This window comes from Methanobrevibacter sp. (assembly GCF_045120835.1).
Classification (GTDB): Archaea; Methanobacteriota; Methanobacteria; order Methanobacteriales; family Methanobacteriaceae; genus Methanocatella.
This window is the reverse complement of sequence record NZ_JBGVFE010000034.1, coordinates 1-57,096: the sequence shown is the minus strand read 5'-3', so window position 1 is coordinate 57,096 and position 57,096 is coordinate 1. Positions and strand designations below refer to the sequence as shown.

General features: G+C 36.4%; 62 protein-coding genes and 1 pseudogene (1 of these 63 only partly in view). 24 read left to right on the top strand and 39 right to left on the bottom strand.

All coding sequences use genetic code 11. The annotated features are described in order from the left end of the window. Together ACJMLO_RS03910 and ACJMLO_RS03905 are read left to right on the top strand one after the other, a co-directional pair. Positions 1-120: the 3' end of a glutamate--cysteine ligase gene (locus ACJMLO_RS03910; protein WP_405294117.1), read on the top strand. The gene continues 1,269 nt to the left of window position 1, outside the view; only the last 120 of its 1,389 coding nucleotides appear in the window; the start codon falls outside the window, past its left edge; its stop codon occupies positions 118-120. Positions 121-268: 148 nt separating this feature from the next. Continuing rightward, the gene (locus tag ACJMLO_RS03905) at positions 269-1,243 is read left to right on the top strand and encodes an ABC transporter substrate-binding protein (protein ID WP_405294115.1); all 975 of its coding nucleotides are present in this window, start codon (positions 269-271) and stop codon (positions 1,241-1,243) included. 21 nt (positions 1,244-1,264) lie between these two features. On the opposite strand, the gene ACJMLO_RS03900 is transcribed toward ACJMLO_RS03905, so the two are convergent. Genes ACJMLO_RS03900 through acs form a run of 3 tightly spaced genes read right to left on the bottom strand, consistent with a single transcriptional unit; the run spans position 1,265 to position 4,401 of the window. Continuing rightward, positions 1,265-1,891, bottom strand: a complete 627-nt coding sequence (locus ACJMLO_RS03900; protein ID WP_405294113.1) for a DUF447 domain-containing protein — start codon at positions 1,889-1,891, stop codon at positions 1,265-1,267. Then, the gene (locus ACJMLO_RS03895; protein WP_405294111.1) at positions 1,888-2,247 is read right to left on the bottom strand and encodes a hypothetical protein; all 360 of its coding nucleotides are present in this window, start codon (positions 2,245-2,247) and stop codon (positions 1,888-1,890) included. The genes ACJMLO_RS03900 and ACJMLO_RS03895 overlap by 4 nt, the downstream gene beginning before the upstream one ends. Before the next feature lie 57 nt (positions 2,248-2,304). Then, entirely contained in the window at positions 2,305-4,401 is a 2,097-nt protein-coding gene (gene acs / locus ACJMLO_RS03890) for an acetate--CoA ligase alpha subunit (protein WP_405294109.1), read from the bottom strand. A 275-nt stretch (positions 4,402-4,676) separates the two neighbouring features. On the opposite strand from acs, the gene ACJMLO_RS03885 reads away from it, so the two are divergent. Further along, positions 4,677-5,597: a DUF2121 domain-containing protein gene (locus tag ACJMLO_RS03885; protein ID WP_405294107.1), complete on the top strand. Its 921-nt coding sequence runs from the start codon at positions 4,677-4,679 to the stop codon at positions 5,595-5,597. An 11-nt stretch (positions 5,598-5,608) separates the two neighbouring features. Beyond that, entirely contained in the window at positions 5,609-6,532 is a 924-nt protein-coding gene (locus tag ACJMLO_RS03880; RefSeq protein WP_405294105.1) for an MBL fold metallo-hydrolase, read from the top strand. Between the two features lie 2 nt (positions 6,533-6,534). On the opposite strand, the gene aroC is transcribed toward ACJMLO_RS03880, so the two are convergent. Beyond that, positions 6,535-7,629 carry a chorismate synthase gene (gene aroC / locus ACJMLO_RS03875; protein ID WP_405294103.1) on the bottom strand — a complete coding sequence of 365 codons (1,095 nt, stop codon included), beginning with the start codon at positions 7,627-7,629 and terminating at the stop codon, positions 6,535-6,537. Between the two features lie 107 nt (positions 7,630-7,736). On the opposite strand from aroC, the gene hemB reads away from it, so the two are divergent. The 6 genes from hemB to ACJMLO_RS03845 all read left to right on the top strand — a co-directional run bounded on the left by hemB (position 7,737) and on the right by ACJMLO_RS03845 (position 14,734). After that, positions 7,737-8,738 (top strand): porphobilinogen synthase, encoded by a 1,002-nt coding sequence (gene hemB / locus ACJMLO_RS03870; RefSeq protein ID WP_405294101.1) that lies wholly within the window; start codon positions 7,737-7,739, stop codon positions 8,736-8,738. Beyond that, positions 8,738-9,628 carry a triphosphoribosyl-dephospho-CoA synthase gene (locus ACJMLO_RS03865; protein WP_405294189.1) on the top strand — a complete coding sequence of 297 codons (891 nt, stop codon included), beginning with the start codon at positions 8,738-8,740 and terminating at the stop codon, positions 9,626-9,628. The genes hemB and ACJMLO_RS03865 overlap by 1 nt, the downstream gene beginning before the upstream one ends. 467 nt (positions 9,629-10,095) lie before the next feature. After that, on the top strand, positions 10,096-11,034 hold the full coding sequence (gene mtrH / locus ACJMLO_RS03860; RefSeq protein WP_405294099.1) for a tetrahydromethanopterin S-methyltransferase subunit H: 939 nt from the start codon (positions 10,096-10,098) through the stop codon (positions 11,032-11,034). Positions 11,035-11,275: 241 nt separating this feature from the next. Continuing rightward, the gene (locus tag ACJMLO_RS03855; RefSeq protein WP_405294097.1) at positions 11,276-12,310 is read left to right on the top strand and encodes a tetratricopeptide repeat protein; all 1,035 of its coding nucleotides are present in this window, start codon (positions 11,276-11,278) and stop codon (positions 12,308-12,310) included. A gap of 109 nt (positions 12,311-12,419) precedes the next feature. Beyond that, on the top strand, positions 12,420-13,961 hold the full coding sequence (locus ACJMLO_RS03850; protein WP_405294095.1) for a phenylalanine--tRNA ligase subunit alpha: 1,542 nt from the start codon (positions 12,420-12,422) through the stop codon (positions 13,959-13,961). Continuing rightward, positions 13,961-14,734 carry an exodeoxyribonuclease III gene (locus tag ACJMLO_RS03845; RefSeq protein WP_405294093.1) on the top strand — a complete coding sequence of 258 codons (774 nt, stop codon included), beginning with the start codon at positions 13,961-13,963 and terminating at the stop codon, positions 14,732-14,734. The genes ACJMLO_RS03850 and ACJMLO_RS03845 overlap by 1 nt, the downstream gene beginning before the upstream one ends. Positions 14,735-14,744: 10 nt before the next feature. Here the strand turns inward: ACJMLO_RS03845 and ACJMLO_RS03840 are convergent, their stop codons facing one another. Both ACJMLO_RS03840 and ACJMLO_RS03835 read right to left on the bottom strand, forming a co-directional pair. Continuing rightward, on the bottom strand, positions 14,745-15,440 hold the full coding sequence (locus ACJMLO_RS03840; RefSeq protein ID WP_405294091.1) for a TIGR02253 family HAD-type hydrolase: 696 nt from the start codon (positions 15,438-15,440) through the stop codon (positions 14,745-14,747). A 36-nt stretch (positions 15,441-15,476) separates the two neighbouring features. Next, the gene (locus ACJMLO_RS03835) at positions 15,477-16,160 is read right to left on the bottom strand and encodes a DNA polymerase domain-containing protein (RefSeq protein ID WP_405294089.1); all 684 of its coding nucleotides are present in this window, start codon (positions 16,158-16,160) and stop codon (positions 15,477-15,479) included. 189 nt (positions 16,161-16,349) lie between these two features. Here ACJMLO_RS03835 and ACJMLO_RS03830 point away from each other — a divergent pair, with 189 nt between their 5' ends. The 7 genes from ACJMLO_RS03830 (at position 16,350) to ACJMLO_RS03800 (ending at position 20,076) form a co-directional block, all read left to right on the top strand. Then, complete coding sequence (locus ACJMLO_RS03830) at positions 16,350-16,694, top strand: hypothetical protein (protein ID WP_405294085.1); 345 nt, start codon at positions 16,350-16,352, stop codon at positions 16,692-16,694. An 86-nt stretch (positions 16,695-16,780) separates the two neighbouring features. Continuing rightward, positions 16,781-17,071 (top strand): hypothetical protein, encoded by a 291-nt coding sequence (locus ACJMLO_RS03825; RefSeq protein ID WP_405294083.1) that lies wholly within the window; start codon positions 16,781-16,783, stop codon positions 17,069-17,071. Positions 17,072-17,076: 5 nt separating this feature from the next. Next, positions 17,077-17,316 carry a hypothetical protein gene (locus ACJMLO_RS03820; protein WP_405294081.1) on the top strand — a complete coding sequence of 80 codons (240 nt, stop codon included), beginning with the start codon at positions 17,077-17,079 and terminating at the stop codon, positions 17,314-17,316. A 192-nt stretch (positions 17,317-17,508) separates the two neighbouring features. Continuing rightward, a complete protein-coding gene (locus ACJMLO_RS03815) occupies positions 17,509-17,883 on the top strand; it encodes a 30S ribosomal protein S8e (protein ID WP_405294079.1) in 375 nt (124 codons plus the stop codon). Between the two features lie 105 nt (positions 17,884-17,988). After that, positions 17,989-19,008, top strand: coding sequence for a hydrogenase expression/formation protein HypE (gene hypE, locus ACJMLO_RS03810; RefSeq protein ID WP_405294077.1), 1,020 nt, complete (start codon positions 17,989-17,991; stop codon positions 19,006-19,008). 9 nt (positions 19,009-19,017) lie between these two features. Next, on the top strand, positions 19,018-19,419 hold the full coding sequence (locus ACJMLO_RS03805; RefSeq protein WP_405294075.1) for an RDD family protein: 402 nt from the start codon (positions 19,018-19,020) through the stop codon (positions 19,417-19,419). Between the two features lie 18 nt (positions 19,420-19,437). Continuing rightward, positions 19,438-20,076, top strand: a complete 639-nt coding sequence (locus ACJMLO_RS03800) for a hypothetical protein (protein WP_405294073.1) — start codon at positions 19,438-19,440, stop codon at positions 20,074-20,076. Here the strand turns inward: ACJMLO_RS03800 and ACJMLO_RS03795 are convergent, their stop codons facing one another. Together ACJMLO_RS03795 and cas4 are read right to left on the bottom strand one after the other, a co-directional pair. Further along, positions 20,077-20,541, bottom strand: a complete 465-nt coding sequence (locus ACJMLO_RS03795; protein ID WP_405294071.1) for a thermonuclease family protein — start codon at positions 20,539-20,541, stop codon at positions 20,077-20,079. Between the two features lies 1 nt (position 20,542). Next, positions 20,543-21,232: a CRISPR-associated protein Cas4 gene (gene cas4 / locus ACJMLO_RS03790; RefSeq protein WP_405294069.1), complete on the bottom strand. Its 690-nt coding sequence runs from the start codon at positions 21,230-21,232 to the stop codon at positions 20,543-20,545. A 61-nt stretch (positions 21,233-21,293) separates the two neighbouring features. Between cas4 and ACJMLO_RS03785 the strand changes: the two genes are divergently transcribed. Next, positions 21,294-22,154: a radical SAM protein gene (locus ACJMLO_RS03785; RefSeq protein ID WP_405294067.1), complete on the top strand. Its 861-nt coding sequence runs from the start codon at positions 21,294-21,296 to the stop codon at positions 22,152-22,154. Positions 22,155-22,184: 30 nt separating this feature from the next. Continuing rightward, positions 22,185-23,462 carry a DEAD/DEAH box helicase gene (locus tag ACJMLO_RS03780; protein ID WP_405294065.1) on the top strand — a complete coding sequence of 426 codons (1,278 nt, stop codon included), beginning with the start codon at positions 22,185-22,187 and terminating at the stop codon, positions 23,460-23,462. Here ACJMLO_RS03780 and ACJMLO_RS03775 read toward each other — a convergent pair whose 3' ends face one another. The 4 genes from ACJMLO_RS03775 to ACJMLO_RS03760 are packed head-to-tail and all read right to left on the bottom strand — an operon-like array spanning position 23,463 to position 26,787. Further along, positions 23,463-24,266 carry a winged helix-turn-helix transcriptional regulator gene (locus ACJMLO_RS03775; RefSeq protein ID WP_405294187.1) on the bottom strand — a complete coding sequence of 268 codons (804 nt, stop codon included), beginning with the start codon at positions 24,264-24,266 and terminating at the stop codon, positions 23,463-23,465. A 60-nt stretch (positions 24,267-24,326) separates the two neighbouring features. Next, a complete protein-coding gene (recJ, locus tag ACJMLO_RS03770) occupies positions 24,327-25,736 on the bottom strand; it encodes a single-stranded-DNA-specific exonuclease RecJ (protein ID WP_405294185.1) in 1,410 nt (469 codons plus the stop codon). Positions 25,737-25,738: 2 nt separating this feature from the next. Beyond that, positions 25,739-26,008, bottom strand: a complete 270-nt coding sequence (locus tag ACJMLO_RS03765) for a signal recognition particle subunit SRP19/SEC65 family protein (protein WP_405294063.1) — start codon at positions 26,006-26,008, stop codon at positions 25,739-25,741. Between the two features lie 5 nt (positions 26,009-26,013). Continuing rightward, entirely contained in the window at positions 26,014-26,787 is a 774-nt protein-coding gene (locus tag ACJMLO_RS03760; RefSeq protein ID WP_405294061.1) for a uroporphyrinogen-III synthase, read from the bottom strand. Between the two features lie 250 nt (positions 26,788-27,037). On the opposite strand from ACJMLO_RS03760, the gene ACJMLO_RS03755 reads away from it, so the two are divergent. Then, the gene (locus ACJMLO_RS03755) at positions 27,038-27,745 is read left to right on the top strand and encodes an RNA-guided endonuclease InsQ/TnpB family protein (protein ID WP_405294059.1); all 708 of its coding nucleotides are present in this window, start codon (positions 27,038-27,040) and stop codon (positions 27,743-27,745) included. 91 nt (positions 27,746-27,836) lie between these two features. After that, positions 27,837-28,157 (top strand): annotated as a pseudogene (locus ACJMLO_RS03750) (RNA-guided endonuclease InsQ/TnpB family protein); the annotation flags it as partial. Positions 28,158-28,314: 157 nt separating this feature from the next. On the opposite strand, the gene ACJMLO_RS03745 reads toward ACJMLO_RS03750, so the two are convergent. Both ACJMLO_RS03745 and ACJMLO_RS03740 read right to left on the bottom strand, forming a co-directional pair. Then, complete coding sequence (locus ACJMLO_RS03745) at positions 28,315-28,965, bottom strand: adhesin (protein WP_405294057.1); 651 nt, start codon at positions 28,963-28,965, stop codon at positions 28,315-28,317. A gap of 41 nt (positions 28,966-29,006) precedes the next feature. Next, positions 29,007-29,507 (bottom strand): ferritin, encoded by a 501-nt coding sequence (locus ACJMLO_RS03740; RefSeq protein WP_405294056.1) that lies wholly within the window; start codon positions 29,505-29,507, stop codon positions 29,007-29,009. Positions 29,508-29,581: 74 nt separating this feature from the next. Between ACJMLO_RS03740 and nudC the strand changes: the two genes are divergently transcribed. Next, positions 29,582-30,382 (top strand): NAD(+) diphosphatase, encoded by an 801-nt coding sequence (nudC, locus tag ACJMLO_RS03735; RefSeq protein WP_405294054.1) that lies wholly within the window; start codon positions 29,582-29,584, stop codon positions 30,380-30,382. A 24-nt stretch (positions 30,383-30,406) separates the two neighbouring features. Here nudC and ACJMLO_RS03730 read toward each other — a convergent pair whose 3' ends face one another. The 12 genes from ACJMLO_RS03730 to ACJMLO_RS03675 all read right to left on the bottom strand — a co-directional run bounded on the left by ACJMLO_RS03730 (position 30,407) and on the right by ACJMLO_RS03675 (position 42,930). Beyond that, positions 30,407-33,247: a right-handed parallel beta-helix repeat-containing protein gene (locus tag ACJMLO_RS03730; RefSeq protein ID WP_405294052.1), complete on the bottom strand. Its 2,841-nt coding sequence runs from the start codon at positions 33,245-33,247 to the stop codon at positions 30,407-30,409. Between the two features lie 190 nt (positions 33,248-33,437). Next, complete coding sequence (locus tag ACJMLO_RS03725; protein WP_405294050.1) at positions 33,438-34,622, bottom strand: MalY/PatB family protein; 1,185 nt, start codon at positions 34,620-34,622, stop codon at positions 33,438-33,440. Further along, positions 34,609-35,124, bottom strand: coding sequence for a nitroreductase family protein (locus ACJMLO_RS03720; protein WP_405294048.1), 516 nt, complete (start codon positions 35,122-35,124; stop codon positions 34,609-34,611). Before ACJMLO_RS03720 ends, ACJMLO_RS03725 begins: the two co-directional genes overlap by 14 nt. A 207-nt stretch (positions 35,125-35,331) precedes the next feature. Continuing rightward, a complete protein-coding gene (locus ACJMLO_RS03715) occupies positions 35,332-36,117 on the bottom strand; it encodes a hypothetical protein (RefSeq protein WP_405294046.1) in 786 nt (261 codons plus the stop codon). Positions 36,118-36,240: 123 nt separating this feature from the next. Continuing rightward, positions 36,241-36,846 carry a flavodoxin family protein gene (locus ACJMLO_RS03710; protein ID WP_405294045.1) on the bottom strand — a complete coding sequence of 202 codons (606 nt, stop codon included), beginning with the start codon at positions 36,844-36,846 and terminating at the stop codon, positions 36,241-36,243. Next, on the bottom strand, positions 36,843-37,475 hold the full coding sequence (locus tag ACJMLO_RS03705; protein ID WP_405294043.1) for a flavodoxin family protein: 633 nt from the start codon (positions 37,473-37,475) through the stop codon (positions 36,843-36,845). The genes ACJMLO_RS03710 and ACJMLO_RS03705 overlap by 4 nt, the downstream gene beginning before the upstream one ends. A 12-nt stretch (positions 37,476-37,487) precedes the next feature. Beyond that, positions 37,488-38,291, bottom strand: coding sequence for a DUF169 domain-containing protein (locus tag ACJMLO_RS03700; protein WP_405294041.1), 804 nt, complete (start codon positions 38,289-38,291; stop codon positions 37,488-37,490). 143 nt (positions 38,292-38,434) lie between these two features. Continuing rightward, complete coding sequence (locus ACJMLO_RS03695) at positions 38,435-39,592, bottom strand: hypothetical protein (protein ID WP_405294039.1); 1,158 nt, start codon at positions 39,590-39,592, stop codon at positions 38,435-38,437. A 137-nt stretch (positions 39,593-39,729) separates the two neighbouring features. Next, positions 39,730-41,007, bottom strand: coding sequence for a serine--tRNA ligase (gene serS / locus ACJMLO_RS03690; RefSeq protein ID WP_405294037.1), 1,278 nt, complete (start codon positions 41,005-41,007; stop codon positions 39,730-39,732). A 362-nt stretch (positions 41,008-41,369) separates the two neighbouring features. After that, positions 41,370-41,720, bottom strand: coding sequence for an arsenate reductase family protein (locus ACJMLO_RS03685; protein ID WP_405294035.1), 351 nt, complete (start codon positions 41,718-41,720; stop codon positions 41,370-41,372). 21 nt (positions 41,721-41,741) lie between these two features. Beyond that, on the bottom strand, positions 41,742-42,260 hold the full coding sequence (locus ACJMLO_RS03680) for a YgjV family protein (RefSeq protein ID WP_405294033.1): 519 nt from the start codon (positions 42,258-42,260) through the stop codon (positions 41,742-41,744). 22 nt (positions 42,261-42,282) lie between these two features. Next, positions 42,283-42,930: an HAD family hydrolase gene (locus tag ACJMLO_RS03675; RefSeq protein ID WP_405294031.1), complete on the bottom strand. Its 648-nt coding sequence runs from the start codon at positions 42,928-42,930 to the stop codon at positions 42,283-42,285. 85 nt (positions 42,931-43,015) lie between these two features. On the opposite strand from ACJMLO_RS03675, the gene ACJMLO_RS03670 reads away from it, so the two are divergent. Then, the gene (locus ACJMLO_RS03670; protein ID WP_405294029.1) at positions 43,016-43,720 is read left to right on the top strand and encodes an alpha/beta hydrolase; all 705 of its coding nucleotides are present in this window, start codon (positions 43,016-43,018) and stop codon (positions 43,718-43,720) included. Here ACJMLO_RS03670 and ACJMLO_RS03665 read toward each other — a convergent pair. From ACJMLO_RS03665 to ACJMLO_RS03620, 10 genes are all read right to left on the bottom strand, one after another. Continuing rightward, on the bottom strand, positions 43,713-44,192 hold the full coding sequence (locus ACJMLO_RS03665; protein ID WP_405294028.1) for a methylated-DNA--[protein]-cysteine S-methyltransferase: 480 nt from the start codon (positions 44,190-44,192) through the stop codon (positions 43,713-43,715). The genes ACJMLO_RS03670 and ACJMLO_RS03665 overlap by 8 nt on opposite strands. Before the next feature lie 20 nt (positions 44,193-44,212). Then, positions 44,213-45,010, bottom strand: coding sequence for a Ni-sirohydrochlorin a,c-diamide reductive cyclase ATP-dependent reductase subunit (gene cfbC, locus ACJMLO_RS03660; RefSeq protein ID WP_405294026.1), 798 nt, complete (start codon positions 45,008-45,010; stop codon positions 44,213-44,215). A gap of 14 nt (positions 45,011-45,024) precedes the next feature. Then, positions 45,025-46,272: a peptidase U32 family protein gene (locus tag ACJMLO_RS03655; protein ID WP_405294024.1), complete on the bottom strand. Its 1,248-nt coding sequence runs from the start codon at positions 46,270-46,272 to the stop codon at positions 45,025-45,027. Between the two features lie 9 nt (positions 46,273-46,281). Next, positions 46,282-47,703 (bottom strand): amidophosphoribosyltransferase, encoded by a 1,422-nt coding sequence (gene purF, locus ACJMLO_RS03650; protein ID WP_405294022.1) that lies wholly within the window; start codon positions 47,701-47,703, stop codon positions 46,282-46,284. Positions 47,704-47,765: 62 nt separating this feature from the next. After that, the gene (locus tag ACJMLO_RS03645; RefSeq protein ID WP_405294020.1) at positions 47,766-48,659 is read right to left on the bottom strand and encodes a hypothetical protein; all 894 of its coding nucleotides are present in this window, start codon (positions 48,657-48,659) and stop codon (positions 47,766-47,768) included. A gap of 9 nt (positions 48,660-48,668) precedes the next feature. After that, the gene (galE, locus tag ACJMLO_RS03640; protein ID WP_405294018.1) at positions 48,669-49,637 is read right to left on the bottom strand and encodes a UDP-glucose 4-epimerase GalE; all 969 of its coding nucleotides are present in this window, start codon (positions 49,635-49,637) and stop codon (positions 48,669-48,671) included. A gap of 9 nt (positions 49,638-49,646) precedes the next feature. Beyond that, on the bottom strand, positions 49,647-50,825 hold the full coding sequence (locus ACJMLO_RS03635; RefSeq protein ID WP_405294016.1) for an NAD(P)/FAD-dependent oxidoreductase: 1,179 nt from the start codon (positions 50,823-50,825) through the stop codon (positions 49,647-49,649). Between the two features lie 5 nt (positions 50,826-50,830). Continuing rightward, positions 50,831-50,998 carry a 4Fe-4S binding protein gene (locus ACJMLO_RS03630; protein WP_405294014.1) on the bottom strand — a complete coding sequence of 56 codons (168 nt, stop codon included), beginning with the start codon at positions 50,996-50,998 and terminating at the stop codon, positions 50,831-50,833. A 122-nt stretch (positions 50,999-51,120) separates the two neighbouring features. Further along, on the bottom strand, positions 51,121-51,546 hold the full coding sequence (locus ACJMLO_RS03625; protein ID WP_405294012.1) for a universal stress protein: 426 nt from the start codon (positions 51,544-51,546) through the stop codon (positions 51,121-51,123). A 2-nt stretch (positions 51,547-51,548) separates the two neighbouring features. Next, entirely contained in the window at positions 51,549-53,252 is a 1,704-nt protein-coding gene (locus tag ACJMLO_RS03620) for an ATP-binding cassette domain-containing protein (protein ID WP_405294010.1), read from the bottom strand. An 82-nt stretch (positions 53,253-53,334) separates the two neighbouring features. Here ACJMLO_RS03620 and ACJMLO_RS03615 point away from each other — a divergent pair, with 82 nt between their 5' ends. Then, a complete protein-coding gene (locus tag ACJMLO_RS03615) occupies positions 53,335-53,634 on the top strand; it encodes a hypothetical protein (RefSeq protein ID WP_405294008.1) in 300 nt (99 codons plus the stop codon). Here the strand turns inward: ACJMLO_RS03615 and ACJMLO_RS03610 are convergent. The 3 genes from ACJMLO_RS03610 to ACJMLO_RS03600 all read right to left on the bottom strand — a co-directional run. Beyond that, positions 53,628-54,170 carry a zinc ribbon domain-containing protein gene (locus ACJMLO_RS03610; protein WP_405294006.1) on the bottom strand — a complete coding sequence of 181 codons (543 nt, stop codon included), beginning with the start codon at positions 54,168-54,170 and terminating at the stop codon, positions 53,628-53,630. The two genes, ACJMLO_RS03615 and ACJMLO_RS03610, sit on opposite strands and share 7 nt — an antisense overlap. Before the next feature lie 101 nt (positions 54,171-54,271). After that, complete coding sequence (gene uvrC / locus ACJMLO_RS03605; RefSeq protein WP_405294004.1) at positions 54,272-56,023, bottom strand: excinuclease ABC subunit UvrC; 1,752 nt, start codon at positions 56,021-56,023, stop codon at positions 54,272-54,274. Between the two features lie 8 nt (positions 56,024-56,031). Next, the coding region (locus ACJMLO_RS03600; RefSeq protein WP_405294002.1) for a DUF3320 domain-containing protein at positions 56,032-57,096 on the bottom strand (1,065 nt) is incomplete at its 5' end.

Sequence of the window (57,096 nt, the reverse complement as noted above, 5' to 3'; positions counted from 1 at the left end):
ACGCATATAATTCTTTCAAAGAACAATAAGCAAACCAGCATTAACAATCTGGAGAATTTCGACAAGTCCAATTGCAGGGAACTTGAAAAGTATGTTAATGTTGCCTTAGGCGGCAAATGATTTTTCCAAAATATTTATATAACTTGATATATAAGTATTAAATAGGGGATTCAATATAACAATTGTTAACTTAATTAAAAAGTAATTTATTTATAATATACTTTAAATAATATTAGTGTAATTAAGTTACTTAATTTACGGTGAAAAAATGAATAAGAAAATTACATTTGTTTTAGTGTTGGCACTTGCTGCATTCCTTGTTATGGGTTCAGCTAGTGCAGGACTTTTTGACTTTTTAGGCGGAAGTTCAGATGACACTGTAAAAATAGGTTATTTACCTTCAGATCATGATGCTGCATTATTTGTAGCAGATGCTCAAGGTTTATATAAGGATAAAGGAATTAACACCGAACTTGTTCAATTTAACAACGGTGGAGATTTAATGACTGCTATGGCTAGTGGTGATGTTGATGTGGGTTATGTAGGAATTTCTCCTGTATTGTCCTCTGCTGCTGCTGGCGTTCCTGTAAAGGTTATTTCTGCTGCTCAAATTGAAGGTAGTGGAATTCTTGTAACTGATGATTCTGATATTGATGATGCTAGCGATTTAGCAGGTAAAACTGTTGCAACTCCTGGTGAAGCATCAATCCAACATGTATTACTTTCAGCATACTTAAAAGAGAAAGGAATGTCTTTAGATGATGTTAACGAATCTGCAATGAAAGTGCCATCCATTAATGACGCTTTAAAAACAGGCAGTCTTCCTGCAGCAGTTACTTTCCAACCATATGTAAGTCTTGGTGTAACCGATGACAATATTGAGGAATTAGTTGATTCATCAGAAATCTTCCCAGGACACCCATGTTGTGTTGTAGCAGCTTCACAGGATTTCTTGGATAAGCATGCTGACACTGCTAAAGATATTGTTGCAATTCATGAAAATGCAACCAATTTCATTAATGATAATATCGAAGCAGGCAAAACCGATGAAGTTGTTAAATTATTACCTGAGGATATTGTTGCTAATGCGGATGCAGAAGCTAAATCATTAGAAAGTTTCCCATTCATCTCAGGTGTGAATGACACCTACAAAGCAAACGTGGATGCATTCCAAGAATTAGAAGTTCAATTAGGAATATTAAATGAAACTATTCCACACGATGACTTATATTGGGAAGCATAGTTAACCAAACTATGCTTTTTTTTAATTTTTTTCGTATTCTGCCTTTAAATCGGCGATAGCTTTTTTTGTTTTTTCGTCTGAAACCTTATCAATTATTCTCTGGTTTTCAATTAATCTGTCCATATAGGCTTTTCTTTTTGTTTCATCAACTATCTTATATCTTGAATAGTTTACAAGTGATTCTATCAATGCTGACATTCCTCTGTTGAATGCCTGTGCATTTTCATCATTAACAACGAATTCTCTGATTTTTCCTGTGATGAAGTAAATGCTGTTTTCACCTTTGATTGGGAAATTTTCTGGAGTTTTAATCTCAACATTTTCAACGTCCACAATAATGTAAGCGGGAGTGTTTTTAATGATTGCAATGTCTGAATCATTAGTGTAATATTCATCGCCTAAGCAATCTAGTGTGGCATAGGTGAAAACCAATGGATTTTGTGTGATGTTAACTACATATTCTTTAGTATCTAGAATGTTTTTCAGCGTTTTTGATCCTTCAAAGATGTGGCAGTGAACCTTGTCCTCTCCCAGATATCTAAATGCGAAGGCACCGGCATTTTTCTCTCCATCTTTACTGATTGTGGTTGTAATGCATTCATATTGAAGGTCTTTCTTGATTCCGATTTTTTCCAAATCGCAATTCATCTAATCACTTCCTCATGGGTAAACGCTTCAGCAATCTTGTTGAAGTTATTAAATAAGATTATCAGTGAGTCTACAACCGCTTCAAGCTGATCATTGTCTATGGATTCCAACAATTCGATATAATGTGGAAATGTTTTTCGTCCATTTCGGAAGAATAGATAGTATTCATTAAGATTAACTTCTTCTTGGTTTAAATCATGAACAATGTCAAGGTATAATCTGTTTAAATCATTAAAGCTTTCGTTAAACATGGTTTCAATTTCTTCAATTGATTCATTATTCTCTAATTTTTCTAAAGCTTTATTTAACCAGATTATTGAAATAGTATATAATTCTAAATCGATTTCACCATCCATATTTTCACCAAAAAAAGATTAAAAATAAAAAAAAGTTAATTTCTCAAAAGAGAGAAATTATAATTTGATTTTAATATCTAGTGCACTTGAACCTTCTTCGTAAACAAAGATTGGGTTGATATCAAGTTCTGATATTTCCGGGAAGTCTAAAGTTAATCTGGCTACCCTTTTGATGGCTTCCTTGACTTCTTCAACATCACAAGGTGCTTCTCCCCTGTATCCTTCAAGCAGTTTGGACACTTTGGTTGATGCAATTTGTTCTTCAATTTCATCGGAACTCATACCTTTTGCGAGGTTGAATGATACGTCTTCAATAAGGTTAACGTAGATTCCTCCCATACCGAATGCAATCATAGGGCCGAATTGCTTGTCACGAATCATACCGACAATGACTTCCTCACCGGAATCCATCATTTTTTGCACTTCCACACCGTCAGGAACAATATCCGGGTGTGCAGCTTTGGCATTAGCAATGATTTCATCATATGTTGCTTTTGCTTCTTCGGCGCTGCTGATTCCTACTTTCACACCGCCAATGTCTGATTTGTGTAAAATCTTATCTGATGCGATTTTAAGTACAACAGGGAATTCCATTTCTTCTGCGAGTTGGGCGGCTTCATCAGCACTGGTTGACAATTTGATTGGTGCGGCGGAAATTCCATAGGCTTCAGCTACGGCGTATGCTTCACTACCAAGTAAAGTGTCTCTGCCGTCGGCTTTGACTTTATCGAATATTGCTTTTACACCGTCCTTGTCAACGTCATCGATTTTTTCAATTACATCATCGTATTTTTTGTCTTTTAATCCAGCAAATTTAACCATTGCTTCCAGTGCTTTTACAGCAGTTTCTGGGAATACATAGGTTGGCACACCGTTTTCCCTTAAAGCGTCATTTGCCGCTTCAAAAGATGGCCCTCCCATATTTACAACAATAATTGGTTTATCGAATTTCTGTTTTTCTTCAAGAATAGCATTTGCGATTCCGTCAGGATCGGCTGATGCAGTAGGACAAACCATAACGATTAGACTGTCAACATCTTCGTAACCTAAAACAAGTTCTAATGATTCTTTGTATCTGATTACTGGTGCATCTCCCAATACATCGATAGGGTTTTTGGCACTTCCTTCATCAGTTACGCATTCTTTTAATTTTGCAGTGGTTTCTTCATCAAACTGAACAAGTTGGAGTCCTGCCTTTTCCATTGCGTCAACGGTAAGTACTCCTCCACCACCGGCATTAGTAATAATGGCTACTTTGTCTCCTTTTGGAAGAGGTGCTTTTGAGAATGCTAAACCTAAGTCAAATAACTCTGCCATGGTTTCTACACGCATGATTCCAGATTGGTGGAAAGCGGTATCAAATGCCAGGTCACTACCAGCTAAGGCTCCTGTGTGTGAGGATGCTGCTTCTGCTCCTGCTGAACTTGAACCGGATTTAAGCACGATAATAGGTTTTTTGTGAGCGGTTTCTCTCATTGTTCTTACAAAGTCGTCATCATCAGAAATGGATTCAAGATAACAGATGATTACATTGGTTTCGTCATCTTCTGCCAAGTACTGTAGCAGTTCGATTTCGGTTACTCCAGCTTTGTTACCTAAACTGATAACTTTACTGAATCCAATTCCGGAAGTTACACTCCAATCGATGATAGCTACCATCATAGCTCCACTTTGTGAAATGAATGCCATATTTCCTGTTGGCGGCATCATCTGTGAAAATGATCCGTTAAGAGGAGTGTGTGAATCGGTGATTCCTAAACTATTTGGTCCAATAATGTTTATACCATATTCTTTACCAAGGGCAGTTAATTCTGCTTCGAGTTTAGCACCTTCTTCGCCAACTTCTTTAAAACCGGCGGTGATAACTACCATATTTTCAATACCTACTTCACCACATTCCTTAACAGCAGTATTTACGAATGGGGAAGGGATAGTTATGATTACTAGGTCTACTTTTCCAGGCACGTCTTTTATATTTGCGTAAGCTTGTTTTCCAAGAATCTCCCCACCTTTTGGGTTTACAGGATAGATTTCGCCTTCAAATCCATCATTGATGAGGTTGTCAACAATGATATATCCTACTTTTCCAGGTGTACTGGAAGCTCCAATAACAGCTACGGATTCAGGTTTAAACATCTTATTGAGATCTATCATAAGTTTTTCTCCTGTTGTTTTTATATTAGTCATGTTAATTTATAATGATAAATAATTAACATTTAATATAATTATATTTATTGTTATATTATTATTTAAATATATTCTTTAATCCTCAAAAACTGTTTAATTTTCTTTTTGATTTTGTTTAACAATGAAATTAATTTGCTTATTTAACTTCTATTAACATTTATAATAGATGATAACTAAAAATATATATAAATAATAAATAGTTGATATTTTATAAATTTAAAAATATCAAATTAGGAGATATTATGAGCTTAATTATCGCTTATGTTGGAAAAAAAGGATGTGTAATGGCGAGTGATAAAAGAAAAATAGGATATTTCGGTGATAAAAAGAATTTGAACTTATTGGAAAAAGAATTATATGAAGGTAAAATAGACAATGATGATGACTTTCTAGCAAGAGCTAATGAACTTGGCATTTCAATTAAAATCACTGATGATGCTAACAAGCTCAAGATAATCGGAAACACCATCCGTGGAGAAGTAAGTACCAAAGGAACATTTGAAACAAGAAGAAGACGTATTTATGGAACTACAAATGGTTATCAGATTATTGAATTATTGGGTTCCGATACTGAAAAGCGTCAGGCTGGTGAAAATGGGGTCATTATCTTTGGAAATGAGTATGCAAAGCGGCTGGCTGAAACATTAATCAAAAGAAAATGGAAACCTTCTCTGAGCCTTAGATATATGGGGGAGATTTTCGAAAGTATTTTGGAAGAGGTTGCTTCTAAGACCCCTACTGTAGGCAAAAAAGTTGATGTATTGATGCAACAACCTAAATTTGACAAAGCTGAAGCTCAAAGACATTTGAATATCACAATTGATCATGACATTAAGGTTTTGACCAAATTTAGACAGGAATTGACTGAAAAATTGGTTCAACAAAGCATTGAAATTGAAAGGGCCAATAAGATTATTGATAAGGGCGAAGTAGGTAAGGTTGTCAATATTGATGGGAATATGTTGTTTGTTCAATTGAACAAAGATGTCCAAGCACTTGACGATAATTGGAAACAACGTGCAGGCCCAGGTCAAAATGTTTTAATGTTTACAGACAGCGATAATGTAAAAATAGGAGATAAAGTTGTCATTGAAAATGAGGATTTGTGTCTTAAAAAGGATAAGTCTTCATTGCAATGCGATATTATTTTATGTTCATTATAGCTGGGATTTAAATGAAGATTACTTTTTTAGGAAGCGGCGGAGGAAGATTTTCCGCAATTAGTCAACGAAGAATGACTGGTGGTTTTCGTATTGATAATCTTGGAGGAAAAAACTACCATATCGATCCGGGTCCTGGAGCGCTTATAAGAACTTATCAATTCGGTTTTGACCCGCGTAATTTAAGTGGGGTAATTGTTTCCCATTCACATACGGACCATTATAATGATGCTGAAGTTTTGATTGAAGCCATGACAAGAGGAATGACAAAAAGCTTGGGAACTATTGTCGGCAGTGAAAGTGTTCTTGATGGATATGAAAAATGGGGTCCCTGCATTTCATCCTATCATCAATCCAAGCCCGATAGGATTATATTAAAGCCGGGAGAATATAGTCAATTGAATAATGTCAAAATTAAGGGCACATCCACTTCACATGGCGATCCGACCGGAGTGGGTTTTCAAATAGATTTCAGAGGTTTCAAGTTATCCTATACTTCAGATACCGCTTATTTTGATGGATTGGGCAAGGAACATAAGGATGCAGATATTCTTATAGCCAGTGTATTGAGGCCGGGAAACCGTTCAATCAATGGTCATATGTGTACACGCAACTTTATGGATTTGATTGAGGAAGTACAACCTCAGGTTGCAGTAATGACACATTTGGGGCTAAAAATGATTTCAAGCAATCCTGTAACTGAAGCTAAAAAGATTTCTAAAAAAACTGGTGTCAAGACAATTGCCGCATATGATGGATTGTCATTTAATGTCAATTACAATAATCCAAAGAGATTCAGGCTGATTTCCCTTAAGGATGTTCAGTCATCCATTCATAGCACCAGTCATGCACTGTATGAAAGTGAAAGAAAGAATTCCTACCAATTAGCTTTCAAACATAAGGAATTTGATGAGTTTTCAATGCTAAGAAAACGTTAGTGTTATATATTCAGGTTTGCGGGATGAATGAATCCTGAACGAATCATGTGGTCTGCAAGAACAATTGCAGTGCTTGATTCGGCTACTGCTGTCACTCTTGGACAGATGCAGGGATCATGACGTCCTTTTATTTCTATTTTTTTGTTTTCCATTTTTTCCAAATCAATTGAATCCTGACATTTGGAAATGGATGGGGTTGGCTTGACTGCAATTCTGGATACGATTGGCATTCCATTGCTCATGCCTCCAATTATTCCTCCAGAGTTGTTTGTTTTTGTTGTAACTTTATTGTCATTAATTTGGTATTCATCATTAATCTGTGAGCCGGTATGGGTTGATACGTCAAATCCAAGGCCGATTTCAACTCCTTTCACTGCTCCGATGTTCATTAAAATTCGTGCCAAGTCACCATCAAGTCTGCCGAAAACAGGTTCTCCCAATCCTTGAGGAACATTAACTGCAATAGTTTCTACAATACCTCCAATAGAGTCTCCAACTTCTTTTTTTGCTAAAATTAATTCTTCCATTTCTTTTGCGGCTTTCAGATCCCCACAGCGAACAGGATTTTTTTCAATATTTTCTTTGAGGGTTTCAAAATCATGTTTTGAAGCTTTAATGTCTCCGATTTGAGTAACATGGGAAATGATTTCAATATTGTGAATTTTTAATAATTTTTTGGCTATGGCTCCGCCAATAACATGGCCAATTGTAACTCTGCCGCTTCCACGACCTCCTCCATTATAGTCATAGTTTCCATATTTGCTCATCCAGCCGAAATCCCCATGAGACGGGCGAGGAGTATTTTTAAACATGGAATAGTCTTTTGATTTCTGATTTTTATTGAAAACAACTCCGGCAATTGGAGTTCCGTCAGTTTTTCCTTCAAATATTCCTGACAATATCTGAACTTCATCATCTTCTTTTCTTGGGGTGGTAACGCTGCTGGTTCCAGGTTTTCTTTTGTTTAATTCTTTTTGTATATCTTCAGCACTTAATTCAAGGTTTGCTGGGCATCCGTCAACAATGGCACCTACTGCAACACCATGGCTTGAACCAAATGTTGTGACTTTAAATTTTTCTCCTATTGAATTTGACATGTTTGGCCTCATTTTAACAATTAGTTATCTATTTGAAATTTTAATTATTTATTATTTTAGTAATATTTTAAATATTTTCAAATCAAATTATTAACTAAGTGATTATTATGGAATTTCCAACTACAAGAATGAGAAGACTTAGAAAAAATGCTAAAATCAGAAATATTGTACGTGAAACCAAACTTCAAAAAGAAGACCTGATTTATCCAATTTATTTTAAGGAAGAATTGGAAGGAATGGAAAAGGAGGAAATATCTTCACTTCCAGGTGAGTTCAGGTATTCTTTGGATAGTGGAGTGGAGTTTGCCAAACAATTGGAATCTAAGGGATTGAAATCTATAATTGTATTTGGAATACCAAAAGAAGAAACTAAAGATGAAATTGCGACTCCTGACTACTCAGCAACAGGCATTGTTCAAAAGGCGATTCGCAAACTTAAAAATGAAACCAATCTTGTGGTTATAAGTGATGTCTGTTTATGCCAATACACTTCACATGGGCACTGTGGAATGATTGTTGAAAACGAGGATACTGACGATGGAATTGAGATATTGAACGATGAATCACTTCCAATCATTGCAAAAGTTGCGCTGTCTCATGCGCAGGCAGGTGCAGATATAGTTGCCCCTTCTGATATGATGGATGGAAGGGTTGGTGCCATTCGTGAAACATTGGACGAAAACGGATTTTATAATGTCATGATAATGTCCTATTCTGCAAAATATGCCTCTGCATTTTATGAACCGTTCAGAGTTGCCGCTTGCTCATCCCCTCATGCGGGAGACAGGAAATCCTATCAGATGGATCCTGCCAATGCAGTTGAAGCAATTAGGGAATGTGAACTGGATGTAATCGAAGGTTGCGACTTTTTGATGGTAAAGCCTGCACTTCCGTATCTTGATGTCGTTCGCATGGTTAAGGATGAGTTCATGTTGCCATTGGTAGCTTATAATGTAAGCGGAGAATATGCAATGATTATGGCCGCCATTGAAAAAGAATTTTTAACAGAGAGAGCCATTTTAGAATCACTGCTTTCTATTAAAAGAGCTGGAGCCGACTTGATAATCACTAATTTTGCCCCATACTTACTTTTAAACGGGTTGATATGATGAAGCAAAATGAAATTGCAAAAATGGTTCAGATTGCCTCAGCTCTGGAGGTAAGCGGTTATCCGAAGCCTGGAAATGTTCACAGAACTCGTGATTTTCCAGATATGGAATTTGAAGATTTTGTAATCAGTGGAATTGTAATTGGAGATACAATTCGTGAAGCCTGCACTGATGTGGATGTAGACAATCCTATGCTTGGAAAATACATATTGCAGGCGGTAGCTGAAACTGACCGGTGGATTAAAAACAATACCAACTTGGGAATTGTCATGATGACTACACCAATTGCAGTTGCAGCAGCCATCAGCGACTCGTTTGAGGATATTCGCGAAAACGTTAAACTGGTTATGGGAAATACTTCGGTTGATGATGCATGCGATTTGTACGATGCAATCAACATTGCTGATGCCGGTGGAATGGGTGACCAGGATGAGTATGATGTGGCAAGTGATAGTGCTAAGCAGGAGTTGCGGGACAATGGTCAGACAATGTATGATGTTTTGAAAATCTCAGCTCCTTGGGACATGCTTGCCCGTGAGATGACTTCGGATATGCCTGCAGTTTTTGAAATCGGTTATCCGACTTATCATGAGTTGATCAGGGATAAATCTAAAACTGATGCTTGCGTTTTGACATTTTTAACAATTCTGTCTCAAGTTCCTGATACCTTGATTTCAAGAAAATACGGATCAGATGAAGCATTGAAAATTTCCATGATGATAAGGGATTTGCTTAAATTAAAGGACAGTCCGGATTTTGGTGATAGGCTTAATGAATTTGATGATTATCTATTCGAAAATAAGTATAATCCGGGGACCACTGCGGATTTGACTGCGGCTTCTATTTTTGTAAGTTATCTGAAGGATTATTTTGATTTGAAATCATCATGATTTCTTTTTTTATTATTTTTGTAAAATTTAGTTTACTCTTGTTATTTTTCAAATTAATTTGTTTGATTAATCTGGAACAAAATTTTTCTCCGAATATCTTTTTATTTTAATTAAAACTAATTTATTATTCTTATTTTACGGATTTGTCACTAAATTTTAAGTTAATTTTTATAATCATGATTAATTATGATTAATTTTATTTTTTGTATTTTTTGCAATTAATTGATTAGTGTAAAGCGGATTTAACTTATTTTCAATTTTGTTTGTTTTATTTTCAATTTTTATTTATTTTGATAGTTTCTATTTAATTATTTATTTTTTTAAATAATATTTAATATTTTTATAATTTTTTAGATTTTGTATAGAAATATTTATATATTATTAATTTTAATATTTATTTGACTTAACTTTAATTTTTTTAAAATACAATTGAATTGTTAAGTCGAAAATTGAAGAGGTTTAAATAAATGTTTAAATTTGATAAAGAACAAGAAGTTTTTGACTTCGCTGGAGTCAAAATGGGTGGACAACCGGGGGAATATCCTACAGTTCTTGCAGGAACAATTTTCTACGGTGGACACAATATTCTTAATGATGAATTAACTGGTGACTTTGATAAAGCTAGGGCTGAACAACTGATTAATGATATGGCTGCCATTTCGGATGTAACTGGTAATCCCTACATTGTACAAGTTTTCGGACAGACCGTTGAGGCCCTTCCAAAGTATATTGAATATGTTGGTGAAATCTGTGATGCTCCATTTCTTATAGATTCAACTTCCGGTGATGCAAGAGTTGCTGGTGCACAGTACGCTGATGAAACTGGATTAACAGAAAGAGCAATATACAACTCAATCAACATGGCTGCAGATAAATCCGAACTGGATGCACTTGCTGAAACAAACATTTCCGCTTCCATTATATTGGGATTCAATCCAATGAATGCTACCGTTGAAGGTAAAATGAACATGTGGGAAAACGGAGATGACGGAGCATATGAAAAAGGGTTACTTGAAGTAGCTGCTGAATGTGGTGTGGACAGATTCATGATGGATACTGCAGTAACTCCATTAGGTCAGGGTGCAGGTATTGCCGCCAGAACATCTTTTGCAGAAAAAGCAAAATGGGGTTATCCTGTAGGATCTGGAATTCACAACGTTCCATCAGCATGGGACTGGTTAAGGGAATATAAAAAGGCTGGAAACAAAACTGCATTTACCGTTTGTGATATTGGCGCAAATATCGTACAGGTAATGTGTGCTGGGGATTTTGTTTTATTTGGACCTATTGAGAATGCAGACATTGCATTCCCTGCCGTAGCTCAAACAGACATGTTTATCTCTGAAGCTGCAAAACCATTGGGAACAGAGCCTGTTGATTATCACCCTATGAACAAATTGGTATAAACTTATCTAATTAAGACATTTCAGACCTCAACGTCGATTTGTTGTAATATCATGAAAATGATATTTTCAAATCTAAACATTAATCCAAAATACCGAATTAGCACTGGATCAAGCACATCCAGTGCTTTAATATTGTTTGTGACTTTTTTTGCTTTTGTGATTTTGTGCTTTGTTGCACTTGCCTAAATTATATTCACTTTCCCAACAGACATCTTTACCACTAATATTAAAGGGTGTAAAGATGAAAGATAATGAGAATAAAACAAGTGAATATCAATATTTGTTGGATATGGCTGACAGATTATGGCTTCAAGACAAATTTGAGGAAGCATTGGAAATTTTAGATGAGATTCCTCATGACTGCAAGGAATATTCTACCTCCCTGTACATGAAATCGATGATTATGGGCATGAGGGGAGATAAGGAAAATTCATTTAATGCGTTCAAGGAATTTATATTTGAGGAATTCGGTCCGGATTTTGTTGATATGGATGAGGAATATAAGCCAATTGATATGAATGATCCTGAAGAATTGTTTTATTGTGGTTTAACTGAATTTTATATTTTTAATGATTATGAGAGTGCCATTAAATATTTTGATTTGTCTTTAAAGTTGAACGATAATCAAAATGAAGTTTTGCGCTACAAGGCATTGTCCTATGCATATTCGGGAAAGCTCAAAAAGGCAATTAAAACAATTGATGTTTTAATAAAAATCGATTCTGATAATCCGGCATACTGGAATGATAAGGGAATGATTTTATCTCAATTGAATCATATCTCCAAGGCTCATAAGGCATTTGATAAGGCTATTGAAATTGAGCCAGCTTCCATTCCCTGGACAAATAAGGGAATTTTATATTATAGGGTAGATAATTTTGATGAAGCTCTGGAATGTTTTAAAAAAGCAATAAAATTGGATTCTAGTGATATTGAAGCTATAGTTAGTTTGGCAGGATTGTATTCGAAGTTGGAGGATTATGATGCTGCAGAGAGATATTTTGAAATGGCAGAAAAAGTCGATGAAGGGAATATTGTCTATCTCGTTGAGCGCGGAAAGCATTTGCTCAATCAAAATCAGTTTAAAAAGTCAATAGAATATTTTGACAGGGCTTTGGAAATTGATAATGAATTGGCAGATGTATTGATGTATAAGTCTATGGCTTTAAGTGAGATGGGTATGGACTGTGAATCTGAAGTCTGCTTTAAAAGGGCCATTGATTTGGATCCGGATTCAATCAATATTTTTGATGAGGTTTTGATAATTGAGGAATAATATTCTATTAAATGTTTAAAATATTTTGAGAAATGGGTTTTGACCATATATTTATTAATGGTTTTAAACATATATCATTATATTATTAATCTTAAATCATGGTGTTTAAATGAGTGAGGATATTGAAAAAACCATTAGTGAATTACATATTTATGAAAAGAAACTTCTAAAGGAACTGGAATCCAATCCAGAAGTTACTCCAAATGAAATAGCCGAAAATACCGGAATGGACATAAAGTCAGTAATGAGTGCGGCAGGGTCACTCTCTTCAAAAGACATTATTGAAGTCGATAAAAAGGTCGAAGAAACATATTCATTAACCAAGGACGGCCTCAAATATGCTGAAGAGGGACTTCCTGAACGTAAGATATTGAAGGCTTTGGCTACCAAAGACCAAATTGAGATGAAGGATTTGGCTGACGAAGCCGGAATTGATAAAAAGGAAACAGGCATTGCAATCGGATGGTTGCGCCGTAAGAACTGGGCTCAAATTGACAAGGGAGTAGTTAACATCACTGAATTTGGTAAAGATTTCGTTTCCAAAGCAGGTGGGGATGAAAAGGTATTGGATTATCTTAAAGCTAATGCTGATGGAGTTAAATTATTCACTGATGATTTGATGGATGGCTTTAAAAAGTTAACCGGTAGAAAAAACATATTGAATATTAAAAAAGAAACCTCACATTCATTTAAAATTTTACCAAAAGGTGAAGCTATCCTTAGACATGGTTTTGAAATTAAAGAGCAGGCCACTCAATTAACACATGAACATCTAAAAGAAGGTGAATGGAAAAGCCTCGAATATCGTCCATATGATATCAATGCTGAAGCTCCGATAGTATTTGCAGGCAAAAAGCATCCATTGAGGGTAATCATTGATGAGATAAGAGAAATCTTTTTGAATATGGGCTTTTCGGAAGACAATGGAGACTATGTTGAATCTGCATTCTGGAACTTTGATTCACTCTTCCAGCCTCAAGATCATGCTGCCCGTGAAATGCAGGATACATTTTATCTTAAAAATCCTCTAACTTGTGATTTGCCTGATGATGCATTGGTAAAACTCACTGCAGAAACCCATGAAACCGGTGCGGATACAGGTTCCATTGGCTGGCAATATGACTGGAGTGAAGACATCGCAAGGCAAAGTGTCTTAAGAACTCATACAACTGGAATATCTACAAAACACCTGTTTGAACATGAGCCTCCAATCAAAATGTTTTCAGTTGGCAGGGTATTCAGAAGAGAAACTTTTGATTATAAACATTTGCCTGAGTTCCATCAGGTGGAAGGTCTTGTCTGTGATGAGGGCATTAGTTATCAAAATCTTTTAGGTACTTTAAAGGAGTTTTACAAGAAATTAGGTTTTGAAGTCAGATTCAGACCGGCTTACTTCCCTTACACTTACTTGTCTACTGAAACTGAGATTTATCTTGAAGAAAAAGAAAGCTGGATTGAACTTGGTGGAGCGGGAATGTTCAGGCCTGAAGTTTTAAAACCTCTCGGCATTAACCAGCCTGCTTTGGCATTCGGTTTAGGTATTGAAAGACTTGCAATGATAAGATATGATGTTGAAGACATTCGTATGCTTTACAAAAGTGACATTAAATGGCTACGTGAATTGCCTACCGCTAATGGAGTTAAGTTATAATGTCCATTAAGTTGATTTCCTGGAATGTAAATGGTATTAGGGCAGTCTCCAAAAAGGAAGAATTTTGGGACTGGTTTGACAATACTGATGCGGATATTATTAACTTTCAGGAAGTTAGGGCTACAGAAGATAAGATTCCCAAGAAATTAGCTAATGTTGATGGTTTTCATCAGCATTTCAATGAAGCTGAAAAGAAAGGATACAGTGGAGTCGGAACATACTCCAGAATCAAACCTTTAAATGTAACTCTGGGGTTGGGTGTTGAGGAACTTGACTCAGAAGGTAGGGTTTTAAAAATAGAGTATCCTGACTTTATATTATATAATATCTACTTCCCAAACAGTGGAATGAATGCAAAAAGACTGGATTTCAAGGTTGATTTTTGCAATGCTTTGCTTGAACAATTGGTGGAACTTAAAAATGAAGGCAAAAACCTTGTTATTACAGGGGATTACAATATAGCTCATAATCCAATTGATGTGTACAATCCCAAAAACTGTGAAGGAAAATCCGGATATCTGCCTGAGGAAAGGGCATGGTTGGACCAATTGGAAGAGGCAGGCTTTATTGATACCTTTAGAATGTTTGATGAAGGTGAAAATAACTTTACTTGGTGGAGCTATAGGACTCGTGCACGTGAAAGAAACGCCGGGTGGAGACTTGACTACTTTTATGTAAATGAAGAAATCAAGGATAATGTAAAATCAGCTGAAATTTTAGATGAAATTTATGGTTCAGACCACTGTCCTGTGACTTTAGAATTAGAATTTTAAGATTTGGTGATTATAAAATAGTATTTACATCACCAATATTGTCCATAATTGTAATGTCTAATTTTTCTTTTTTGATATAATCCCTGTCGTCTTCGGTAACATCGGAATTTACAAGAATCGCTTTCATTCCTGCATTGACTGCACCTAATGCATCTGCTTTAAATTTATTACCGATCATCACGGATTTTTCGGGATTTCCTTTCATTTTTCTAAGGGCCACGTCATAAATTAATCTGTTTGGTTTTTCTTTACCGACCGCTTCGGAAGTGATGACTTCATCGAAAAATGAATGGATGTTGAGTCTTACAAGTTTTTCCCATTGTTTTATAATCAATCCGTTGGATATGACTGCTAGGCGATATCCTTGACTTTTGAGATAGATTAATGTATCAATGGTCTCTGGAAATGGTCTTAAAAGTGCCATTTTAACATTGTGGTATGTAATCATCCCAAGTGCTACAAGCATAGGATCCTCATGGCCTAAAACAACCTGGGTCAAAACATTAAAATGTTTCCCGTAATTGGATCCCTTTTCACGAATAATTGTTTTTAAAACACCATATGCTTCATCTTTGTCAAGAGGCAGTCCATTATCAACCATCAATCCAATAGCTGCTTTTCTTGCGGTTTCAGCAAAATCAGATGTGTCAAGTAATGTACCATCTATATCAAAAAATACAACACGGTCATCATCATTTTGAATCATATGATTTAAATTATAATCTTAAAAATATTTAAGTTTTTAGAAAAATGCGTCGAGACTTTGCTGGACTTCACCTGCAGCAATGTCCTGCAAATCTTTTTTGGTATATCCAAATGAATACATGATTCTTTCAACAGCGGGAATCAGCTGATTGTTGATGTAGTAGTCCTTATCATAGTCATAGCCTTCGCTATATTCATAGGGAACCGCTCTTTGGCTAATTGAACCTTTTCCCTTAACAATGATGTACTGTATGATGGTTCCGCGTGAAACCTTGATGCCATGGTCCTCGATTTTTTGGGCGGCAACCACATGTGGTCCAACTTGTTTGTACTGGTTTAATGGTTTGGTAATCTGTGTGTGAATGATGAGTTCTTTTTTGTCAACTTCTCCTTTCTTAAGTCTTTTTAGAACTTTTTTAACTTCACTGATGGCTTTGTTTGAATCCCCTTCTTTAAGGATGGCCATTAATACGGCTTCCTGGGTGTTTTTAACGATGGGCGCCCAGTCTCTTCTAACCAGTTCCAGACCTTTGGCGATAATTTCTCCATCTTCAATTACGGCATATCTTTTTTTGCTAACAAAGAAACCTCTTCTGTAAAATCCTTCATATTCTAACTCCATACTTTCCGGAAGGGTTGAATTGAGGTATTTTAAGAATTCATGAGCTTTTGCTTTAATTTCAGCTTCAAGTTCCAATTGCTCTTTTGTCTCTTGAACCATCTTGACACCTAATTAAATTATGTCGCTTTTAGTTTTAATATTTTTCTAATACAATTTTTCATACTGAATTCAATTTTATTGCTTTAATATTCTTTTATTCATATTAAAAAATCTTATTATTACTTTTCACGTGCTCTCGGACTTTTATTATATATGAAGTTTGATATAGTTAGTGTGAGGTTTGATAAAATGAAAAAAAGATTAATCTCAAGTTATGACGAAATAAATGATACATTTGTAGGCAAGGTTGACGGTGAAAAGGGCTATTGTGCAGATTATGGAATTTCAGACGGAATATATTTGGGAATCAACAATTCAAATTTCCCAAATTCAATCATTGTTCCACAAGCTTCAAAAGTTCTCGATACATCAAAAGAAACTTTGGAAAGTCCGGATGTTAAAATCAACATTAATTGTGATGATATTTTTATCCATTTTGACTTGTGCATTGAAGATTCAAAAATCTGTTCCATAACCTGTAAAAACAGCTTTGGAATTCCAAAAATGGAATGTTTGATTGATAGTAACATCTAGGTGTTACTGTCCTTATTTTTTTCAATCAATATTAAATATTACTTAATTCAATAGTTATATTGAAAATCAATTTGGAGGAAAATACTATGAAAGATTCAAAAATTAATGTTAGCTCTGGCGATGAAATTGTGATTGTTGTTCCTGAGGAAGCAATTGAAGATGGAGAGTTAGAAATTGATTTGGATGAATTGGGTATTGATGTTGAATCTTTAGACGAAGATGTTAATATTGTTATTCAAGTTGAAGGTCAAGAGGAACTTGATGATGACATTTTTGATGATGAAGATTTCTTAGATGAACCTAATGAATGGTATTTTGATGACGATCCTTATGGGGTAGTCTATTACGAGTTTCCTGAAGAAGATGATGAGGATTAGTTAAAATGGTTAAGGAAGTTCCTTATTATGCGCTTGATGAAGATGGTAATGTGGATTTGATTTCATCAAGTGGGGAAGCTTATATCGATGATGACGATTTAAGAGAACTGCTTGTTGAGCTTCTTGGAGACAATATTTCCAATGAAGAAATTCAGGAAATTCTTGATGCAGCATCGAATAAGGATATAAGCGAGGAAGAATTTGATAAATTGGTTGATGATTTCATTTTAAAAAACAAAAAGTAATTTTTCTTATTTTTGGCTCTGAAATATAACATTTATATATAATGAAAAAGTAATATTTTATTATCATTATTCTTTAAGGCTCTTTTTTGCTCTCAAAAATTAGGCTGTTATTTTTCTTGCATTCAGTTTAATTGAAAAGAGGCTTGAAGACTGCGATTATTATATTATTAATTATATTTATTAGGTGAAATAATGGCAATTTCTCAAGGAAAATCAACTAGAAGTCCATCTGGTGCAAGAAATGTTGCAAACCGTGGAAAAAGAAAATCAGAATTAGGAAGAGACCCAGCTGAAACTAGGTTAGATGAAAAAAGATTAAGAAAAATCAGAACCCGTGGTGGAAATGAAAAACTCAGATTAGCTACTGGTAATAAAATCAATGTTACTGATGCTAACGGTAAAACCCAAATCGTAGACATCTTAGGAGTAATTGAAAACACCGCAAACCCTAACTACGTAAGAAGGAACATCATTACCAAAGGTGCTATTGTAGAAACCCCTGAAGGTAATGCTAAAGTAACATCTAGACCTGGTCAAGATGGAGTTATTAACGGAATTTTAATTTAAAGATTTTTTCTTTAAATTCTCTTTTTTTATCAATTTTTTCATAATTTTATATACTTGTTTTAACAAATATTATTTTGTTAATTATATTTTTAATTAGGAGATAAAATGTCAGATGAAAAAATTAATATGAATCATGGTGCTGGTGGAGAAGTAATGGCGAATTTGATTGCCAGCACAGTTTTAGATAATATCACTAAAAAAAGTGTCAATGGTGGTATTAGCTTAGATGACTTAGATGATGGTGCATCAATTCCTTTGGGAGATTATGAAATTGTTTTTACAACTGATGGACATACAATCGATCCGTTGTTTTTCCCTGGGGGAGACATTGGCAGGATATCTGCTGCAGGAACAATTAATGATGTTTCAGTAATGGGTGCTCAGCCGTTAGCTATTTCAAATGCAATTATCATGCAGGAAGGTTTTCCAATTGAAGATTTGGACAGAATAATGAAATCTTTAAATGAAACTTGCAAGGAAGTTGATGTTGCAGTAATTACCGGTGATACTAAGGTAATGCCTCAGGATAAGCTTGAAGGTATTGTTATGGTAACAACAGGTATCGGAATTGCTAAAAAAGGTGAAGTTGTTCGTGATTCAGGCCTTGAAGTTGGTGATAAGATCATTGTCACCGGAAGTTTGGGCGATCATGGAATGAGCATCATGTCATTTAGGGAAGGTTTCGGTTTTGAAACAGATTTGAAGTCTGATGTTGCTCCTATGTGGAATATTATTAAAAAAGCTTTGGAAATTGGTGGAGTTACTGCAATGAAAGACCCTACCCGTGGAGGTTTTGCAAATGCGATTAATGAAATGGCCTCCAAGGCAGGAGTTGGTGTTGTACTCGAACAGGATGCAATCCCAATTAGAAAAGAGGTGCATGCTGTTTCTGAAATGTTAGGTATTGATCCATTTGAAGTAGCTAATGAGGGAAAAGTTGTCATGGGCGTTAAGGCGGATAAAGCTGAAGCAGTCCTTGAAGCTATTAAAGGCGAAACCTATGGTGAAAATGCAGCAATTATAGGGGAAGTTGTCGAAGGCGATTATGTTGTTGTCAACACTCCGATTGGTGGTGAAAGAATTCTTGAAGCGCCAATAGCGGATCCAGTTCCTAGAGTTTGTTAAGGTGATAATGTGGCAAGTATATTTACTAGAAGGGTAGTAGCGTATGTTCTTGATTTTTTTGTAGTCTCAGCATTTTTATGGATAGTGTCCTATTTCCTATTTGCTGTTGTAGGCGCAAAAAACGTTTATCAGGTTTATCAGTATCTGCCATTTGTAGTGCCGGTTTTAATTCTTGTCTACTTTGTAGTGTGTGAAAAACTCTTCGCTGCCAGCGTTGGCAAAGCGATGATGTATTTGGAAGTCAGGTCAAGAAATGGAGCTCGCATTTCCTGGTTGCAGGCAATCGTACGTAATTTAACCAAGATGTTTTGGATTCCTATAATTTTTGATTGGCTTATAGGTAAATTCTTACGTACTGACAGGCTATTTAATAATATTACCAGGACTACTGTGGTTGATGATCATTTTTAGGATTTGAAATTTGATAATATGATAAAAAAAGTTCAGGTACTTTGGTATTTAAACAAAGAAGATTTGGAAAATTACTGTATAGATTTTAAGGAGTATAAATCCCACAAGCTTGAAGGCTATGAGATTGTCGACGTTGATGAGGATCTGATTTATGACTTGTGTGACCGAGATCCTGATAGACTGGAGCCTTTGGGCTATTTCAAAAATGTCAAGGAACTTGAAAAATATCTCTCAGATACCATTACCAACAATGAGTTTGACTTGGAACTGGATTCTCCGGAACTTAAAGATAAAATTCAAAAGGCTATCGATTCTGTTGAATTCAGTGGTGAAGATTATTATATATCAATTGGTGAAGGAATCGGAAATGAGAATACAAGGATTGCCAGCTGGTTTGATTCACTTAGAAAGGAATATAACAGTTCTTCAAAGGACAACATCTGGGTTTTGACAGTCACCGGTTATGACCCTTATGATCTGTCTTTGACCGGCAGAACATTGTCATATGTTTTGGCAGATATTCTAAACGTAACCGAGGCATCACTTGATAATCTGATTCCAAATAAGGGACACATTAGCATTGAAGAATGGAATGAAATTTTGGATAAGGTATATAAGAAAAATAAGATATATTTGGGCTTAAACAGAGTTGTTTAACTACACTTCTCCCTTTTTAAATTCACTTGGAGTGAAATACGATATTTTGGCAAGCCCATTGTCCAGTAATTCCCTGTTGATATTTTCGCTGTCAGTATAGACAATAGCTAATGTGCGACCATACCTGTCTTTCGGCTGTTTGTCATCAACATCAAGATACACTGTTTTTCCAAGACATTTGTCACTGACAAAGTTCTTTGCTTCGCTTATTTTAACATTGTTGTCGGGAGTGCCGACCTGTACCAGTTGTACCCGTCCAACTCCGTAAACCTGGATGGTGTTTCCATCAATCACTTCAAGACATTTTCCCACTTTTTCATAATGTATGGTAGTGTTATTAATTGTCAGTGTCCCCGTTTGGTTTTCTTGAGTATTTGTATCCTCTAAAAATGAATTGGCCAGGGTTACGATAATAGTTATTAAAAATACGATTAATAATATATATGATATTGTTTTTTTGTTCATTTTAATCCTTTGAATGTTCACAATCCTTTTTAAATCTGCAGGACTTGCATTTTTTAGGATTTTTGGTAGCCATAAATGGTTTGGTTCCATCAAATAATCCTTGCATTCTGTTGATTGTGAATTCGATTTCCTTTTCAACTTCGGGAGTAAATATTTCAATCCAGAATAGGTTTTCGGTTCCCCGTTCCCTTAATGCGGCTTTGATTTTTCTATCGTCGCCGGTCATGTCCTTGTATGCAAGGCAATATGCCCTTACCTGATTCATTGTCGATTCATATGGGGTTCTTCCGGGTTTGTCATCTATTATTACAATTTCATCCGGTTTCATCCAGATTTCATCAATATATCCTCTGATTCCATAATTCGAAGACACTACAAAGCATTCTCTGGACATTATTGCATTTGTTCTGGAAGCTTCAACTGCATCTTCAAAGGTTGAGGGGGTTGAATCTTTTTTGAAGATGTCTTCAAGTTCCTTATGAATCTGGGTGCCGTGGGTCATTGCTCTTGTTGGCTGGGTTTCCACGCCCTCTACATATTCAAGATATATCTGATACTCGCAATATCCCTGCTGGTTGAGCCAGCTTATCGGGAAATTGTTTTTCCCTTCAATAATTTGAAGGCCTTTTATTGAAGGGTGCTCTTTACTTTCATATGTTCTTTCATATCCTGTTATGTTTTTCTGTAGCATGATTTTGTTTTTTGTAATTGGTAGTATAATTAATTAACTTCTAAAAATATATATTAATCTCATGCATTATGTCAATTCAAAAAGTATTCTTTCGGCCAAAAACGGGATGAACCTGTACCGTGGTTGTAGTCATGGTTGCATATATTGCGATTCTCGAAGTGAAATCTATGGAATGGATCATTCTTTTGAGGATATTGAAGTAAAAAAGAATTCACTTGATTTGCTTAAAAAGGAACTCATCAAAAGGTCTCCGTCAATGATTGGCTGCGGGGCTATGAGTGACCCGTATATTCCGCTAGAAAAAAAGATTGAATACACACGTTCCGCACTAAAACTGATTGACAGATATGGCTTTGGTTTTACCTGCATTACAAAGTCAGATTTGATTTTAAGGGATCTTGACCTGCTTAAAAGGATTAATGAGAAAACAAAGGTTGTCGTTCAAATGACATTGACTACTGCTGATGATGAGTTGTGTGGCATTCTGGAGCCGAATGTTTGTCCAACTTCAAGACGTGTGGAGGTTTTAAAAACTCTAAATAATGAAGGGATTCCTACTGTGGTGTGGCTGTGTCCGATTTTACCTTTTATCAATGACAGTGAAGACAATATTAATTCAATCATTGATTGTTGTATTGAAAGTGACGTTTGTGCAATGCTGTGTTTTGAAATGGGCCTGACTTTAAGGGAAGGCAACCGTGAGTATTTCTATAATGCATTGGATGAAAATTTTCCGGGATTGAAAGAGCAGTACATTGAAAAATTTGGGCAGAACTATGTCTTGCCAAGTCCAAATAATCGTAAATTAATGTCTATTTTTAAAAGAAGAACTTCAGATGCAGGGATTTTAACAGATAACAATGAAATATTTGAATATCTATCACAATTTCCTCAAAAAAGCATTCAATCGAAACTGATATAATTTTAAATAGCTTGTTTTTCAAATATTAACATGATGAATTTCAAGGATTTGGAAATTTCTGATGAAATTAAGAAGGCTATTGGGAGTATGGGATTTGATAGTTTGACTCCCATTCAGGAAAAGGCAATTCCCGAAGCTTTAAAGGGTACTGACATTATTGGTCAGGCACAAACCGGTTCGGGAAAAACAATAGCATATGCAATCCCAATTATTTCAAAAATATTCGTTCCGGATAAATCTCCCCAGGCAATAGTGTTATGCCCTACAAGAGAGCTGTCCATGCAGGTGGCCTCAGAAATCTCAAAAGTTGCAGCAAACATTAAAAAACTAAAGGTTTTAGCTGTTTACGGTGGTCAGCCTATTGGAAAACAAACCAGAGTTCTTAAAAAGGGAGTTCATATTGTTGTTGGAACTCCTGGTCGTGTAATTGACCATATTGATAGGGGCAATTTGGATTTGATTGGTATAGAAAGCGTTGTTTTGGATGAAGCTGATGAAATGTTGGAAATGGGTTTTAGGGAGGATATTGAAACAATTCTGGCCAATACTCCTCATCAAAGACAGACTTTGCTTTTTTCAGCTACACTTCCTAAAGAAATAAAGCAGATTGCCAAAAATTATCAGAATAATCCTAAATTTATTAAAATAGCCAACAAAAGGAAAAACATTCCGAAAATCACTCAATACGCTTTTAGATGTGATATAAAATATAAATTTAATTCATTGACAAGACTGATTGAGGCATATGATGTTAATTTGGCTTTGATTTTCTGCAATACCAAAAAAAGTGTCGATTTTGTTTTCAAACACCTTAAAAAAGAGGATTTTAAGGTTGACAGTCTTCATGGAGACATGACGCAACAGGTTAGGGATAAGGTAATGAACAAATTCAGAAATGGCAATATAGATGTTTTGGTTGCAACCGATGTGGCTGCCAGAGGCTTGGACATTGCCAATGTTGACGTTATAATCAATTATGACGTGCCTCAAAACATTGATGATTATATTCACAGAATTGGACGCACGGCAAGGGCTGGAAAAACAGGTTTTGCTTTTACCCTGATTTCAAAGGATGAGATTTCAAGGTTCAACAATATAAAAAATGATAAAAGAATCAAAATCACTGAAAAGGAATTGCCCACGCTTGGTGAAGTAAAATCCATTAAGATTGCAAAAGTTCTGGATGATGCGGGGTCGGTAATTCGTGGTGCTGATTTGAATGACTATATCAAAATTTTAAAAAATGAGTCCAAATATGATAATCTGGAACTTTCTGCGGCATTATTGAAGATGATAATGGAAAAATAGTTATTTTCCACCATCTATCATATTGAATTTGATTTTCTGATTTTCAAGTTCTCGGGTAAATGATTTGCTCATGTCTCCAACACATATTGCAAGAACATTCAACCCTTTACGGGCAGCATTTGCGGTAGCTTGAGGAGCAGCATATTCAATATCAATTTTTAAACCTAACTTTTTAGCAACAGCACGTGAAACAGTTCCTGCAATAGCAATTTTGTCTATTTCCTTTCCACTGTTGGTGCCTTTATCATAAACATTTTTTATCAGTTCCATATCGCAGGATTTTGATCCTCCTTCCTTAATTGTAGGAACATTGATGACGGTAACTTCGCCAACGTTCATGTCAATGAGTCCTGTCAGGTTAGTCAATGCAACGTCACTGTCTTTTTCAGCATCATCAAGCACAACTCCTGTTGCATTTTCTTCTTTTTTGTGGGCATATAATACTCCATCTTCCATAAACAATCCTACAATATCATCTTTTGAAAGTTTTTCTCTTGCAATTGCCGGCCAGATTGTTTTATAATGATTCATGGTCTCCAGGACTGAATCGGTATACTTTCTTAAGCTAATGGCATCTTTTTTAACCTTGTCGATACCGCTTTGAGTAATCTTGTATGGTGATCTTCCATCTTTGGAGGTTATATATCCTAATTCAATCAGTGTTTTAATATTTTCAGAAACAGCTTGTATTGTAATCCCTAATTTTTCAGCCAAATCTTTTTGTTTGAGGTGTGGGTCTTGTTTTGAAATTTCGCTTAATATTTGGAAATGTGTCAACGCACCTCTCTTTTTGAATGCTCTCATCATTTTCATTCCTCAATTTAAATTGATTAATTTTTATTTTTATCTTTACTAGTATATATACTAATTTGTTAGTTTGCCTTCAAGTTCATTATTGAATCGTTCAAGGAATTCAAGTTTTTTATCAATAGGTATGTAAGCACCGCAAGCCATTGAATGGCCTCCGCCACTTCCGCCAACTTTAGCAGAAATCTCACGGATTATATTTCCAAAGTGGATTCCATCATAGGAAAGCAGTCTAGAGCATCTAAGAGATATTTTTAATCCATTATCATCAGTTTGGGTAAATCCTATAACTGGTTTTTTCCAATTGCAGTATCCCAATATCATTCCGGTGATAGTTCCAACAATCTCAGGTTTAATGCCGGTTCCATCAAAATATTGCAAGTTTTCAAGTTCAATTATATTTGAATGTTCATTGTCTGCAACTTTTTCTATAGCTTGAGCCAAATTGCGTCTGTGGTCACGACTTACTGCCTCAAGTTCATCAAGTGAAACATATCTGTCTCCTTTCAGGACTTCCATAGCAATTTTTTCTTCGTGATTTCTTCCGCAGGCGTTCATCGCTGTTGAAAATTCAGATGCATCTCTCAAAAAGCTGGTTTCATCTTCCTTTAAGAATGTGTAGGAGTCGCCAATAATCAATTGAGGAATGTATTTTACATAGTTTCCGGGAACTACCTGGGCAATCATTGAGGACAGGCGCTGATAGAGTTTGCCTTTTTCTTCCATTGTGAGTTCATTCAATGTTTTTCTGTTGTTTTTTTCATCGATTCCAAGTTCTTCCAAAATTGCCATCGTTTCGGCAGTGTTATTTGTAATTGGAAGCTTGACATCATTAAAATATGAAAGAGCAATAAATAACGGACGTGTATTTCTTCCGTAAATGTTTAAATCATTTTTAAAGACTTCAAGATATCCGCCGTCGATTGCATCCTGTTGGATGATTTCATTCAATCCTTCAAAATGGCCGCTTTTTGTATTTTGCATATCTCCAATTGCTGAAAGCAGTCCTATCCAACTCAAATCATCATATCCAAATTCCTTTGCAAGAAAATAGCATAATCCTCCTCCGCAAACGTAATATGATCCGTCAATGCCATGATGAATGGGATTGATTTCCAGATAATCATATTCCTTGTTGTTTTTGTAGTCCAAATCTCTTAGGGGAGGATGGTGGTCAAGAATTATAATTTTTTGGTCTTTCTTTGCCTTGGTGTCAATGCGTTGGCCAGAGCCCAAATCCGAAAATATTGTAAGTTCATGGTCAAGTTCAATGTCATCCAGGACATCCAAGTTGACAAATTCAATTTCATGTTCTTTATCTTGTCTGTCTAGTATGGTTGATAGTATTGCGCCTGAACATATTCCGTCACAGTCAATATGTGAATAGACTTTAATGTCATCACATGATTCAATTATCTGCTTTGCAATGGCGTATTGTTCAGACATTAATTGTGGTATTTGCATAATAATCAGTGTCTTAATTCTTTTATTTCCAAGCTAACTTCACGTATAAGTTCCAATTTTGTTTTGTCCCATTCAACGAGCACTCTTCCAGATTTTTCATACCATTTTCCAGGATATGCAACATCTTTTTGAACACTGTGGGGCAAATTGAGTCTTTTCAAGGCTCTTTCGATTTCATTAAGTGTAGGATCTGCTACAGCATATTCCTTAGCTATTTTGCGCCCTTCCTTAAGGGTTAAATTCTTATCTAAATATTGTGGCCAGATAGTTATCATTTTTTTCACCTGTTGCTTTTTTCATTTAATGTTTTAAACAGCAGTTCCATCATGTCGGGAACTGTGTAGGTATCGGGGTAAATGTATGCAATGCCATATTTGTCCAGAACTTTTGCAGTGATTGGACCAATTGAAACCGTCAGTAAATTTTCAGACAATAGTTTAGCCATTTTTTCTTTATCGTCAACTATTTCAAAGAAGTTTTCAACAGTCAGAGGGCTTGTAAAGGTTATCGCGTCGATTTCCTTATTTTCAATTTTTGAGATCAGGTCTTTGACTGCTTTTTCATCCATTGGAAATAGTGATTTGTATGCTTCAGCTAAAATGACGGTATTTCCAAGTTTTTTTAGCTCTTCGGGTAGTACTGCTCTTGCAGAAGCGGTTCTTGGAATTCCGATGGTTTTGCCGGTGATGTTTCGTTTTTTAAACTCTTCGATAAGCCCTTCAGCTGTAAAGTCATCAGGCATCAAATCAACACTCAGGCCCTGTTTTTCAGCTAATTTGCCGGTTTTATTTCCAATGACTGCCAGTTTACAATTCAATGTTTTTATAAAGTCTGGATAAAACTTATTGAGTGAAACTATGGTTGTTGGTGAAGTAAATATAATCCAATCAAGTTCGTCTTTTCTTTTAACCAATTCTTTCAGTGAATCGGTATTGACAGGTTTTAAATCAAGTGTCGGAGCAAGAAAAGCCTTTCCACCCAATTTTTCAACAATTTCGCAGGCTTTCTGCGCTCTGTCTTTTGGTCTTGTTATTGCAACGACAGGTTTTGACATTTTTTATTACCCTCATTAATTTAATAGTGTAATATATTATGTTTATCTAATATGTGAAAGAATACTCCGACCTCTGTAGGTTGGAGATGAATTTCACAAAAAATGAAAGCTTTTTTTTTAAGATTAGTTTTCAAATGCTCTCTCACTTTGTTTATATAGGTATTATATTCATATATATTTTTTGTAGTGTTACTAATTTAAATCCTTTATAAGAGGGGGTTTTTATAGATTTAATGTTAGGTGTGTTTTTATGTCTGATGTTTTGACTTGTAAGTGTCGTATTAATCCTAATTGGGATATGGAGGTTGCTTTTTGGGATGCTTTTGGAGCTTCTCGTTTTGTTAGCAATAACGTTAGACAAGAAGTTAGACAAGCAAGAATTCACAACAAAATCATCGATAAAAATCATCTTGAATCTAGGGATGAGAAGATTAAGATTAATCGAAGTTTTTACAATGATTGTCTGCGTGAATTAAAGCATGAAAATCCATTTCTATATGAAATCGACTCTACTGCTCTGCAAGACTCCATAGAACGCCTACAAAAAGCATACCAGCGCTATGATAAAAGATTATCCGGTGAACCAAAAATTAAAACATTGAAAAATCCAGTGCAATCATTCACCATTAAAAATGTCAACAACAGCATACGAATCAAAGACAATTATATAAGGTTAAATAAATACGGTTTTATCAAATTACGTGGTCTGAGACCTATAATTGGTAGAATACAAACCGTAACCATCATATATGATAAAGGAAGATGGTATGCATCAATAACCTATAGATTAGAAATCCAAATAGATCCGCTTCCATTAACTGGTAAAAGTGTGGGAATTGACGTTGGTTTAAAAAATTATATCACATTATCGACGGGAGAGGTGATAGCCAAACCAGACACCAGCGATTTAGATGATAAAATAAAAAAACAACGTAAAATAATATCTCTAATTTTTTAATCCTCACAATATGGAAGCAACTACCTAAAAGCCGTATAAAAACTAAAAAAACTATAACACAAAAGAAACGACATAATAAAACGATTTTCATCACAAAATCAGCAAAAAACTAGTTACAGAATACGATATAATCGTAATGGAAAGCTTAAATATCAAAGGAATGCTAAAAAACAACAATATAAGTCCTGGAATTCATGATGCCGCATGGTATAAACTAAAACAAAAAATAAAATACAAAGCAGAATTATACGGTAAAACATTCGTTGAAATCGACCAATGGTTCGCTTCCACAAAAACATGCCATAAATGCGGCTTTAAAAACAACGACATAACCTTAAACGATAGGGAATGGAATTGCCCAAAATGCGGCACACAACACGAAAGAGACCACAATGCCGCAATCAACACTTAAACGAAGGATTAAAAACACTAGAAAAACAACCTAGAGGACCTGGGGGATAGCTTAGAATATTTCTATTCATTAGAATGGATTACCTAAGAATCTCCGACCTCTACAGGTCGGAGAGGTTCAAGATATATAAAATTTAAAATTAGATTTGAAAGAAAAATCATTCATATTTCAAGCCGTCAACAATGCCGATTAGTTTGGATGCCAAATCATATGTGACTTCCATAGGCTCATATGAATAGCACTCATAGACAACTGTTGCGATTCCCGCTTTGGAAGTGGGTTCGGTAATGTATGGAGGGCTTGATCTAAATTCCGGAGCATAATAGACTATTTCATCAAATTTATCAAGTATTTCATTCATGAACCTTGATGATTCATCATCAAATCCCGGAGCAAAGACAAAATTTGTTATTTCATAATCTCCAGGTCCTTTCGGTCCACGGTTTGAGTGGATATCCAAAAAGAGATCATAATTCTTGTCGATTATGTCATCCTTTACAAATTCACTGGCCAGAAGCTGGCCTTCAAGACGCCCTTCAGTCTCGGAGTCCTTATCATTGACATTGATGTTATACAGATAATAGCAACATTTCAAATCGTCACATGACATTAACTTATCAAACAGCGCTCTGTGAGATTTGCTTTCCAATGGATGCATTCCAATCAGGTATGCAATTTTAGTTTCGGATGAAACATCTCCAAAAGGGCCATGAACATATACGCTTCCCAAGTCATTTTCACCCAATAATTCGGATTCGTATTGCGTTGAGACAACCTGAGCTTCATCAGTAGGACCTTCTGGATACATTCAATCACCAAAAAAAGTAAAAAAAAGTGACCAGATTAAATCTAGTCTTCGGAAGGTGCTCTTCCACCTAATTCCTTGTTCAATTCATAAATCAGTCTGTTGTCACCGTCTGCCAATTTGGCTTTAGCGACCAGTTCCATGGCATTTTCCTCTTCTTCGACCTGTTCTTCAACAAACCATTGCAGGAAGTTGTTGGTTGCATGGTCCTTTTCCTCGATAGCAAGGTTAACCAAATCATTGATAAGGCCGGATACCTTTTTTTCATGTTCAAGTACATGTTCAAATGCAGCCAATGGAGAATCCCATTCGGTTTGAGGTGCATCAATTGCAGTCAAAGTTACGGAAGCTCCCCTTCTGATAATGTAATCATAAAATTTCATTCCGTGTTCCAATTCTTCTTCTGCCTGTACTCTCATCCAGTTAGCAAATCCTGCTAAGTCTTCATCTTCAAAGTAAGCTGCCATGGATAAATATAAATATCCAGAGTAAACTTCAGCATTTAATTGACCATTTAAAGCTTTTTCCATTTTTTCGGATACCATTTAATATCACCAATTTTAATTTTGTAACTGATTTCATATAAATATTAAGTAACAATTCGAACATATGATTAAGCATGATTGAAAAGTCCCTTTATGAAAATTACGAAATCCATTTTGATGAAGACATCAAACCCAATACTGACGATTATCTGTTTGTGTTTAATGAAAAAAGAGAATTATATTTGGATGATAATAAAAGATTACCTGATTCATTGGATGAATTTGATGTTGACTTCTGTTGGTATATCGGAGATTATAAAGGCAAAAGGGCTTTTGTTGCCAATGCCGAAAGCGATGAGTCATTCTATTCTCTGAAGGATGTTTATGAATTCAGCCATGACCTGTATCATATCGCCGGAAAAGCCGTTTTGGTAAGAGACTGGTACATATCACACAGGTTTTGCGGAAGATGCGGAGCTGAAACTCGATTAGATGAAAAGGACATGATGTTAAAATGCCCTTCATGCGGTCAAAACCATTATCCCCGCATCGCTCCTGCAATTATCGTGGCCATCAGAAATGGGGACAAACTTCTTATGGCAAAACACAGCTACCATGACAATATCCGTTACGCCCTGATAGCGGGTTTTGTGGAACCGGGAGAATCAGTCGAGGAAGCAGTGCACAGAGAAGTGTTGGAGGAAGTTGGAATTAAGGTAAAAAATCTGGAATATCAAAAAAGCCAGTCCTGGCCATTTCCAAATTCCCTTATGCTTGGATTTACAGCTGAGTACGATTCCGGAGACATAAAGGTTGACGGTGATGAAATTCTAAAGGCCAAATGGTTCGAAGCCGATGAGATAATCAGATACGGATCAGACATCAGCATCTCAGATTGGCTGATACAATCATTTATAGATTCATTAAAAAATTAAAAATCAAGTAACTGCCTAAGCAAGTTACTTGACTATTATTACGACTTTCTTGGTTGCCTTATTGTAGCAATTGTTACCCTTGAATGTCACTGTAGCTTTGAATTTGCCTTTTTTCTTTAGGTTTTTGATTTTGAATGTTGCCTTACCCTTAACGTTTGTTTTTGCATTGTATTTTTTGCCCTTGACATTTAAGTTAACCTTTACTTTAGATAATGGCTTATTCTTATTGGTCTTCAAAGTAATTGTATACTTTTTGACTTTAACAGATTTTTTGAAAGTCTTTTTGCCTGCACTCAGTTTAGGTTTTGCTTTTGTAACAATAACCTCAACTGATATAGAGGATTTACCATAATAATCATTTCCAGCAAAAGTTATTGTAGCCAAATATCTGTTTGGAGTCAATCCATCTGCAGACAACTTAACCTGACCATTTACATCAGTTGAAGGAGTATAAATTTTGCCATTCAAATCAATGCTCAGTCTAACCCCACTTAAAGCTTTACCGTTAATGTCTTTTAATGAGACAACAAGATATGCCCCTCCATTATAAACGGTGGTTAAGGATGAAGCAGAAATAACTGTGGCAATTCTTGCTTTAATATTCAATGTTGAGGCGCTTTGATTGAAGACAGAATTTTCGTCATATTTGACATTCACAGTTAGTGCTTCAGTAGTGTTCAGTTTATAGGCAAGTTTTGCAATTCCATTCTTGTCTGTTGTTAATGGATATGTTTTATTTTGAATAGTTAATTGGACCATTTGGTTTGGCAACGCAGCATTCAACTCATCTTTTAGAGTAACAATGAATTCAAAATCTTCATTCAAATTTGGAGCTTCATTGCTTGCCTTTAATGACAATATGGTTTTCAATTGTGAATCGTCAAAAGCATTCTCAGATATTGATACATACTGTGACTTTGAATAGATTGTACTGCTGCTTTTTGCATTCTTATCAGCATTGTTTTCGATTGTTGTATTTGTTCCCTCATCGATTATTACATTACCTGCAGCATTTGCCTTATTCAGTGTAAAAGTATTTTTCAGTACTGTCACATTATGACCTACAACCATTTCAATATTGCTGTACATATATCGATTTATTTTGGCATCCTGCAATTTATAATCGTATAATGTGATAATGTATGCGTTTGCTTTTTTCAAATCGATTTTTGTAGTACTTTCACTATATTTTGGAGTATCGGCGGAAGCATCAACAACACATGACCGAGTTTGAGACTTTTCAGATATGCAAATGGCAGACCCGTCTTTAGCGGAATTATTGATAAAATTGTTTTCACGAACAATCAGATTATTTGCAGTAGCATAAATTGCTCCGCCCTTTTCATTTGCATTGTTGTTTAAGAAAACATTTTTAAATATTTTCCCTTCACCCACAGTGACTAAGTTTTCTGCATCATATTGTACAGATCCGGAATAAGCATTAAAATCACGAGAAGCAGAAACTGGACCTCTTCCCCCAGCCTTATAATAATCAAGAAGGGAATCGACCCTATTATCACTTGTATAATCAGTTATGCCGAAATTCATTAAAGTATCATAATTCAAATATGCATTATACATGCTACTGGTACCTGTAATTGATGCAACAGTCAGTCGATATGTAGCTGAACCATATGATGCCCATTTCTTATATGTCCTGATTTCTACTGCACCTTCAAGGTATATCGCTCCTCCGTCAATTTTTGCATTATTATCTGTGAAAGCATTATCTGCAATGTCGAAAAAGTTTCCGGCATCATATATTGCTCCACCATACATTTCCGCAGTGTTGTTTTTGAAGTGATTATCGTTCAGTGTTAATTTGTGAGTTGAGTATATTGCACCACCATTGGAAGCACGATTATTTTCAAAAATACAGTTTATTACACGGGATATTTTAGAATTGCCATTTAAATTCAAAGCTCCTCCTTTCACGAAATAACTATTCCTGAATGTTGAGTCGGATATTTCAATATTGCCGTCTGCAGATATTCCGCCATATTCTCCACCATCGTAGTTTTCAAAAGTACAATTGGACACTACAGTAGATTGAAGACTAGTATGGAAAAATCCTGCAGAAGATGTTGCAGTACTGTTCTTGAAGACATTATTCTTTATGTTGGCTGTAAGGTCTTTTTTCCCATTGGCAAGTAGCATCAATGAACCTCCACCGGCAGCATGATTATCTTCAAAAACATTGTTCAGGACATCAACATTAGTCTTTCGTGCTATAATACCTCCCCCAGTGTCTTCAGCATGATTTTTAAGGAAGCGACTATGAGTTAAAACAACATTAGAATCATAGGCATATATTGCCCCCCCAGTTACTGCTTTATTGTTATTGAAATAACAGTTGGTTACTGTCAAATTGGCATTATTAACATATATTGCTCCACCATCACCATCACTATAACCGTTGACTATGATTAAATTCTTCAAAATCAGTTTACAGTTTGGTTCAACATTAAATATTCTGGCTTTGCCATTTGCATCAATGGTTTTGCCATTACCGTCAATTGTGAGTGATTTGGAAATGGTAATTCCCCATGTGAGCTCAGAATCACAGCTTTCATTATAAGCGTAGTCCTGTGTCAATTTTATCTCGGAACCGGGTGCATTCTTTATTGTCCTATCTAATGCCATGAATGATGTTGGATCATAGTCATTTTCAGGAATTGATTCCTCATCATTTGCATTTTGAATTTCATTATCATCTACACCAATATCATCAGCGTAAGTGACTTCATCAACATCCATGTTACTATTTAACATATTATCATTCGTATCGTCCGATGCACTAACCGCACCAATCATAAATATGCAAAATACGAACAATAACAACAAGCCTGTCGTTTTTATTTTCATGCGTATCACTAAATCAATCTTATAAAATTATTTTTGGTTAACAATATATAAAATATTTTTGAAATAAGAAAACATTCTGAATTTTAAATAGAAAAATAAAAAAAATATGAACAAAATAATTAAAAAAAAGAGAAAAATAGGTCAATAGACATATTCTAAACCTCATGCCCAAGTCAGAAAAAAAACTCAATCAGAAATTTTTAGACAGCTGATTAATATTGTTCAGTGCAATGACTCCCCTCTTTAGTCTGGAAAGCCCCTCAATCAGCAATTCCCTTGGACATGCAATATTCATCCTTAAGAAATTATCGCCACACTCACCAAAATCACTGCCCGCAGACAAGAACAATCCCTGATTTTGCCTTAAAAACTCGGATAAAACCTTGGAGGAAGTATTTAAAAGAGAACAGTCAAGCCACAAAAGATATGTCGCATCACATTCAACCAACTTTATTATCGGCAGTTCATTTTCCAAATAATCCCTAACAATTTGTTTATTGTCGTACAATGTTTCTCTCAACTCCTCCAGCCAGTCCTGGGAGTTCCTGTAAGCCGCAACAACTGCAGTGGTTGCAAATACATTGCATGAATCGGAATTGTCAACGTGCATTTGGGTTTTGATTTTCTCAAATAGCACATCATCTTTTGTGTGAACAATAGAGCTTTGAAAGCCCGCTATATTGAATGACTTGGATGGAGAAAGACATGTGATAACCTTATCGTAATCGCTTGAAGTTTCAAATGGATTGTATTTAACTCCAGGATCTGTCAAATCACAATGAATCTCATCGGATATCAAGACAACATCATGTTTTCTGCACAATTCCCCTATTTTGGCCAGATCATCTTTAGACCAGATTTTTCCAACCGGATTTTGGGGATTGCAGAGCATCATCATCTTGGATTTTGACAATTTCTCATCCAAATCATCGAAATCAATCGAATATGCACCATTTTCATAAATCAATTCATTTTCAAGGACGTTTCGATTATTGTCCCGGATTACATAGAAAAAAACATGATAAACAGGAGATTGAATCAATATATTGTCATTTTCCTGAGTCAGGCATCGAATCATTGATGAAATTGACGGCATTACTCCCATCGAGTAGAGCATGTCTTCACGGGACATCCTAAAGTCGTATCGCCTGTCCCACCAGTCGATGTATGCATCAAAAAGCTCATCGCAAACAATGGTGTAACCATATACGGGATGGTCTGCCCTTTTTTTGATAGCCTTCTGGATAGCGGGCGCTACCTTAAAATCCATGTCGGCTACCCACATCGGAACATCATCTCCGAATAAGTCCCATTTAAGTGAGCTGGTGTTTTTACGATTGATTACGCTTTTAAAATCATGCTTAGTACTTTTCATAATGAATCCTGCTTTCATCAAATTTGTTCATGAATTTGTTCTGCCATCCTTCAGCAGGATAGCCAAGAGTGATTATGCAAAATGGAATTTGATTTTCATTGTCCAAATTGAAAAGTTCAGCGACCTTATCCATTGTTTCCTGTGTAGGCGCAACGCCATTCCAAAGTCCGCCCAAGCCAAGATTTACCGCTTCAAGCAGCATGTTTTCAGCTGCAGCAGACATGTCCTGCTGCCAGTGAAGCTTGTAAAATGCCCTTTCAATATTGGCAACAAGCAGAATTGCAACAGGTGCTGTTTTAACCCTTGGCTTAATTTCAGCAAGTTTAGCTAATGTATCTTTATTTTTGATTACTACAAATTCCCATGGCTCCGCTCCAAGTCTGGACCCTGGAGCCTGCATTCCAGCTTTCAGGATTTTTAAAACATCATCATCACTAACTTCCCTGTCCTGATATTCACGAATGCTTCTTCTTGTATTTATTATTTCTTCAAAATCTACCATATTATTAAATAATTGTTCATGATATTTAATTATAATTCAAAATTCTGCAGTGGAATTGGAGCCGTTCATTAGGCAAAAAATATTATCAAGACAGGTTAACGATTTGGCGAACATGCAAAAAAACAAAACTGAAAACAACACCCAATAAATTAAAAATAAATTGCTGAAGTGCGAAAATGTGTTTTGTCGCACTTGCAAAAAGCTTTTTTACTCATCGAAAAGTGACCTTTCAATCACTGTCACCTCAATATCACCATCATTGCAGAATTCTTCAATGCGGTTTAAGATATCTGTGACATCATCCTTTGAGTATTCATTTTTAAAGTAATAAACAACAGGCTGTGCATTGGTATATACGCCAATTGTCAGAAATTCATTGTTGAAAATACGTATTATTAATGTATTGTACATCTGGATATCCTTTATGATATCATTTTCAGCCTTTCCAACTGGAATTTCATTGCCTATTACCTTGATTTCTGAATCCTTATAGACCCGTTTTAATTGTATGATCTTCTCCTCATCAGTTAAAACATTATTTTCTGGTTCGATTTCACTTAGCTTTTCCTTGAAAAGTTTTGCATTGTGCAATTTTTCCTGAACTTCCTTAAGTTCCTTTTCAAGCTCTTTTTCATCTTCAATCAATGAGTTTATGAATGCTTCTGAGCCGTTGTTGAAGTTTTCATACATTTCAAGCACATCCCTTGGTGTGAGAATTGAATGGTTTTTGAAAAAGTCTTTTGTGTGCGGCTTTACACGAATGCTTAATGGCTTCAAGTTTTCTTTCCTTGATTTTGAATCGAATATTTCTTCTGCAAAATCACTTTTTCTTTTGTGCAGAGCATTCATTTTTCTTGCAAACATTTTTTCAAATTCTTCACGGGTCATGTCTTCGGGGAAATTGAATTCGAATTCCCCAGGAGTGTATGACCCTCCGAATCTTTCATTTCCGAAAACGAATTTTCTTGGATTGGTTCTTTTTTGGTTTGACATTTTATCACTCTCTAAATGTATTACAAATTTGGTTTTTGTATACAATTAAATATTGTGAAGAGGTAGTATATAAAGTTTTGTATTCATTTTTGAAAAATGTATACACAAAATTTTGAAAAAAAATTATCTTGCCAAGGAGGCACCGATTTCAAAAGCCTTATCCAAATCCTTAGAAAATTGCTCTTCCTTCAATTTCAATTCATCGTCTGACGATTGGGATTTCATATTCCTGGAGATGTTTGAAAATGTTTCAATGACCACATTTCCGTTTAGCATCCCAAGCAAGTCCTCGGATTGCTTGATGTGAGGCCTAACGGATTTTTCAAAATAATCCATAGGATAGTTGATGGTGTAGAAAAGTCCCACATTTACCTTGCCTTTGAACTTGTTTCCTGTCCTGTATGAAACCATGCAGTATATCAGCCTTTCAAGCAGGGCCATATAATGGCTTGTAGGCTGTGAGAAAAATATTGGAGCTGCAATCAAAAGGGCATCACTTGCAAAAATCCTTTCAATTACCTCTGAAAGCTCATCTCTCCAAAAACATTTGCAGGTTTCCTCATCGTTTTTGCAGATGAGACACACACGACATCCTGACAGGTCAAGCCTGTACAAGTCAATGTATTCGACTTCAGAACCTGCCGACCTTGCACCTTCGCCAGCAGACTTTATCAACTGTGCGTTAACGTCCTTTCTTTTGGGTCCTGCATTGATTACAACAGTCCTCATTTGCTTAGCTCCGCACCGATTTCAAATGCCTTTTCAAGGTCTTTTGGAAACTGCAAGATCCATTGCTTTTCTTTGAGCTCCTGTGAAAAACCAGCCATATTGAACTTGGAATAGTCGCTTACCTGTATCGTATCGCAAACCGGATAAGATACAATTTCGCCGTTCAGGAATGAAAAGAGATATTCTGTTGTTTTCAAACTCTCCTTCATGGACTGCTCATAGAACTCCAGAGGAGCATTCATGGTATAGAAAATACCGACATTTACCTTGCCCGTGAAATAGCTTGAGCCGTCATCGTATGACATTATGCAAAATATCAATCTTTCAACCAATGCCCTGAATTCGCTTGTAGGTTGGCCAAAATAAATCGGCGAACCTATCAACAACGCATCAGCATCCAATATCTTTTCAATGACCGGTGTCAGGTCATCTCTCCAGTAGCACTTGCCCTTTGTTTTGTCTTTCAGCTTGCATGCAAGACAGCTTCTGCAACCCTTGAAAACCAAATCATAGAGATTGAAGTATTCTGTTTCTGCTCCAACCGATTCGGCTCCCTTTTGTGCAGACTGCATTATCTCTGCTGTATTCCATTTCTTTCTTGGACTTGCATTAATCACAATAGTTTTCATAATATCATTTAATTATATATTCAACTCATTAAATAAAGATGATTGAAAAAGGCTGTTTTCACTGATTTTCTCCAGTTTCAAAAACAGTTTCCACGGCATGGCCAGCAATACATAATCATCTGGAATGAAATGCCTCATGTGACCTCTGGCGGCAAGGTCAACAGGTCCCAACACCATATGAGAATCATCGGCCTCATCCTGCTCAAACACAAAGCATCCTATCAGCTGGCATGCGGAAGCCTGTGGAACACACACGAAATTACTCTCAACCCTATGAGAACCGTCAAGCTGTAGCAAAAGTGTCAGCTCAAATGCATTGACAGTGAAAATTACGGAATCAGGAATTTCACCTTCCTCAAGATCCTCCAAAGCCTTGAAGACAACATAATCCTCACTGTCATAGATTGGCCTGGCCGAAATATTTCCATATGCTGTTTCAAAATCAGTGTAGATTCTTTCACCTTCAGAAAACATCCTTTTTACACGTTCTGGTCGATTTTCCAATTTTTTAAGATAATCCCCTTTATCTTTTGCTGAATCAACACCGCATGAAAGGAAGGTTGCCTGAAAGGCCTTATCCTCATCACTTTCAAATCCGCTTCCCCAACCGAAACCAGGATAGATTCCTCCGCAGGTTGCATTTTCACGACCAAAAACTGTTGTCTCACGCTTTGCAATAGTCTTTGCAACAAAAGACATTACGCAACCTCCACGACCCGCTTTGGGAGCCCTGACATCTTCCGGTTTTTCATTCGTTTTAATCAATGCAACCGGAGCAAATTTTCCGTTCAAAAAGTTAGAGATATTACTGTTCATGGTAATACTATATCACGGGAAGTTAAAAAGGTTAATGTGAAAAATTAGTTACAAAAAAAATAGAATATGGGTATGAAAGCCCATATTGAGTTAACAATTAACTTCTTATCCCCCAGCATGAAAGGTTTCTTGTGAAAAATTCATCATCTTTGAACCTTCACTTTCGTTTTGACTGAATCCTTAAGGTAAGTGGCCTTGATTTTGACCATTTTTCCAACCTTAAGCTTTTTCAAAACAGGTTTTTTAATGACAAATTTTGCAACGCCCTTTTTATTGGTTTTTGCTTTATATTTCTTTTTGTTAAATTTAAGAGTGATGTTCTGCCCTTTTTTAAATTTTCCATTGATTTTTTTAAGCAAGACCTTGACCGTTACTTTTTTGGCGGACTTCTTGACTTTGAGTTTTGAAATTTTCAAACAGTGATTGATTTTCAATATGGAATCATATCCTGACCCGTCAATCCAGTAAGTAAACTTGCCCACCTTATCTGGCAAATCGAAAGTGGCCACTCCCTGAGAATCAGTTTTGACCCTTTGATGGAGTTTGCCGTTAATGTAAAAATCAACCTCAATGCCTGAAGCAAACTTGCCGTCGGACTTATAGCAGACTGCAGTCAGTTTCTGCTTGGAGTAAATGTGTGAGTTGAAATCATGATGTATAATATTTTTAATTTTTTTAACCTTTACTGTATCCTTGCCCAGATATTTTGCCTTGCCATAAGGTGAGACATAATATACCTTGAAACTGATCTTATGACCCGGAGTCAATGGAATCTTTTTAAATGAAGCCAGACCTATCATATAATGGACATTTTCATATCCATATTCACATACAAAGGATTCCACAGGCAAGGCATCCTTGTATTTGATGCCGGTATTCAAATCCTTTGCGACAATCATTATGGAAGAGCCTTCAGGAAACTCGACCCTCCTATCATTAATAATCCAGAAGTCGTTTTCACCATCAAGCTCCAAAATTGAATGGTCAGGAAACATGAATCCGATTTTAGAAGTGGAGAATGCCAAAACCTCTTCACTCATATTTTCACTAACCTGCAAAACATCACTCTGAGATGCCTTTTGAATTTCTGATTCATCCGACAACTCCCCTTTTAGAGCATCATCGCTTTCATCTGCAGGCATTTCCAATATATCCTCCCCATCTGGAGACGCATCCAAAATGTCTGAATCGTCACATGAAATCGTTGAATTATCCAGAACATTTTCACCGGCGCTAACCGCACCAACCGTTAAAATAGCCAAAAGCACAAAAGCCATCAGCATTATCTTTCCAAATTTCATAATACAACCCTACAATTATCTTATATATTTACATTTCAAAGGGAAAGTATTTAAAAATAATTATAAAGCAGAATATTTCATTAAAAAAAAATAGTGAGTGAAGTGCGAAAAATTCACACTTTTAAAAAAAAATAGGATTATTTTTTAGCTTCGATGACTGTCTTTCCGTTCATGTAGGGGACCAACACTTCAGGAACTTTAACGCTGCCATCCTCTTGCTGATAGTTCTCCAAAATACAGCACATTGTCCTTTCGGTTGCAATTGCTGTACTGTTTAAAGTGTGCAAAGTTTGCGCATCTCCGGAACCTGCTCTTCCAACACGTGTTTTTGTTTTACGTGCTTGGTAGTCTTTACAGTTAGTGCATGAAACCAGTTCACGATATGTGCTGGAACCAGGGAACCATGCTTCCAGATCGTATTTGATGGCCGCATTATCATTTAAAGCAGATGATACAATAGCTATTACCTGATATGGAAGGCCTAACTTTTGATAAATCCTTTCAGTAACTTCCATCAGTTGCTCATGCTGCTTTTTGGAATCTTCAGGAGCTGAATAAATGAATTGTTCAATTTTTTCAAATTGGTGAACCCTGAATATTCCCAATGTATCCTTTCCGTGTGAGCCTGCCTCTTTTCTAAAGCAGGTTGAAAGAGCACAGTACCTTAAAGGCAACTCGTCAGGTGCGATGATTTCATCTCTGTGAAGTGCAGCCAATGTTTGCTCGGCAGTTGCAATCAAGTACATGTCTTCATTTTCTACCTTGTATAGGGTCTCTTCAAATTCACCTAACTCTGAAGTTTCAGCTGCCACTTCCCCTTTCACAAAGAACGGAGTCTGCATTGGAATGTAGCCCTCATCTTCAAGTTCTGCAAGTGCAAATTGAATCAGTGCAAGATTCAAATGCAATATGTCCCTTTTCAAGTAGTAGAAACGTGCTCCTGCAATGCTTGCAGCGGTTTCCAAATCCGCACCGTCAATTGATTCAATCAAATCAACATGATTCAACGGTTCAAAACCGAATTCAGGTTTATCGCCAAATGTCTTTACAACAACATTGTCGTCTTCGGTATCTGATATTGGAACATCCTCATCAATTATGTTTCCAACCTTATATCTGTAATCATCACGAAGCTTAAGGTAATCTGCATTCTTTGCAGTCAGTTCTTTGATTTCTGCTGCGACCTCTTTTGATCTTGAAATCACTTCCTCCAAATTACCTTCCTCTTTTGCTTTTTTGAATGATTTGGATAATTTGTTTTTCTCTGATCTTAAGGAATTAAGTTTTCTTTCACCTTCTCTCCATAAGGTGTCATATTCTATTACTTTTTCTACGTTTTCAGTGTCTCTAAATCTCTTTTTTTCAGAGTCTATAATTAATTGTGGATTTTCTCTGAATAATTTTATATCTAACAATATTTTGTCCCCTAAAATATTTTATACAATATTAATTTTGATTCTTTTGTTTTTTAAAGTTAATCATTGATAAGGTCAAATTAAAAAAAAGTGGTTTGCAATTGCAGAATCTCTTCTGCAATGCCTGATATCGATTAACCTAATGCCTCAAACAGGTTGAGGCAAGCATAACCGATTGCTCCAGAATGAGCCGATAAAATAATATTTAAAATAAATATTATTACAGTCAGAATGAATCAGATTACGGCGATTTTTGATTGTCTGTTTTTGTATACGACAATTCCAACCAGAAGCAACGCAATTGCGCTGATTAAAAGTGAAGCTCCTCCCATATCTATTCCACTCCATCAAAAGCAAATCATCTACAACAGTTTTTCTTCCCATTCCTTGACCTTGAATCCAACAAGAACAAAATCATCCCCAACGACAACAGGCCTTTTAACAAGCATGCCATCTGTTGCCAAGAGATCATATTTTTCCTGATTGTCCATATCCGGAAGCTTATCTTTTAATTTCAACTCACGGTATTTCATGCCGCTTGTGTTGAAAAATCTTTTTAACGGCAAACCTGACATCTCATGCCAATTTTGAAGTTCCTCAGAGGTCGGATTATCCTCAACAATGTGCCTTGACTCATATTCTATGTCATGTTCATCCAGCCAGTTTTTGGCCTTGCGGCAGGTTGAACATTTAGGGTAGTGTACGAACAACATAATATTTAATAGGATTTCACACTAAAAATACTTTTCACCATACACTAACCTGAACAGGGACACAAGACCTATCAGTGCAGTTATGCTTTCGATAGCTGCAGACGAAAAATCAAGAATCGCAAGAAAATAAACAACATAAATGGCACTGTTAACAATGAAGCTTGTTTTGATTGTCTTGATTGATTTTAGATAGTAATTGCATAGCGTAATCTGTACGATGGCAATGATGGGCAAAAGCCCTACAAAACCCATCGTATTTACAATGAGACCCAAAACAATAGAAATGATTATGAAAAATACCGTCCAGTTAAATGTCAATTTGTCCTTATACACCATCAGGTTTCTTGCAGCCGCAATTGCCATGGTGGTCACTCCTGTCCAGGAAAAAAAGAATACGGAGGATATTATCAATATGAATGCATTCAAAAACTGGTATTTGTAGGCTTCCTTTTCATCATTAACCCACATGCTCAATATGATAAAAATGCCTGCAATCAGTGAGATTCCATTACCTATGACAATATTTAAGGGCAAATCCATATTATCTTCCTAGAAATTTAAATTAGATGAAAAAATCCTTTATTTCATCCATGGTGTCAATGGATTTCAAAATGTACTTGTCATTCCAGTCGTTTTCATTCCCGTAGCCCCATCTGACAATCACACAATCAATTCCGGCGTTCTTTGCCGTTTGGATGTCTGTTTTCGAATCTCCGATATATATCGCCTCATCCGGCGAAACTGCCGCTTTTTCAATGATTTTTTTAACTGCTGATGGGTCGGGTTTTGAAGGGTTGTCAAAGCTGTGGCCTTCAATCAAAAGAAAATCAATGTCTGAAAAGAATTTGAAAACAAAGCTTTCAAGCGAATCCGTATACCTGTTTGAATTGATGGCAAGAATCACACCAATGTCCTGCAGGTCCTTTAGAAGATCATGGGCTTTTGGAAAAGGCAGTGTAAGTTCCTTTTTTGAGGAGTAATATAAATCAAGGTATGTTTTTTTGACATTCTCAATGTTTTCAGACATTGCATTATCCCCCAATACCAATTCAACAATATCATCGATATTGCCCCCTAAACAGTCAAGGAATTCCTCACGGACCAATGTGGGAAAACCATAGAGCTCCAGCGTTTTGTTGAAATTGATTATGACATCATGGATCGAATCAAAAAGCGTTCCATCAAAATCAAAGATTGCAAGTTTTTTCATAATTAAAATTTGGTTTTGGATTAATATATTATTTTTGAAAAAAATTACGATAAGTATATCAACATTACGAACCATAATTGCATTCATGAACAGAAAAATCAAGATTGCAATAATTGTAGTTGCCGCATTGCTCATTGCATATGCAGCATATTATCTGACCGAATACAGTCCCGCACAGGAGGATGCGACCAGATATCTGAACGGAACCGATGAGGTTAAGGTTGTTGAAATGGACAATGGACTTTTTTTAGATGGGCACGGCAATGACACAGCATTGATTTTCTATCCTGGAGCCAAAATTGAATATACTGCCTATCTGCCGATGCTTGTCAATCTATCTTCAAGAGGTGTTGACTGCTATCTTGTAAAAATGCCTTTCAATCTGGCATTTTTCGGTGAAAATGAGGCAGATTCAATTATTGAAAATACAAATTATTCCCATTATGTGATATCCGGCCATTCCCTGGGAAGCGTTGCAGCCACATCATACATGGCCCACACCGGAAGAGGTGATGCCGCAGTTCTGCTTTCAGGATATTCAACAGAAAAGATTGGGAAACCTGTCCTATCTATTTATGGTTCAAATGATGGAATCCTGAATATGGAAAATTACAACAAATCCAAATCATTGCTGAGCAATTTTACCGAATTTATAATTGATGGTGGAAATCACGCGCAATTTGCATATTATGGAAATCAGACCGGCGATAATCCGGCAGGAATTACTCCTGAAAGCCAGCAGGCGCAAGCTGTCGAAAAGATTATCGGATTTACAAACAAACTCACATAATCTTTTCCAATTTCAGCAATTCGATCTTTTTGTCAATGCCTGCAGCATAACCCGTCAGCTTTCCACCAGCTCCCAACACCCTGTGGCAGGGAATCAAAATGGAAATCGGATTGTTTCCCACTGCACCACCAACTGCCTGAGCAGACATCCTGGGAGATATTCCGGATGCGATTTCACCGTAGGTCATCGTTTTTCCATATGGAATTTCAGAAAGAATTTTCCAAACCTTGCGTCTGAATTCACTGCCTTCGGGCCTGAGCCTGAAGTCGATTTTAGGATTTTTTGCCTCAAAATAATCATCAAAAAAAGTTTTAGCTTTCTTAAAAATAGCCAAATCATCATTTTTAACTGTTTTTCCAACAGTTGAGCTGAAATGCTTCTGTCCGTAAAACCATACCCCGCAGATGGCTTCACCGTCACTTGCAATAAGCATATCACCAATCGGTGAGGAATAGTCAGTTGAAAAATACATCCAATTCCCCCTGTGCAATATCATTCAAGGTAAGACTTGAAAAATTCCTCGAAATCTTCGTCGCTCATAGGTTCCGGTGTGGACACATTTTCATTAGTCATGATGCTTGAAGCAAGCTTCATGTATTCTAATGCTTCATCGCTTTCAGGGTATTTTTCTACAACGGTTTTTGCATCTAATTCAGCATCCTGAATTAAATTACTTCTATGAATTGTACCAATTACATGTGTACCTATCTTTTTTGCAAAGTCATTGACAATTTGCTCCTCATTATCCACATTTCTGCAGTTGCATACAATACCGCTTAGATTTCCCTTAAGCTTTTTAACCCCTCGAACAATATTGTTTGCAGCATAAAGTGACATGTATTCTCCTGAAGTTACAATCAACACTTCATCAGCATACTTTTCACGCAAAGGCACTGAAAAACCGCCACAGACAACATCACCCAAAACGTCATAAACGACAACATCCAGCTCGTCATCAAAAATGCCAAGATTTTCAAGTCGCTTCATTGCCACAATAACACCACGCCCGGCACATCCAACCCCAGGTTCGGGCCCTCCGCTTTCAACACACTGAATTCCATTAAAACCTGTGAAAACCAGATCTTCCCTTTCAGGTGAACGGTTATCCTTTAAAGTATTTACAACAGTTGGAATTCTTTTTCCATACAAAGTACGTGTTGTATCTGCCTTTGGGTCACATCCGATTACCAAACAGTTCAAATCCTCCTTTGCCCACACGGCAGATAGATTGGCTACTGTAGTACTTTTTCCTATTCCGCCTTTTCCATAAATAGCAATTTTCTTAATCATCATTTCACCTGTATCTAAAGAGTTTCACTGCGCTTTTCCAACTTATATACAAAATCGTTTTCACGAACCTTGTTTGGGATTGCAATTGCAACATTGCATCCCTTCTTAACGCTTTCAACGGGATTTCCGTCAATTTGCATAGATTCAATAGTGTGGGTAATCGATCCTGTAGTCTGGCCCTGTATTATGATTTTGTCGCCGATTTTCAAGTCATCCCAAATTCTGATTTCAGCCGCTTTAACCTTATTGTAGTAATTGACAACCTGACCGATGTCTTTTTTGATATATTTGGACTGATTATCCTCACTTGTCTCAAATGGAGTGTTAAAGTAAAAGTTAGTGTCAAATCCCCGATTGAAAACACTTGTCAGTTCATCCATCCATTGGGGCTTAACTTCATATTCCAAGGAATCATCAAGATAACTGTCAATGGCTTCACGATATATTCCGGTTACCATAGCGCCATAATCCGGACTTCTAGCCCTTCCCTCTATCTTAAATGATGCAACACCACTTTCAATTAGTTGGGGAATATATTCGATCATGCACATGTCCTTTGGTGAAAAGAAGTTAGTTCTGTAACTTCCATCATCACTGCCGGTTACAACGAATGTCTCATCCTCAACATCTGAAAAGTTGATGACATTGTCATCCCCTTCCTCATAGGTCAATGTCCAATTTTTACGGCAGGGCTGCAGGCAGTCCCCACAATTGGCACTTCTGCCATATAATCCGTAACTTAAAAAGCATCGCCCTGAAATTGCCATGCAGATAGCACCATGAATGAATATTTCAGTTTCGATAGGTGACTTTTTAGTTATTTCAGTAATTTCCCTTAAAGAAAGCTCACGAGACAATATCGCCCTTTTAGCACCTAACTTTTTAAGGGTTTTAAGAGTATATGAATTGGTGACGTTTTCCTGAACGCTCACATGGGCTTCAAGACCGTGGGATACGGTATTTTCAATCATGCCAATATCCGATAAAATAAGTCCGTCAATATCAGACGATGAAATCCTCTCGAGATTGGAATCAAGTTCACTGGCCAAGCGTTCGTTTAGAATAATGTTTGTACACAAATAGGTTTTAGCCCCATATTCTTCAGCAATGCCGGAAACTCTGCTTAAATCATCCAAACTGAAATTTTTTGCATTGGCTCTCATATTATAATCATCAAGGCCAAAATAAACTGCATCCGCACCATTCTCTAAAACGGCACGTAATGAAATAAAATTTCCGGCAGGAGCTAACAGTTCGACCATAAAAATCTCTTAAGGCTTATAATATGTTTCAGCTTCAAGTCCTTCCGGAATCTTTGTAGGATAAACTTCATTTATGCATCCTAAGCATAAATCCTCTTCAGGCATTCCGATAGCATCAACCAAAGCGGGCAGAGTAATATAACCCAATGAATCAATACGCAACTGTTCCTTGATTTCTTCAACAGAATAATTTGCTGCAATCAATTCCTTTTTGGTTGCCATAGCTACACCATAATAACATGGTGAGATTACAGGTGGACAACCTACCAGAAAGTGGATTTCAGCCGGTTCCGCCTCTTTTACAAGGTCAAGCAATTTTTTTGAAGTTGTTCCGCGAACAATACTGTCATCTATCAGGATTATCTTTTTGCCCTTGATGGCTTCTTTGATTGGATTTAGCTTAAGCCTTACTGCAAGTTCCCTTTCTTCCTGAGTCGGCATAATGAATGTCCGTCCAACATACCTGTTCTTAATCAATCCTTCACCATAAGGTATTCCAGAAGCTCTTGAGTACCCTATAGCTGCCGGAATTGATGAATCCGGCACTGGAATTACAATATCAGCATCAATCGGATATAATTTGTGCAGCTGACGACCGATATTCATCCTGGTTTGATAGACATTGATTCCATCAATTGTACTGTCAGGCCTTGCAAAATAAACATATTCGAACATGCAATGTGAAAGCTTACATTTTCCTGCACTTTCCAACATATAGGAGTTAATCTCATTATTTTTAAAGTATACAACTTCACCAGGGACAATATCCCTGATATATTCTGCATTGATTACATCAAAAGCAACAGTTTCAGAAGCCAAAATAAATTCGTCATCTCTTTTTGCAATGGCAAGGGGTTTTATTCCCATAGGATCCCTTACGGCATACAATTCACCATCTACCAAAATGGTTAATGCATATGAACCTACAAGCTTGCTGCATACCGCTTCAATAGCTGCCAAAACGTTTTTATCATTATCATAATGCTCTTTTTTAAGCAGGTAACAAATTACTTCAGAATCGCAGTCGGACTTAAAGTAAAATCCTTCATCGATGAGTTCCTTTCTTAACTCTTCAGAATTGACAATATCTCCATTATGAGCCATGGCAATAAATCCATCACCAAAATCAGTTACAAAAGGTTGTGAATTTTCAATTTTGGATTGGCCAGTAGTAGAATATCTTACATGACCAATGGCCATATTGCCCGGAAGATTATGTATCTCATAATCCCTGAAAACATCGGTAATCAGACCCATGCCGCAATAATAATTTAGACCAATATCTGATTTAAAAGTAGCAATTCCTGCAGATTCCTGACCTCTGTGCTGTAAAGCATATAAACAATAATAAACTAGTGGTGCAACATCCCTGGATTCATCATTACAATGAAAACCAACAATACCGCACTTGTCTTCCATTTCACCTTGCATGTGATAACTCCCAAAATATATAATTATATCTTTAGCAAAACTACTATAAAATAATTAATGTTTTAGTCCCAGAAGTTTTCAAAGGTGTTGGGAATTTCATAATCATCTCCAACTTCAGGAGTTTGTGTTTCTTCATTGGAGTCCAATTCTTTTTTCAATTCATCCCCACTATCATCGACAAAGATTAAAGCGGTTCTAACAATATTTAGCCAATCAATAGCCTTTTGTCTTGATTCCGCTCCAATATATCCCTGTCCAACAATAATATTTTCCGGTTTAAATTTGTTTGTAGCAATCACAATCCTTTCCTCATCGGCCAAATCCTGATGGAAAGTATCATACCACAAATCGGACAGACTAAAAACCTCCAGAATTTCCTTGGAATAGATATCTTCATAGCGCAGTCTGAATGCGGAATAATCGGATTTGATTTCATCAATATCTTCCCGCAATTCCTTATTTTCACGGACCAATACTTCCTGTTCCTTGATAATCTGATTGTAGTCATCCAAAAGACTATTATAGTTATGAGTCACCTTCATCAGCTTGTTTTCCAAAGTGTGAATGTTGATAAGGTTTAAGGAATAGGACAATGTTGATTTAATTATAGAATTTAAAATTTCCTTTTCTGCAAGTTTGAAATCAATGGATTCATCTTCAATAATGATGTTGTTATAATCAAACAGGCCAATATGGTTAAAATCAGTTTTCAATTCATTGAAAAGAATATTATATGTTTCATCATGCCCATAGCTTCCTATAAGCAAAATATCCGCGCCGCCGGCAACCTTTTTTACTATATCAATTTCAACAGTAGGTATTATGGATGAAACGATAATGTTGTAGTTCTGCTCAAGCTGAATATTGTTAACAGCCTTTGATACCAGCTGTGCAATATCCAAACCTCCAACAATTATTCGAACATCGATTTTTGATCCATGATTTTCGTCTTCCATGAATATTACCTAAATTCCATTGATTTTTTGATGCCACATCCAAGCAGATTCGACTATTTGCTCCAAGTCATATTGTGGAGTCCATCCAAGCTTGTTTCGGATTTTGGAAGAGTCCGCCACCAATCGTGCAGGATCGCCATCACGGCGTTCATCGACCTTTACCTCAAAGTCCCTTTTGGTGACCTTCTTGCACATTTCTATTACTTCACGAACAGAAAATCCCTGACCGTTTCCCAAGTTAAACACATTGGACTCGTTTTCACTGCATAGGTATTCATATGCCTTTATATGGGCATCCGCAAGGTCGTTGACATGAATATAGTCACGGATGCATGTTCCATCAGGAGTGTCGTAATCATCACCATAAATATAAATGCAATCACGCTTTCCGATAGCCGCATCCAATATCAATGGTATCAAATGGGTTTCGGGGTCATGGAACTCTCCGATTTGTCCGTCAAAGTCGCATCCTGATGCATTGAAGTACCTCAATGCAACATAGTTAAAGTCTCCTTTTTCAGCTTCCCTTTCAAGTGCCTTTTCCACTAACCATTTGGAGTGTCCATAGGGATTGATTGGTTTTAGGTTAGAGTCTTCGGTAATTGGAATCTTTTCGGGATTTCCGTAAACAGCTGCAGTTGATGAGAAAATAAATTTGTCCACATTATGTTCCCTCATTACCTTAAGGAGATTTAAGGTATTTTTATAATTGTTTTTAAGATATTTTTGAGGCATCTCAACAGATTCAGCTACTGAAATAAATCCTGCAAAATGAATAACACCATCAATGTCATATTTTTCAAAAACCTCATTTAAATCCCTGCTTCCAATGTCATAGTTCTCCAAGGTTCCCCATTTTACGAAATTTTCATAACCCTTTGAAAGGTTATCCAGTACAACAGTATCATAACCTGCATTATGCAAGGCCTTATTGGTATGGGAACCAATGTAACCTGCTCCTCCAGTAACTAAAATCAATTTAAACACCTATACGAATTTGCCTAACTTAAGTAATGCTTTTGGAGAAATCTTGATTAACTTTTTAACGATTTCAGTAGTGGAAATTTTCTCAAAGCTTTCACCCTGGAATGCATGTGCAATACTGTCAAGCTCTTCATCGGATAAGGTGAGCAGGTATTCCTGAACCTTTTTGTATCTTTTGATATCATGGTCCAATGCCTCATGAGCCATTTTGTCATATACCTTAAGGAATTTTTTGGAACAGTCCTCTTTAATAGCTTGAGCAGCCACCTGACCTGCGCACATTCCTCCAGTCATACCGGAGATGATTCCTCCACCTGTCAATGGATTTACTTGTCCTGCAGCATCTCCACAGACTAAAATATTATCATCATAAAGTTTTTTGGTCATACCGCCAACAGGGTCTCCACCTACATTCATTTCAACTGCCTGAGCGTTTTTAAGGTATGGTGAAGTAGCTACAAAATCATCAAGATATTCCTTGGCAGTCTTTTCAGCCTTGTGAGGAAGTATAGCCAAACCTACGTTTGCAATGTCATCGCCTTTAGGGAAAATCCATACGTATCCTCCAGGAGCACATGAACCCAAATAGAATTCAATTACACCAGGCCTTTCGAATTCAACATTACACATTTCGTATTGAACACCTGATTCCATTTCCTTAGGTTTTGCTGCAGGCTTAAGTCCTGCCCATCTTGCAACGTGACCTTCAGGACCGTCAGCGGCGATTAATACTTTACATTTATAGTCAATCTTTTCGCCCATGCATTCGGTGTTAACAATGTAACCGTTTTCAATCTTTTCGATTCCTGTTACTAATGTTTTGATTCTGATTTCGGCACCGGCTCTTGCGGCATCCATTGCCATATGCTTGTCGAATACTTTTCTTTCAAGAATGTAACCTGCTTCAGGCAATTTCACTTCATCACTTGTAAGCCATACATCGGTCTTGTCAGGGGTTTGAATCCTTACTCCCTGAATTTCCTGAGTGACCCATCTTGGAGAAGGTTCAATTCCCAATTTTTCAAGCCCTTCGATTGAAACTCCTTCAGCACATCTTTTTGGAGATCCAATTTCAGATTTCTTATCCATCAAAATTACTTTTGCACCACCTAATGCAGCGTGTTTTGCTGCGCTTGAACCTGCAGGTCCTGAACCCACTACAATTACATCAGTTTCAATCATATTAATCATTCCTCTCTTTCCAATGCATCAATAGGACATGCATCAATGCATATTGAGCATTCTTTGCAATCTTCTTCGTTAAAAACCAAACTATATTCTCTTACTTGAATCAAGTTTCTTGGACAAACTCCAGCACATTCTCCACAGAATGAGCACCAATCTTTTACAATCATAAAATATCTCCTTTAATATAAACAATTTATGTTATAAATAATATAGATTTTCATATTATTTAAAAGTATAGTAAAAAATAGGATATAATAGAAAATTAAAAGAAAAAAATAAGTTTTAGGAATTATCTGACCAATAAGACAGGAACTTCAGAAGTCCTTAAAAGCCTTTCTGAAACTGAACCTACTTGAGTGTCAGAAACATTGTTTTCATCAAATGACACGAATCTGTTATTGTTTGACCCATGGGCATGAATGACAACCAAATCCGCCCTTGTCTGGTCAACGATGAACTTCATATCCCTTAATGGGTCTGCAGTAAGCAGATGTTCAGTTACCTCAACGCCCACATCATTTGCCTTTTTGGTTATTTTTGCAAGTATCGCATCGCCGGAGTCCTCTTCTTCATCATAACTGCTAAGTGAAAACTCTTCAAGAACATGCACTGCCGCTATCTTTGAGTTGAATTTTTTTGCTATTTCAATAGCCATGTCTGCTGCCGAATAAGAATAATCAGACCCGTCAACAGGAACTGCAATTACATCAAACATCTTTAATCCCCTTTCAGATAATCAGCATGACAGAAATCAATGAAGTTATCCACAATCTCATCAATGTCTTCACTGTCATCAATGATTTTGCCGTCATCCATGAAGATTGCCCTGTTGGAGAGTTCCTTAATGAAGTCAGTATTGTGTGAAATCATTACGACGGTAATTCCATAATCCTTTGAAATGGTTTTGAGTGCATTGGTTACATCCCTTAAGGTTACCGGATCCAAATCACCGAACGGCTCATCCAAAAGCAGGAATTTTGGTCTTGAAATTAAAATCAATGAAAGCATTACACGCACTTTCTGCCCGCCGGAAAGCTCATATGACTTTCTGTGAAGAATATCCATATCCAAATCAAGGCTTTCAAAAATGTCTGCAACAGCCTCTTTTGTAGCGGTTTCGGGAAATCTCGGAAAGAGATCATTCAGTATTTCACCGTCAAGACCAACCTGCCTTAAACGTTCCTTGGCTTCGCTTTCAGGCAAATCGGTTAACAGGTAAAATGAATCCAGCAATTCCTCGCTGAGGCCCAGATTTTTGGCTCTTGCCTGAGCTTCCTTAATGATATTTTGATTCTTATAACCTAATCTGGTGGCCAATTGACTTAAAACTGTTGCATAATGCACTAACGCAAATTCCTGGTGCATGAATCCCAATTTTGAACGTATCTTCATACGGTTCATTCCGGGAATGTCGATGTCCGCCCACTCATCATCCACCTTGTAGAGGACTTCTCCCTTGTCAGGGTCCTCCAATCCTCCAAGCATCCTCAAAAGTACGGTTTTGCCGGCACCGCTGGGTCCGATGATACTTAGGATGTTTTCATTGAATACCTTGAAATTGATGTCTTCAATCTGGAGAACTTCACCTCCAGTGAGCAAATAGAATCTTTTATAGACATCTTTTACGTCAATTACTTCCTCATCAGTTGAGATATTTTGAATATCAACAATATCGTCCATATCTTCCATGAACTTATCACATATTTCATCAGCTGAGCCTTCATCGGCAATTTCACCGTCTTCAAGCAATATTACCCGGTCAGCCAAATATTTCTGAACATCAGGCAAATGTGATACAAGTACTACGGTAATGTTGAGTTCCTTATTGATTTTTTTAACTGCATCCAATATCTCTTGTTTTGTTTTGGGGCATGCCATGGTTGCAGGTTCATCAAGAAGTAAAGCTTTAGGCTGCTTTGCAAGTTGCCTTGCCATAATCAGTCTCTGCTTTTCACCGCCGCTCAAGACAGATGCGTAGTGATCGGACTTGTGAGTTAGGGAAACTAGCTCTAGCAATTCATCGGCTTCATCACCGAATTCGCTTTCGGCCACTTCAAAGTTAGTATCTCCTTCATCAAAATAGTTTCTGGAATATAATTTTCTTAAAACGTTTTCACGTACTGTATCCGGCCATAAGCCGAAAGACCTTTGGAGATGAATGGCGGTTTCCTTTTTGAGATTGTTATAATAAAACTGGGAAGACTCTGAAGTTACTTTTACTTCACCCACTTCAATGCTTCCTTCATCAATATGTTCGACACCTCTTAAAGCTCTTAAAAGTGTAGTCTTACCGGAACCACTTTTTCCCATGATTCCAAGTATTTCGCCTTCCTTAACTTCAAAACTAACATTTTTTAAAGCGGTGACTTTAGTTCCGTCATCCAATTCATAATCCTTGCTTACATTTTCAACTTTTATCATTATAATGCCCCTTATATTTATAGAAGTATATTGTTGAAACTATTTATATTTTAATTTTAATACTATAAAACAAGTGATAAAAATGGCTAGCGACAATAAAATTCAAGAATACATGAATAAGTTGGAAGGAGAAAAAATCCTGATTGAGACTCATTTTGCCAATATGGAAAGAATCTTAAGGGACAATCCCAAATTGGACCAACAAAAAGCATTCGGACTACTGAATAACTTTAACACACTAAGTATCCAATACGACCAATTATGCAATGACCTGATTACCTTTATCAAGATATTCAAGGATAAGGATTCACAGGAAATCAGACTGTATAAAACTGATGAACTGCTTGAACTTTTAGATGAAAGACTCAAGGAAGTTCAATAATTGTAATTTATTACGATTCTTCCGTTAGGCTGAGTAGTTGTATTTTCAGCAACAACCTCACCGTTTCTCACCAATTGAACTTTAAGCGGACCTTCACCATAATCCTGTTTTTGAACATCAAGAGCTACCCTTTCCCATCCGGCACAATCCAGAGTGTAAGTTTTTTTGCCCTCGGCAGATTCTTTTACAAGATAGTTTGGATCCCCCATTTCAGCATACCAGCTACCATCATATTCAATTACGGCTTGATAAGGATAAGAAGAAGTTTGTAAATTACTTCCATCATCAGTAATAACATTTAATGATTCTTGTTCAGACGGTTGAGTATTATTATAAATAAAAGAAAACAATAAAAAAGCTACAACAATAATTCCCAACACAATTACAATTTTTTTACCAAAGCCCATATTCCAGCTGCTTTCCCTCTTCTGATTATTTATTCTTTTACCATCAGAATCAGCGAGAAGATAGGCACAATTATCACAGTATACGGCAGTGGATGAATTGTCATATCCACACCTTGGACATTTTACCATATAACATAACCTTTTCCAATTCTGTTATAAAATCATTTTAAAAATTCTTATATTTAAAGTTAATGGAAAATTAGTATTTTTTTGTAAAAAATAATTATAGCTTAGTGATAATAATTATAGACATTTTTAGCCGTTTTTAAATTCATGCCCTCTATTTCAGCCAATTCATCAACTGATGCTTTTTTGATGCCATCAATACTTCCAAAGTTCTTTAAAAGGGCAAGCTTCCTTTTTTTACCAACGCCAGCTATATCGTCAAGCGAAGAGGCCGAAATATTTTTACTGCGAAGCTTTCTGTGATAAGTTATTGCAAACCGGTGCGATTCATCACGGACCTGCTGAAGCAAATATAATGCCTTATTGTTTTTTGGAATTATGATTGGGCGTTTTGAATTTGGAGTAAACACCTCTTCAAATTCCTTTGCAAGACCAATGATTGGAATGTGTGTAAGATTTAATTTTTCCAAAACCCCACAGGCCATTCCAAGCTGTCCCTTACCTCCATCAATGACTATCAGGTCAGGTTCCGGGTCACGATCAACCATTTTCAATCTACGGGTCAAAAGCTCTTCCATCATGGCAAAATCGTTCGGTCCGGGAGTTTCCATTTTGAAATGTTTATACATCTTTTTGTTGGGCTTTCCGTCTTTGAATGACACCTTTGAACCGACGGCGAACTTGCCTGAAATATTACTGATGTCATATCCTTCAATTACATGAGGCAATTTTTCAAGTTTAAGGTATTTCTTAAGTTCTATCAATGCGGATTCCATCTTTTTCTTCTGATGCTTGATAATCTCGGCATTTTTCTTTGCCATCTTAACAAGCCTTAATTTAACTCCCTTTTGAGGAACCTTGATTTTAACCTTGTTTCCCCTTAAATCACTCAGCCAGTCCTGCAACAGTTCCTTTTCATCAATGTCCTCATCCAAAAGAATCTGTTTCGGAACATGCCTATTATAACCGTAATACTGTTGAATAAAAGCAAAAATAATTTCGGATGATGAATCATACTGCGATGCACTCATCAAAAAGTCATCACGACCTACAATCTTGCCGTTTCTGATTGGCATTATAATGACAACAACTTCATTTTCACCTGGTGCAATGGCTATTACATCCTGATCCAAATCATCATCCACCAAATCAACAAACTGCTTTTCCATTATCTCTTCAATTGATTCAATCTGGTCCCTTATAACCGCCGCCTTTTCAAATTCCTCATTACCTGCAGCATCCATCATCTCCTTTTTCAGGTTCTTGACAATGGTGGAATATTTTCCCTGGAAAAACAAATCGATCTTGTTAATTATATCAGAGTATTCCTCCTTAGATATTCTGCCGTCGCATGGAGCATAACATAAATCAATCTGTGCATTCAGGCAAGGCCCATCCATATTGCGACAGGTTCTTATTTTAAACAGTGATTTTAAAAATTTGACTGTTTGCTTAACGGATCCCACATCTGTAAACGGACCATAAAATATTCCGTTCTTGGTCACATTTCTTGTAATGACCAATCGGGGAAACTCCTCATTGGTGATTTTAACATAGGGATAACGCTTATCGTCCTTAAGCTGAACATTATACCTTGGGCGATGCTTTTTAATTAGGGTGGCCTCTAAAATTAAAGCCTCCTTTTCGGAGTTGGTTACAATGTATTCCAAACTATCAAAATGGCTCATCAAAATTTGGGTCTTTGGCCTGTCAAGCTTTTGTCTGAAATAAGATTTTACCCTTTTGATGAGATTCTTTGCCTTTCCGATATAGATGATGTTGTCCTGCGAATCACGCATAATATATACGCCGGGTTTGTTTGGCAAATTATCGGGAGATTTAACTTTGGTCGACATTCAAACACCTAGTTAAGCTCAACAATGTCATTGTGAATTTTTACACGATTGTTTGCAATCATCAAGTCCAAAACACCATTGATTCTAGTGGCGGTCTTTTTAGAAGTTGACTTGAATCCGAAATTGCGTGAAGTATCTTTTGCAACCTGTTTTGTTGTAATGTTTGGATTATATGTCAATACAAGTTCGATGCTTTTTGCAATCTCCTCATCTGAAATCAGTTCGATGTTTGGCTTGTCCCTTTTTCTGATAATCACATCATTGTTTGATGCATCATATAAAAAGTCACCAATTTTTATAATGCTTCCTGACTTTTCCGCATCCTCTATGGCTGCATTGACTGTCTTTTTCAGGTTTGCTCCTGCACGCTTGATGTGACAGCTATCTTTAATCCTTTTTGTAACCTCATTTACATGTATCGGACCTTCAACATCAACAATCACCTTAACTGAACTGGCCACATTTTCAATTGGCTGTTTATATAAGTCATCAGATGATTTCAAACCGATTTCATCGGCCACAACATAAGTGAAAATATTATCCTCAAGTTTCTTTTTGCCCGGCAGCTTATGATTGTCGAAAGCCTTAAGCTGATTGTCCTGTTTGTGCCTTTCCTTTTCAATTTCCTTATAGTCCTCATCGGCAGACTGGATAATGTCTTCCAGAGCCTGGTCCTTAAGCTCTTCCTTTTTGAACTGTTGATGAACAGGAACAATCACGTCTTCATCACTTTCAATTTCCTTTTTAAGAGCATCCATTTCCATTTCTTTTTGGATTCTTATCTCCTCCTGCTCGGCAAAGGTCAATTCCTCTTCCCTTTGAATTATTAAATCTGAATCATCATCACTTGGCATGTTCAGGTAGTCTGCAGGGTCGTATTCTTCAGTTCTGTCAACGACTGAAACATAATCGATCTGTGTTGGATTCTCAATTTCCTTAAGGGACTTGTTGATGTATTTCATGTCATTTTTAAATCCTTTAATTGACTCCTTAACAGACCTTGGCTTGTTTTCATCATAGTGGAGATTGTTCTTTCTGAGTTTGCTTGTCACATCGTTTGAACCCTGATAATA

Bases quoted from the DNA above. Each gene is read 5' to 3' on its own strand.
- ACJMLO_RS03725 (WP_405294050.1), bottom strand. From the start codon at position 34,622: ATGAAAAGTACTAAGCATGATTTTAAAAGCGTAATCAATCGTAAAAAC.
- ACJMLO_RS03610 (WP_405294006.1), bottom strand. From the start codon at position 54,170: ATGGTAAAATGTCCAAGGTGTGGATATGACAATTCATCCACTGCCGTA.
- ACJMLO_RS03760 (WP_405294061.1), bottom strand. From the start codon at position 26,787: ATGTCAAAACCTGTCGTTGCAATAACAAGACCAAAAGACAGAGCGCAG.
- ACJMLO_RS03905 (WP_405294115.1), top strand. From the start codon at position 269: ATGAATAAGAAAATTACATTTGTTTTAGTGTTGGCACTTGCTGCATTC.
- ACJMLO_RS03705 (WP_405294043.1), bottom strand. From the start codon at position 37,475: ATGAAAACTATTGTGATTAATGCAAGTCCAAGAAAGAAATGGAATACA.
- ACJMLO_RS03850 (WP_405294095.1), top strand. From the start codon at position 12,420: ATGAGTGAGGATATTGAAAAAACCATTAGTGAATTACATATTTATGAA.
- ACJMLO_RS03765 (WP_405294063.1), bottom strand. From the start codon at position 26,008: ATGATAACTATCTGGCCACAATATTTAGATAAGAATTTAACCCTTAAG.
- ACJMLO_RS03730 (WP_405294052.1), bottom strand. From the start codon at position 33,247: ATGAAAATAAAAACGACAGGCTTGTTGTTATTGTTCGTATTTTGCATA.
- ACJMLO_RS03635 (WP_405294016.1), bottom strand. From the start codon at position 50,825: ATGATTGAAACTGATGTAATTGTAGTGGGTTCAGGACCTGCAGGTTCA.
- ACJMLO_RS03795 (WP_405294071.1), bottom strand. From the start codon at position 20,541: ATGAACAAAAAAACAATATCATATATATTATTAATCGTATTTTTAATA.
- ACJMLO_RS03710 (WP_405294045.1), bottom strand. From the start codon at position 36,846: ATGAGGACTGTTGTAATCAATGCAGGACCCAAAAGAAAGGACGTTAAC.
- uvrC (WP_405294004.1), bottom strand. From the start codon at position 56,023: ATGTCGACCAAAGTTAAATCTCCCGATAATTTGCCAAACAAACCCGGC.
- ACJMLO_RS03775 (WP_405294187.1), bottom strand. From the start codon at position 24,266: ATGAGAGCATTCAAAAAGAGAGGTGCGTTGACACATTTCCAAATATTA.
- ACJMLO_RS03665 (WP_405294028.1), bottom strand. From the start codon at position 44,192: ATGTATTTTTCAACTGACTATTCCTCACCGATTGGTGATATGCTTATT.
- ACJMLO_RS03830 (WP_405294085.1), top strand. From the start codon at position 16,350: ATGAAAAAAAGATTAATCTCAAGTTATGACGAAATAAATGATACATTT.
- ACJMLO_RS03825 (WP_405294083.1), top strand. From the start codon at position 16,781: ATGAAAGATTCAAAAATTAATGTTAGCTCTGGCGATGAAATTGTGATT.
- ACJMLO_RS03800 (WP_405294073.1), top strand. From the start codon at position 19,438: ATGATAAAAAAAGTTCAGGTACTTTGGTATTTAAACAAAGAAGATTTG.
- ACJMLO_RS03845 (WP_405294093.1), top strand. From the start codon at position 13,961: ATGTCCATTAAGTTGATTTCCTGGAATGTAAATGGTATTAGGGCAGTC.
- ACJMLO_RS03615 (WP_405294008.1), top strand. From the start codon at position 53,335: ATGGCTAGCGACAATAAAATTCAAGAATACATGAATAAGTTGGAAGGA.
- purF (WP_405294022.1), bottom strand. From the start codon at position 47,703: ATGCAAGGTGAAATGGAAGACAAGTGCGGTATTGTTGGTTTTCATTGT.
- hemB (WP_405294101.1), top strand. From the start codon at position 7,737: ATGGAATTTCCAACTACAAGAATGAGAAGACTTAGAAAAAATGCTAAA.
- ACJMLO_RS03715 (WP_405294046.1), bottom strand. From the start codon at position 36,117: ATGTCAAACCAAAAAAGAACCAATCCAAGAAAATTCGTTTTCGGAAAT.
- hypE (WP_405294077.1), top strand. From the start codon at position 17,989: ATGTCAGATGAAAAAATTAATATGAATCATGGTGCTGGTGGAGAAGTA.
- ACJMLO_RS03815 (WP_405294079.1), top strand. From the start codon at position 17,509: ATGGCAATTTCTCAAGGAAAATCAACTAGAAGTCCATCTGGTGCAAGA.
- ACJMLO_RS03620 (WP_405294010.1), bottom strand. From the start codon at position 53,252: ATGATAAAAGTTGAAAATGTAAGCAAGGATTATGAATTGGATGACGGA.
- ACJMLO_RS03855 (WP_405294097.1), top strand. From the start codon at position 11,276: ATGAAAGATAATGAGAATAAAACAAGTGAATATCAATATTTGTTGGAT.
- acs (WP_405294109.1), bottom strand. From the start codon at position 4,401: ATGATAGATCTCAATAAGATGTTTAAACCTGAATCCGTAGCTGTTATT.
- ACJMLO_RS03695 (WP_405294039.1), bottom strand. From the start codon at position 39,592: ATGAAATTTGGAAAGATAATGCTGATGGCTTTTGTGCTTTTGGCTATT.
- mtrH (WP_405294099.1), top strand. From the start codon at position 10,096: ATGTTTAAATTTGATAAAGAACAAGAAGTTTTTGACTTCGCTGGAGTC.
- ACJMLO_RS03675 (WP_405294031.1), bottom strand. From the start codon at position 42,930: ATGAAAAAACTTGCAATCTTTGATTTTGATGGAACGCTTTTTGATTCG.
- ACJMLO_RS03625 (WP_405294012.1), bottom strand. From the start codon at position 51,546: ATGTTTGATGTAATTGCAGTTCCTGTTGACGGGTCTGATTATTCTTAT.
- ACJMLO_RS03745 (WP_405294057.1), bottom strand. From the start codon at position 28,965: ATGTATCCAGAAGGTCCTACTGATGAAGCTCAGGTTGTCTCAACGCAA.
- ACJMLO_RS03670 (WP_405294029.1), top strand. From the start codon at position 43,016: ATGAACAGAAAAATCAAGATTGCAATAATTGTAGTTGCCGCATTGCTC.
- ACJMLO_RS03780 (WP_405294065.1), top strand. From the start codon at position 22,185: ATGATGAATTTCAAGGATTTGGAAATTTCTGATGAAATTAAGAAGGCT.
- aroC (WP_405294103.1), bottom strand. From the start codon at position 7,629: ATGTCAAATTCAATAGGAGAAAAATTTAAAGTCACAACATTTGGTTCA.
- ACJMLO_RS03700 (WP_405294041.1), bottom strand. From the start codon at position 38,291: ATGAACAGTAATATCTCTAACTTTTTGAACGGAAAATTTGCTCCGGTT.
- ACJMLO_RS03785 (WP_405294067.1), top strand. From the start codon at position 21,294: ATGCATTATGTCAATTCAAAAAGTATTCTTTCGGCCAAAAACGGGATG.
- ACJMLO_RS03840 (WP_405294091.1), bottom strand. From the start codon at position 15,440: ATGATTCAAAATGATGATGACCGTGTTGTATTTTTTGATATAGATGGT.
- ACJMLO_RS03895 (WP_405294111.1), bottom strand. From the start codon at position 2,247: ATGGATGGTGAAATCGATTTAGAATTATATACTATTTCAATAATCTGG.
- ACJMLO_RS03645 (WP_405294020.1), bottom strand. From the start codon at position 48,659: ATGGAAGACGAAAATCATGGATCAAAAATCGATGTTCGAATAATTGTT.
- cas4 (WP_405294069.1), bottom strand. From the start codon at position 21,232: ATGCTACAGAAAAACATAACAGGATATGAAAGAACATATGAAAGTAAA.
- ACJMLO_RS03820 (WP_405294081.1), top strand. From the start codon at position 17,077: ATGGTTAAGGAAGTTCCTTATTATGCGCTTGATGAAGATGGTAATGTG.
- ACJMLO_RS03880 (WP_405294105.1), top strand. From the start codon at position 5,609: ATGAAGATTACTTTTTTAGGAAGCGGCGGAGGAAGATTTTCCGCAATT.
- cfbC (WP_405294026.1), bottom strand. From the start codon at position 45,010: ATGATTAAGAAAATTGCTATTTATGGAAAAGGCGGAATAGGAAAAAGT.
- ACJMLO_RS03865 (WP_405294189.1), top strand. From the start codon at position 8,738: ATGAAGCAAAATGAAATTGCAAAAATGGTTCAGATTGCCTCAGCTCTG.
- nudC (WP_405294054.1), top strand. From the start codon at position 29,582: ATGATTGAAAAGTCCCTTTATGAAAATTACGAAATCCATTTTGATGAA.
- ACJMLO_RS03680 (WP_405294033.1), bottom strand. From the start codon at position 42,260: ATGGATTTGCCCTTAAATATTGTCATAGGTAATGGAATCTCACTGATT.
- ACJMLO_RS03630 (WP_405294014.1), bottom strand. From the start codon at position 50,998: ATGATTGTAAAAGATTGGTGCTCATTCTGTGGAGAATGTGCTGGAGTT.
- ACJMLO_RS03755 (WP_405294059.1), top strand. From the start codon at position 27,038: ATGTCTGATGTTTTGACTTGTAAGTGTCGTATTAATCCTAATTGGGAT.
- ACJMLO_RS03900 (WP_405294113.1), bottom strand. From the start codon at position 1,891: ATGAATTGCGATTTGGAAAAAATCGGAATCAAGAAAGACCTTCAATAT.
- ACJMLO_RS03655 (WP_405294024.1), bottom strand. From the start codon at position 46,272: ATGGTCGAACTGTTAGCTCCTGCCGGAAATTTTATTTCATTACGTGCC.
- ACJMLO_RS03740 (WP_405294056.1), bottom strand. From the start codon at position 29,507: ATGGTATCCGAAAAAATGGAAAAAGCTTTAAATGGTCAATTAAATGCT.
- ACJMLO_RS03685 (WP_405294035.1), bottom strand. From the start codon at position 41,720: ATGTTGTTCGTACACTACCCTAAATGTTCAACCTGCCGCAAGGCCAAA.
- ACJMLO_RS03835 (WP_405294089.1), bottom strand. From the start codon at position 16,160: ATGGTTCAAGAGACAAAAGAGCAATTGGAACTTGAAGCTGAAATTAAA.
- ACJMLO_RS03885 (WP_405294107.1), top strand. From the start codon at position 4,677: ATGAGCTTAATTATCGCTTATGTTGGAAAAAAAGGATGTGTAATGGCG.
- ACJMLO_RS03720 (WP_405294048.1), bottom strand. From the start codon at position 35,124: ATGGTAGATTTTGAAGAAATAATAAATACAAGAAGAAGCATTCGTGAA.